Source organism: Leeuwenhoekiella sp. ZYFB001 (assembly GCF_011784865.1).
Lineage (GTDB): Bacteria > Bacteroidota > Bacteroidia > Flavobacteriales > Flavobacteriaceae > Leeuwenhoekiella > Leeuwenhoekiella palythoae.
On record NZ_CP050460.1, the window covers coordinates 3898740 to 3956410 of the forward strand.

A 57671-nucleotide genomic window follows, 5' to 3' on the forward strand; every position below is an offset into this window, starting at 1 on the left:
ATTATTAATTCCAAGGGTTTCTTCAATTAGACGTGAATATATTCCCATAGGTTTTATGGATTTAGATACAGTAATTGCAGATTCAGCTCAGGTAATTTTTGATGCGGAACCATATATTTTTGGTGTAATAAATTCCAAAATGCATATGGCCTGGGTTAAGGTAACAGCGGGTAGGTTGAAATCTGATTACAGATATTCTTCTTTTTTTTCTTATCATACTTTTCCCTTCCCAAATATATCCCTTAAACAAAAAGAACAAATCAATTTACACGTATTTGCAGTTTTAGAAGAACGTGAAAAATATTCTGGTAAGACATTAGCACAATTATATGACCCAGATAAAATGCCTAAAGGTTTAAGAGAAGCACACCATCAATTAGATTTAGCTATCGAGCGTTGTTATCGATTAAAGCCGTTTGAAAATGATACTGAGCGTTTAGAATACTTGTTTAAGGAGTATGAGAAGATGATTAATAAAAATACCTTGTTGGAAAAACCAAAGAAGAAACGAAAAAGTAAAAAAGCATAATGGTAGAAGATAAAAATAAAGACTACAAAAGTTTACGCAAGGTTTTTGGCAAGCAAGCAGATCTTAAATCATTAGCTGAAACTTGTGTTTGTTTTGCAAATGCTCAAGGTGGAGAAATTATTATTGGTATAGAAGATAAAGAAAGTGAACCCCCTAGTAAACAAAAAATAGATCAGGAAGCCGCTAATAAAGTTATCAAACAGCTAAGAGACTTAACTGATGGGGTTGGTATTGTTAACCAAGATATTATTAAACACAAAAATGGTAGCGAATATTTTAGCATTCGTATTTTACCATCTACTAGAACTATAGCAACAACTTCTACCGGTAAAGTATTTATTCGTATTTCAGACAATTGCTTCCCTGTCAGTAGTGACGAGTTAACGCACTTAGCATCTGAAAAAACAGCCTATCAATGGGAGATTATAGTTGTACAAAAAATTACTCTCGATCAAGCAGATCCCAAACAAGTAACAGCATTTCTTTCAGGTATTCAAAATTCAGATAAAGTTTCTGATTTTATAAAGCAAAAAGAACCTTTCGAAATTTTAGAATTCTATCAGTTAGTGAGTCCTGAAGGATATTTAACAAATATGGGAGTACTATGGTTGGGTAATCCTGCCCAAAGAGCTCGTTTGAGTTATCCAATTACAGTGCAATACATTGTATATAATGATAGAGAAGAGAAAATTAGGAAAGTAGATTGGCATTTCCACCAACACAACCCAAAAGAATTACTATTAGAGATAGAAAAAGAAGCTGTTGAATTAACTTATAGCACTGAATTACCAGATGGTTTATTCAGAAAAAACATTAGGCAATACCCGAAGGAAGTAATAAGAGAACTTCTTATTAATGCAATTGCACATAAGAAGCTGACAATCTCTGGAGATATTTTTATCCAAGTATATACAGATAGACTTGTGATAACAAATCCTGGAGGCTTGCCTTTAGGTATTACTAACCAAAATATTTTACACGAACGACACAGAAGAAATCCTCATTTAATAAAAATACTTTCTGATTTAAAATTGATGGAAGGTGAAGGTTCTGGTTATGATCTAGTTTTTGAAAAATTAGCCCGAGATGCAAAACCTTTGCCCGAAATAGAAAATGATTTCTCAAAAGTTGCTGTCACTATATATTCTGGAACCATAAATCCTGAAGCTGTATCAATATTAGATTATATCGATAAGCATTTTAATTTATCGCAAAAAGAGTATATAGCCTTAGGCATAATAGCAACAGAAAAAAAGATTTTAACTACTCAATTAGCAAATAAACTGCAATTGAATCAAGAGGATAAAATGAGAACTTGGATTTCTGGATTACTCGATCATAATATAATTATTACCCAAGGAATAAAAAAAGGCACGGAATATTTATTAAACCCAGATCTTTTTGCTCAAGCCAAACTAGATATTTTACCATCTCTAAAAACTATTGAGCCTTATAAACTAGAAGCACTAATTGTTGAAGATATAAAATATAATGGAGAAAGTAAATTGGCCGAAATAAAAGCAAGGTTGTCAGAAGTTCCTGAAGATGATATACAGAAAGCCGTTTACAGATTAGCTAAGAACGAAAAACTACTGACATCAGGAGGAAGAAAAAATAGAACTTATAGCCTACCTAAAAAAAAATAAATTAAAAATAACTTTAAAAATAAAATATGCAAACCCCTATGAACAAAGGGTTTATTTAATATTTGTTATTTTTAAATGCAGAAAAATAAAAAATAAAATGCCAGATTTAGTCCACGTTACTTACGGTCAAACGGGTAAAAGCAAAAAGACCAATGAATTAGGGATGCGAGAAATGCAGCAAAGAGCTTTTGACGCCCGCTCTGCGCAGCATTTGCTTATAAAAGCCCCACCCGCTTCTGGTAAGTCAAGGGCTTTAATGTTTATTGGCTTGGATAAATTAATCAATCAAGATCTAAAAAAAGTCATCGTTGCAGTTCCTGAACGATCTATAGGCAGCTCATTTGCAAAAACAGAATTAAAGAAATACGGTTTTTTTGCTGATTGGATTCCTAACCCCAAATACAACCTTTGTACACCCGGAGGTGAAAAAAATAAGGTAAAAGCTTTTGCGCAGTTTTTAGAAAGTGAAGAACAGATTCTTATCTGTACCCATGCTACATTTCGTTTTGCTTTTGATGGTATTGATGAAAAGGCTTTAAATGAAACTGTAATAGCAATTGATGAATTTCATCACGTTTCAGCAGATGCCGATAACCGCCTAGGAGAGGTTTTAAGAGCAATACTAGAAAAATCTACTGCACACGTTATAGCTATGACTGGATCCTATTTTAGAGGAGATAGTGTTCCCGTCCTATTACCCGAAGATGAACGTAAGTTTATAAAAGTCAAATATGATTATTATGAACAGCTTAATGGTTATGAATACCTAAAATCCTTAGGTATTGGCTATCATTTTTATCAAGGTCGTTATACATCTGCAATAGATGAAATACTTGATGAAAATAAAAAGACTATAGTTCATATCCCATCTGTAAATTCAGGTGAATCAACTAAGCAAAAATACGAAGAAGTAAATCATATTATTGACAGCTTAGGAGAACTGGAATATCAAGATTCGGAAACGGGAGTTCTTTATGTGAAAAGTAAAAAATCTGGAAAATTATTAAAGGTGGCAGATCTTGTTCACGACAATCAAAAGGACAGGGACAAAATCCAGAATTACCTAAGACAAATCAAATCTGTTGATGATATAGATATCATTATTGCTTTAGGGATGGCCAAAGAAGGTTTTGATTGGCCGTATTGCGAGCATGCCCTTACCGTGGGTTATAGAGGCTCATTAACCGAGATTATACAAATTATAGGTAGAGCAACACGAGACAGCGAAAACAAATCACACGCACAATTTACAAATTTAATAGCACAGCCTGATGCAGGTGATGGGGAAGTGAAAGTTGCAGTTAACAATATGCTAAAAGCTATTACTGCATCCCTATTAATGGAGCAGGTATTAGCACCAAATTTCAAATTTAAATCAAAATTCCCTGAAGAAGATGAGGATGAATCTGAGGATGACGACAAAACAATAAGAATAAATGGATTTAAAACTCCAAGTTCACAACGCACTAAAGATATCATTGAATCAGACATAAACGACCTAAAGGCAAAGGTTATGCAGGATGATCAAATGATAAAGGCAATGCCTGGTAATGTAGATCCAGAGGTTATAAATAAGGTGCTAATTCCTAAAATCATTAAAGAAACCTATCCAGATTTAACAGATGAACAAGTTGAAGAGGTACGGCAACATATTGTAGTAGATTCAGTTATTAAAAACGGCACTATTGAAGAAGTTGGAGATAAACGCTTTATTCGGATGGCAGACAGCTTTGTAAATATTGAAGACATTCATATTGATTTGATAGATACAATAAATCCATTTCAGAAAGCCTTTGAGATCCTTTCTAAATCGGTTACAGCTTCGGTTTTTAAAGCTATTCAAGAAACTATAGATGCTACCCGAATTCAAATGACTGAAGAGGAGGCTATACTATTATGGCCTAAAATTAAAAGCTGGATCGAACGCACAGGTGAGCAACCTAGTATTCAAGCTATAGATCCACAAGTAAGACGGCTTGCAGAAGCGATACTGTTTTTAAAAGAATTAAAAAGAAAAAAGGCAGCAGCTCAAAATGAGTAAGAAAAAGCTAAGCATTGAGGATATTTTTAATGATGATGAGTTTGGAATTTTAGATTCCAAGCCTAAGAACTCTAATGTAAAAACAGAAGATGAACGCTTAATTGAATCATTTCAAGAAATCACGTCTTTTTTTGAAAAGAATAACCGTGAACCTCAAGCTACTAATGTAACCGAATTTAAACTCTTGTCAAGATTAAAGGCTTTAAGAGAGGATTCTAAAAAAAATGAAATCCTTAGAGAATATGACACATATAATTTATTAAACAGCAGAGAAGAAATAAAATCGGTTGATGATATTTTAAATGATGATGATTTAGGTATTTTAGAAACAGATGAAACCTTAGACATTTTTAAACTTAAGAATGTTACTAGCCAAAGAACAGAGGCAGATTATGTAGCTCGAAGAAAACCAATAAAGAAGGAAGAGTTTAAACCCTACGAGCCTTTATTTAAAAAAGTACATCAAGACTTAAGGCAGGGAAAAAGACAACTTGTACAGTTCAAAGAAGACAACCTTCAAGAAGGTGCATACTATATTTTAGACGGTGTTTTGTTATTGTTGGAGAAAGCAAATATTGAAACATTTGACAAAACACTTCCTTCGGGAAAAAGAATCCGCAAAGATGGTAGAACCCGAATAATTTTTGAGAATAGCACAAAAAGTAATATGCTTTACAGGTCGCTAGCAAAGCAGCTTTATAATAATGGTCAAGTTGTTACTCATAGTTCTGACACAGATGAATCTGAACTATTCAATAATGCCAATTCGGTTAATGAAGAAGATCAGGAAACAGGTTGGATTTATATTTTAAAATCAAAATCTTCTCATCCTGAAATAGCCAATAAAAAAGACCTATACAAAATAGGGTATTCTACAACCCCAGTAAATCACCGAATAAAAAATGCTTCTAAAGAGCCTACATATCTTTTAGCAGACGTTGATATTGTATCATCCTATAAAACCTATAACCTAAATGCTCAAAAGTTTGAACATTTAGTTCATCGTTTTTTTTCGGAAGTTTGTTTAAATGTAGATATTCACGATGCAAAAGGGCGAAGGATAACACCCAGAGAATGGTTTGTTGTACCTCTTCCTATTATTGATAAAGCAATCAGTTTGATTCTCTCAGGAGAAATTGTGAATTGGGCATATGATAGAGCAACGCAAAATCTGAAAAATAAAGAATAATTTGTTTGACACACTTCATTCCATATCTTTCAAAATAGTATACCGCAAGTCAATACCCAATATTATAATCAATTACTTCTAATCTGCAAGTTTCAATTTTCCTGTTTTGAAAACTACAACTATACTTTCTGTAAAATTACAAGTGCTCTTTTTCGACTTGAACTTTATTTTTTATGATTCTATCTCGAATTTATTCTATTAAGTGAGGATTTGATAGTCCGAAATTTAAAGTGAGCACAATTTGAGATTAAAATTTTAAAGATTAGGACTGTATTACTAGCTGTTTATTTAAATGTAAAAAATCTTAAAATGATAATTTCTAGTAAGATGAATTCACCCCATTTCCCTCCATTCCGCAAAAAAGCTTCATTACGGTAAAAGAGGTTCATTCAAAATCTTGAACCCAATCCCGGAAAAAGGGATTACGTTCGCTTGATTCAAGTGCACTTTAAAATGATTGCTCAAAAAGAGGCTGAGTCAAACTCAAAATACTACCAACACACTTTTTTCAAACGCTCATTTCCTTTTCTTGAAAGAACAAAAATTTAGTTTGAGACGCTTTGCATAATCAGGCTCCGTTGTCGCTCTTTTTATAAAAGCTTTCCTCAATACTAAATTTTAAATGGAGGTAATCGAAAAGGAAACGCGATGGCTCTATGGAAAGTAAATGGATGCTTAGAAGCAGCTATTTTTCGTTTGAGCGGATATTGAAATCTATCTGATGTGGAGCTTCTGTTTTTCTATCAAACTTCAAGAAAAACGCTCCAGATATACCAAGTAAATGGTTTTTATCCTCCATAAAATTTGAAAGCATTTGACATCAAAATTAATGCGGATTTTAATTGATAACTTAGGGTGTAAAAGTTATCATTTTGAGTAGCGAAGCGGACAAAAATGAGAAGCAAGAGGATAACCCGCTGCGCGAGGTTATATAGCTCATTTTTATTTATAAATAACTGTTTTTAAGTGAGTTGTGTGAATCTCGTAAAGTATTGAAAACAACTGCTTTGTGGTAATTTTCCGTGAAACGCTCCTAAACCCTTATAAACAGGGCGATTGATTATCCTAATCCTTAAAAATCTAGTTATGAGTAAACGATTTTCCCGAATAAATTTTCACACCGAGACAGTTGAGCGTTTTAAAAAGTACGCCATAGCAAATGATGCCAATTATACAGAAACCTTAGAGGCTATTTTAGACTTTTTTGAGCAGAATTCTATCAATCCATTTGAGCCTTTTGATGATTCAAAACAACGATTGGAATCATTAATTAATAAACGAATGGATGGGGTGGAAGCTATATTACGAAGAATTGAAACCGAACAAACCAAACCGACCAAAGCGCTATTGGATCGACTTTTTAACCAAAAGGAAGAAGAGCAACCCAAGTATGTTGAGCGGAAATTTAGGTAGATGAATAAGTTTGTTCTGAGCATATAATTCAACCTTTTAAATGGATAGTTCGCTCACGTCCATTGTATAGATTTTAAACATTTAGTGATTGCTTTGTATTACTCACCCTAGGGGTGTACAAGCACCCTCCATTATATTCATTCAATATTTTTTGATAGGTCTATTTTAAAGTAATGTTATAGATAACTAACTCACGCCATTGTACATATCCTTAGGATATTTAGTGAGCGCATGAGCCTCACCCTACGGGTATACAAGTACCCTCTGACCTTAAAGGTCATTTAAAATATGGTATGTATATCGGTTTTCTTTTTGTATTCTATTCATCAAAACCTGGATGACCACGCCGTTGTATATGCTTCCTGCATTTGGTGAGTGCCAGCGGCCTCACATTGCGGGTGTACAAGCACCCTCGAATTTGTTTTAAATTTCATTCAATTTAGGCTTGCTTTTTTTCCCTTCCTTTTAAGGAAGGGGCAGGGGATGGATTTTTTGTCACCCTATCACTAGCTCAATACCCGCTTTTTTGGCTTTGTATTCTATTTTTTTAATGAGTTCGTAATAGTTCCAGTTTCTCAGGACGAATTGATTTTTATGAGCTGCTTCGATCTTGGCTTCCTGATTTATTAAGATCAGGGTACCGGCTTGGTGTTTGACACAAAAGTCAATGAGTCTTCTACTGTAAACGTGTAAGCGCTGATTAACATACTTGGTTTCTTTGTACTTATATTTTTCTACCGCCTTAAGCTTGCGGGTGCGGCCGTGTCCGCCGCGGGAATTTGCTGTTCCTGCTAAAGCACGCTTCCGCGCGGCTTGGATGGCCAAGCGGCGGTACAAAAATTCTTCTTTGGTCCCGATATTTAAACGATTACTGCCTACTTTGACGCTGATGGGATGTTCTAGGGATAAGGAAGCTTCTGCAATCACCTCCGGTTTTAATGTGTGCTGTTCTTGTTCGATATCGAATACCGCCAACCAAAAGATCTTTGTATCGGTCAACTTAATCTCTGAGGTGCGTAGGCGCACCTCCCCGTTTACCGCCCGATGCAAAAGGTCCCGCTTATCGGAGAAGTCCCTGCCTAGATAGGTGCAAAATGGAATTTGAAATAAGCGAAAGCAAAAAGCATTGCGCTCCGGGTCGTGCTTGAAGCCCCACATACAGCGCGCAGGAAACGGAAAACCAATGTCCCTCCTGAAATTTTTGAGGGAGCGTTCGCCCCTCCAGTATTTGGGTTTGTTTTTGTTGAAACTGCTTTCGAGGTTGCGATTGAGGTTGGACAAGATCTCCATCGGGATCTCCCCTTTAAAACGGTCTGCGATCACCCGGTAGGTCGTATTGATGCGCGAACGGTTAAGGATGCCGTTATCCTCTTTCTTTTGATCGGCCAGTTTGTACTGGATGTCTTCGGTCAGGTAAAAGAACTCCTTGATCATTTCCTGGCAGTATAAATGGGTAACGATGATGTTGGCCGCTTTAAAGCAGCGGTTTTGCCATTGGTAGAGTTTACCAATCGCTTCTTTACGCTCTTCGTAGGTAGGCAGGTCTACCTTGAGTTGGATCTTGCGGGTAAGGCTTAAGGTCTTATTTTTCATCATCAAGCGGATTGTAAATGTTCGTGCTGCTGTAAGAGCTTATAAGCTGTGGTAAAGGCGCGGTGTACTTCCTTTTGAGAAAGTTGGAGTTCGTTGGCGATCTGCGCAAATGAATAGTGCTGCTCACAACGCAGTTCTAATACCCGGGCTTCCTGTGCGGTCATTTGGCCTACTTCGTTTTGTATTGGCTTAGTTTCCTGAGGTTGGAGTACATAGCCTTGGTGCAGGATGTTTTTAATCTCTTCGATGGTGTGCTGGAGTGTATTACTGGTTTCTTTGATGCTGATGCCCAGCTGCTCGGAAATGGTTTTGTATTTAAAACCGTGTTGCAAGCAAAGCTCGATAAGGCGTTGGCGTTGCCCACCCAAAAGGGGTAACACCTTAACCACCTGCTCATACTCCCTCTGCTGCTGTTGTTGGTCTTCTCTATGGGTGTCTACCGCTGTGGGATCATATCCCAGCATAAAAGTTTGGTAGTTGTTAATCTTTTCTAAAGCATAACACTCCCGATTAAACTGATTTTTTGGCCGTGCATAATACCATTTGCATTCATTAGAAATGACGGTGTATAGAAAATTGACCAGATGTTGGGGAGACTCGATGCTTTCGCGTTTTTCCCATAGGGTGAGAAAAGTGTCCTGTACCAAGGTTTCTACCACAAAGACATCTTTGATCAAACTCCGTCCCATCCAATAGATCTGCTGATGGTGTTGGGTATAGATGGCCTTGAAGGAGTAAGGGCAACCTTCTTTAAATAATTCGAAACGTGATTTAATTTTTGAGCACATAATTAATCCCGTATTAATTGAAATGTGTACGTAGTAACCGTATATTCTTAATAGATTGTTGGCAACCCAATAGCTATAAATGCTTATGATTCTTTAGCATTTCACCAAATATAATAAAAATTACTTAATAATGGTACAGGTACCTTTGTTGGGTGATATATTATTTTACTTCTTGTACTTCGTAAGAAGGAACAGTGATTAGTAAAATAGAAGCTTATATTATAGAAAGGGTTAAAGAAAAAAGGAAAGAGAAAAACCTTTCTCAAATAGCCCTTTCCCAGAAATTAGGTATGAGTGATAGCTTTATTTCTCACGTAGAATCTACAACCAGAAGAGCAAAATATAATCTTAATCACCTTAATGCTCTTGCTCAAGTACTCCAATGCTCTCCAAAAGATTTTTGGCCAGACAAGCCTATTTCTAAATAGGCATATTTATAATTTCAACTTCGTACTCTATTATGCCCTTTGAGTGGGCTTTGCCTAGGGTATGCTATGCTGATGCGGGAAACGATATTTTGACTTAAAAAATGGAGCACTTAATCTGCGTATAGCTGTACATTTTTGGTTTCTAAATCCTGTGACTATAAAAACACTATCCGTTCTTAATAATTTGTTGTTTTAAGTAATACAATTGAGCGAGTATTTACATTATATACTTTTATAGATAAAAAAAATATTTAGTATAATTGTCTGATTATCTTATCGAAATAAATTTTACTTCCCCCTACTTGATAAGAATTGTTGTCTAATTTATTTAATTCTGAATAGGGGAATTATTCCTGTCATTCATTTAAATTTTCTATTTATGTCTATTTTAAAAAGAATTTCGATTAAAAGCTTTCCAAATCACGATCAGGGGATTTTTATTAAGGATTTAGTCAAACTGATAGAAACATCCGAGTATAAGTCAGATTTAATTAACGTCTTTAATATTGAAGCAATTAAAAATCAATTTATAGAACTTCCTGGAGCCACTACGCTGATAGAAAACATTTTGACTATGGAAGAAAGGGTTACGAAATTGGATTTGGTAAATACCCAGCTATGCAATGTTAGGTGCAAGAAAATTACAGAGAATAGTCAAGCTATTCTTGAGTTCACAAATGTTACTAACAAAGATTTAATCAGAAGAGAAAGAAGCGATATGGTATATGCTGAGACAGCATATTCAGTAAGGCAGGATTATTTAAATGGATTTTTTGATATTGATAAATATCTGAGTTTTTTAAAAAAAAGCAACTACGAAGATCTTATTGAGTACAATCTTGATCAACTAAAGAAAAAAACAGAAGACGATACACGTGAATATAATTTTAGATTAGTTTATGATGAGGAAGGTAAACTATATACCAGAGCGATAACTTCTTCTGCCGTTTATAAGGATTACAATATTGGATTTAGTGTGTTTGTAGCTTTAATACAAATGCATAATCTAATAGAAAACCAAGGTGAAAAATTTAAGGTTGATAGCCTAAATCTAAATGAATCAGAAATAAGTGTTGTTTTTAGAAATTTAGAAACGTATCAATTCTTAGATAAAAGTAAAATTTCTTTTGCGTTAGAACTTACAAACGATGAAATAAAAAGAGAGGCAGTAAAATTTAGCGGATTATATAAAATTAGTTTAAATACCTCCGATATTACCCTGAAGCCCGATGAAGGAAAAGCAAATATTCTGTCTTTTAAGCACAGCTCTAAGCCAAAAACAGTTAAGGATAAAATTGGAGAATTGAATGTGTCTATAGCAGAATTTATATCAGAGACAATTGATGATTTTAAATTAATAAAGAATGCTAAGAAGCCAGATGATTTGAGGTTGAATTTAATAAAAAGGGCAAAATTTGCAGGGGATTCAGATTTTAAAAAATATAAATCGGATATTATAAAGGTACTGTCTATTAGAGTTTCCACGATTTTTCAGCTCCTAGAGATCGTAAGCAAAACAGAAACGATTTTTAGTGATGAGGATGTGCAAGCTAAAGACTTTTGGCGCTTTAAACTATATCAATCTTTAATTGAAGATCTTAAAAAGCAATAAGTGGGAATGATCAAACTTTCTTAACTTTTAAAAATTTAGCTAATCTTAACTCAAGTAATAATTTGGCTAGAGATATTGTTAAACATCAATAGTTTAGTTCTAAATTATATTCGATTGAAAATAGAAGTCATTACTACTTTCAAATAGGCAAGTGTGGTTTTGATATATATTGCCGTTAGTGCCAAGCCTAAAGATTCATTAGGTTTCCGTGATGAAATTAGATAGAGATGCAAACGAATTAATTCTTACTCCATTGCAGGTGATGTATTCCATTATCGATGGGCTGCTAGACGATGCTTAAGAGTGATTCAGCCATCTTCAAATCTGGGGAATCTTACAATTCAACAAAAAGCGATTGTTAATTCTTCTTATAAATCATATAAGTCAAAGGCTAAGGACGATATGTATTTGCTGTCAAATCATCACGATGCGTTTATTATATCCGTCTAAAACTGCAGTGGCTAGGGATTTTAAATACATTTTTGATTAGTATTTAGCCTGGTATGCCCTTATATTTCTGATAAAACCTATAAGGGGACCTCCTGAAGCATTGCTTGAGTGGCAAAGCTGTTTCGGGCTACGTATGCCGTGAGGGTCTGTTGAATCGGGGATGATTCTGGATTTCTGGTAAGCCTAATCTATAAATTCTCACTCACTGATGTATAACAAATTCACCAAAATGATTGAGAACTTTAGGTAAAAAAGAGCGGAGTAATATATGCATTAGCTAGCCATAATTTGAAGAATTTTCGATAAGCATTTAAAATAGTGATTGTTTAGGCTGCCGATTTAGAAAGATTTTCTAAAAAGCTATTAAAGTTTTCATCATTTACATCTAGTTTTTTTCTTACGCGATATCGAGCTGTTTCTACTCCTCGAATGGAAATATTCAATAGTGGTGCAATTTCCTTGTTTGTAAGATTCATTTTTACAAATGCGCATAAGCGTAATTCTCTTTTTGAAATTCCGGGATCGATTTCTTTAAGTTTTTTAAAAAAGTTTTCGTGTACTTTTTCAAAATGTACGTCAAAGACATTAAGATACTCTTCACCCATTCTATGTTGATTCAGATTAAACAAAACTTCTTGAAGTCTTTTACGTGCTGCTTGGGTTTTAAGCGAATTTTTAAAATCTTTTAGAGCATTAAATGTATCAGTAAATATTTCTTTCTTTTTTACTAAAAGCATAGTGTAATTTGCCAATTCTTTACTTTTTGTAAGATTGTCTTGTTCTAGTTGTTCCTTATGTTTTTTTATACGGGCTTTGTCTTTTTCAAGCTTTAACTGTTCAATTTCTAACTCGAGAAGTTTTTTTGACTTTGCCGCAGCAAGTTTTTCTTTTTGTCGTTCTCGATCTATTTTTTTATTCACTAGGCGCCTGGTAATAAATAAGGCAACTATAAAACTGAGTATATATAAAAGGTAAGCCAACCTGGTGCTATACCATGGTTGAGGAATACTAAAACTCAGAGAGGCTTCTTCTGCAGTTTGACCAAGGTAATTGCGACTTCTAACCTTAAAAGTGTAGGACCCTGGAGCAGGATGCGTGTATTCTTTAAATGCATTGGTCGACCAAGACGACCAATTAGAGTCTATGCCGTCAAGCATATATTGAAACTCTTTCTGAGATGATGGGGTTAAACGAGGTGCAGCAAATTCAAACCGAAGCATTTCAATATTTGTAGGGAGTTGCTCGGTATTTTTTAATGCAATAGAACTAGAAATTTGACCTTTCTCTTTATAACTTACATTTCTAAGGATTGTTTTTGCAGAACTTAAGTTTCTCTTTGATAAATCAAATAGAAACACACCATTTGTTGCACCTATAAGTACGTGATGATTATCAAGAGGTAATATGCTTTCCATTCCTCTATTCAAATAACCTTTTAAATCTAAGAAAAGGTTTTTATGTAATTTATTTTCTTCATTTTTCTTAAAATATCCTACTTCATCATCTTGAACAAACCATACTTTGTCGCTATGTTGTAGCAATTTGCGCGTGTTAAGTTTCGGGTTCAAAATTGAATTCAGTGAGTCGTGAGGTGTAAACAGGGTATTTTCATTGTCAAAAGTGTAAACTCCTGTATTCGTAGTAAAAATAATATCCTTGTCGAAGGCTGTTACATTAACATTAAATGAGGATTGAAGACCATTTTGGTCAGTATAATGTTCAACAGCAAAGACCCTAGTTAATTCTGGATTTAGTTTAAGCTTATAAACACCTTTATATCCGTGACAGATCCAAAAGTTTGTAGACGAATCAATTTGAAGAATGTCCCTACTAGATTCTTCAAAGCCTTTAATTTTATTACCTATGATCCAAGAATCATTATAAGATAATGGGTAAATACCGGAATATGTTGCTGCTAAGAAGGTATTATCATAACCCTTAAGTTTTAGTACTTTCCATATGCCATGAATAGTACCAATACGTTTAGGTCGAAAATTAGTTAAGCGAAAAAGTCCTTTATCATGACCAACTAAGATTTCACCATTTAGTTGTTGAATTGACCAAGCTTGACCTTCTAAGTCAGGGATTTTTTTGAAGTTGAGATCGTTTGTTGAATAGGTGTCGATGTCAAATAGGCTATAGTATACGCCAGTATTTGTGGCGAGGTATAAATAACCCTCAAAAATATGCATGTCAGATATTGAAGAGCTGTCGAAAAGTTGAGATATAGGAGAATTGAACTCGACAAAATCAATACCATTATTCATTAAAACCCAAATACGATCCTTATCTATTTGTGGATAAATAGAAAGAATGGTTGAATTGTTAAGTTTTGAAAAACTAATGTCAGTAGTTTCTAATTCAAAATTTTGATTGATTTTTAAAATTTTACTTGATAAAGTCCCTAAAAGATAATGATCTTTAAAAGAGACTGCCGTTAGAATTAGTTCTTGTTGTTCTTTTTTAAATAGACTTTTAATAAAGGTTATTTTCTTCGTCGCGCGATTGGCAAGATAGAGTTCGCCGTTCTTGGTAAGTATCACTAGTTCTTCTTTAACTTTTGTGGGTAAGAACGCTATGATAGAGGAAGACAAATTATCAGCCTTAAATAGTAGTTGTAAATTAGAAGAGCTAGGATCGTATTCAAATATACCAGTACCTTGATCCTGCACATATAAGTGACCGTTGACAGTCCCTGAATATAAAAAATTAGAATTGGCTTTTATATGTGTCGTGGTATTGTCTGAAACTACTATTAATTCTCTGAATGTTCTGTATATAATAGCATCCTTAAAATTATGAGCTTGCCAAAAATTTTCTAAGTTGTCCGTTTCTAATTGTAATTCGTCAACTTGAGAGGCATAGAAGTAGTTTCCATTTTTATCTTTTTTTATAACACCTATTTCATTGTAACCACCTACGTGAATGACATTGTTATTGTCTTTTACTAAGCTTCGTACAGTAGAGTGATTGGGTAAGGTTAGTTTTTGCCATCGTTCACCATCATAGATTATAACTCCATCATTATTTCCAAAGTAAAGAATTCCATCATCGTCTTCTGTCATAGTCCAAAATTGTCCATCGCCTTCAAAATCTGTTCGATCGTAATGGGTAATCTTGGGTATAACTCCATCCAATTTGGTTTGCTCTTGTGCAATGCTATAGGTGCAGCAGAATAGCATGCACATAATATAGTTTAAGAAAGCATCAGGATATTTATGTAGTTCTTGAGGCATTAATATGGTGTTTTCAAAAAATTAATACTTTTTTACATTTTTAATGTATTGAAATACAGTGGTTAATAAAAAATGAAGTAGTTGTGGTGTAGTTGTTTAACATTGTGACGTATCGCAAGTGTAGTGCTTTTTTAAATCATACGTTTATTACATCCTAATTTTGATCCATACAATCTTAATAAGAAAACGTTTTCGTTGTCAATATTATTGAGAATATGACAATGTTAATCTTTTTGATTGCAAGAATCAACTTTTAAAAATTTAATCGAATGAGAATTAAAAACTACTTTTTAGTAATGTTTTTGTTAGCAGTGTCGGGTTTGAGTGCTCAAGTAAATACAATTACTGGGACTATTCTTGATGCAAATGCTATGCCTTTACCTGGTGCCAATATTTTGGTAAAGGGAAGTACTCAAGGTACACAAACTGATTTTGACGGTAATTTTAGTGTCGAGGCTAGCCCTGATGATATTCTAGTTATTTCTTATGTAGGCTTTGTGACTCGTGAAATATCAGTAGGACAACAAACAGATTTGAAAATAACCTTGGCTGAGGATGCAGCAGCTCTAGATGAGGTAGTGGTCGTGGGTTATGGAACTCAAAAAAAGAGTGTGGTTACCGGCGCAATCTCAAGTGTAAAAGCAAGCGAGATTGAAAATCTACCTAATAACCGTATTGAACAATCACTTCAAGGTAGAACTTCGGGGATTACTATTGCCGCTAACTCCGGTCAGCCTGGATCATCATCAACTATTCGCGTGCGTGGGATTACAAGTTTTGGTAACAACGAGCCACTTTGGGTTGTAGATGGGGTTATCGTGGATGCAGGTGGTATTGGTTATCTAAATCAGTCTGATATAGAGTCTATAGAAGTGCTTAAAGATGCAGCATCACAAGCGATTTATGGAGCAAGAGCTGCAGCAGGTGTGGTTTTGGTAACCACTAAAAAAGGAAAACTAGGTAAACTATCGGTAAGTTATAATGGTTTTACTGGATTGTCTGGTCCTGCTCGCAAGCTTGACCTGCTTAATGCCACTGAATACGCAACTCTTTTCAATGAAAAATATGCAAATGATTATTCTGGAGCGCCACAAGATTTTGCTTTACCTTTTCCTAACCCTGAAAGTCTTGGTGAGGGGACTGACTGGCAAGAGGTTATATTTAACAATAGTGCAAAAAAAGAAAATCATGAATTTAGTTTAAGTGGAGGAAATGATGTGTCCACGTTCTACATGTCTTTTGGCTATTTTGATCAAGAAGGTATTGTAGCTAAGGATATCTCAAGATACCGTAGACAAAATATAAGATTAAATTCAACTCATCATATCAATGATTTTATTACTGTAGGAGAAACGGTTGGATATTCTAATGAGAAAAGTACGGGGATTGGTAATACTAACAGCGAATTTGGAGGTCCCTTAAGTTCTGCAATCAATCTTGACCCAATAACACCTGTGGTTATTACAGATCCTGCTGTGGCTAACTCAGGACTATATACCAATGACGGGATCATTAGAGACCCTAATGGAAACCCATACGGAATTTCAAATCTTGTAATTCAAGAAATGACTAACCCATTAGCCTATACACAAACAAGATTAGGAAATTATGATTGGGCTGATAATTTTGTAGGTAATATTTATGTAAACCTTGAGCCTATTGAAGGACTCAATTTAAGAAGTACACTAGGAGGTAAACTCGCATACTATGGATATGAAAGCTTTACGCCAGTATCGTTTTTGAATACTTCAACTATAACCGCTCAGAATAATATATCTAGAGGTTCAAACAGAGGTTTTGGATGGAATATTGAGAACACGCTTTCTTATACAAAGCAGTTGGGTGATCACGATTTTACTATTTTGTTAGGTCAAGGCTCCTATTCTGAAAATGATACAAAAGGGGAGAATGTAACCTATAATGACATCCCAGTAAATAGTAGAGAAGATGCTGCGTTTATACAGGTGCCAGATGATCAAATAATTGCAAGCGCCTATATAGGCACAGAACATAGAGTTACCTCTTTATTCTCTCGTTTAAGCTATAACTACAAGGAGAAGTACATTTTTACCGGGATCATACGTCGTGATGGCTCATCTCGTTTTGGGGCTAATAATAAATATGGTTATTTCCCGTCATTCTCTCTAGGTTGGAATCCTGTTAATGAGGATTTCTGGAAAGAGAATGATTTTGTTAATCAATTCAAACTGCGAGGAGGTTATGGTGTTGTAGGTAGTGATGCTATTGGTGACTTTAGATACCTTTCTACCATAGGTGCGGGTCGTAATTACACCTTCGGAAATGTATCAGCAGTTGTTATTGGGAATAGCCCAAATGCGCCAGCTAATCCTGACTTAAAATGGGAAGAGACTAGACAAAGTAATATTGGTTTTGATGCTCGTTTCTTTAACACTCTTACCATGACGGTTGACTTCTATAACAAGAAAACGGTTGGAATTTTACAGGATGTACGTCTTCCTGGCTATGTAGGTGCAACAGGGAGTCCTGCTGCTAACGTAGCTGATATGGTTAATAAGGGATTTGATATTGAAATGGGATATTCTGATAGTTTTGGAGATCTAAATGTATCGCTTCGTGGTAACCTCTCATACCTTCAAAATGAAGTTGTTTATTTAGGTAATGGTATTGACTTCTTATCGGGTGGAGCAGGTTTTCAGTCGAGTACTTATCCTATCACGCGCACCGCAGTGGGGCAGCCTTATAATTCATTCTTCGGTTTCCAAACCCGAGGAATATTTCAAAATCAAGAAGAAATTGATTCTTATGTAAACTCAGAAGGTGTGGTTATTCAACCTAATGCAGTACCTGGAGATTTTAGATATGAGGATATTGATGACAGTGGCTCTATTAATGCAGACGATCGTAAATTTTTAGGAAGTTCAATTCCAAAATATACATTTGGTTTAACACTAAACCTTGACTATAAAAACTTTGACCTTTTAGTGTTCTCTCAAGGAGCGGCAGGTAATAAAATTTTTCAAGGCTTAAGACGACTTGATATTAGTAATGCAAATTATCAAACAGAAGCTTTAAACCGATGGACTGGTGAAGGAACATCAAATTCTTTTCCACGCTTAAGCAATGATGATAACAACAATAACTTCACAAATCCCTCAGATTTTTATTTAGAGAATGGAGATTACCTGCGCATCAAAACAATTCAACTGGGATATTCTCTGCCTAGAAATGTTATTGATAATGTAGGTCTTACAAGACTTAGGGTATATCTAACGGGAGAGAATCTATTCACATTTACAAAATACACAGGCTTCGACCCGGAAATTGGTGGTGGAATTTTTGGAATAGACCGAGGATTTTACCCACAGGCACGAACTGGTTTAGTAGGCCTTAATATTCAATTTTAAAACTAGAGTTATGAAACTAAAAACAATTTTATACCCTGCTGTTGGAATTTTAATTACCGCATCAGTGCTTTCATGTTCTAAAGATTATATCGAGCTAGATCCTTTAGGGCAGCCCTTAGTAGATAATTATTATTCAAATGAAGATGAAGCTTATTCAGGCTTAGTAGCTGTCTATGATATTATGGGTAAGCAGTCTAAGAGTTTTGAGAATATGATTACAATGATGAACGCAGGTTCTGACGATCATTTTGCAGGTGGGGGTGGACCATCAGATGGTGTTGGTATTCAATCTTTTTCAAATTATACTATTGATCCTGCAACGATTCCGGGAAGCTTCTGGAATGATTATTTTCAAGGGATTTTTAGAGCAAATATTTTGCTTCAAAAATTGCCAGAAGTGCCTATGGATGATGCACTTCGAGCAAGATTTACAGCTGAAGCAAAAGCCTTACGCGGTTATTATTATTTTGAGCTTGTAAGACTTTTTAGAAATGTGCCCTTGTTCACTGAGCCTATCCTGACTAGTGAAATTTATAATGTAGAACAGGCGGCTCCTGAGGCTGTTTATGCGCAAATAGAAACAGACCTTAGCGAAGCATTTCAAGATTTACCTGCACGTATTACTGATTTAGAAAATGAGGCAGGCCGTTTAACTCAAGGTAGTGTACAGGCTCTTTTGGGAAAAGTATATCTCTATCAAGGCAAAAATCAATTGGCAGCACAAGAATTATCAGAAGTTAATGGTACTCCCGGAGGAACCAGTAAATATGGTTATCAGCTGGTAGCAAACTTTGAAGATCTCTTTAACCTGAACAATACGTTTAATTCAGAATCAATACTTGAACTGGCAGCCACAAGTCTTGCAAATGTAGACTACAATGTATGGGGCGGAGGTCAAAATGAAGGTAATACAGTCAACCAAATGGTTGGTCCTAGAGGATATTCACGCACAGCAGGTTCTAATGCACCTGACTATGCGGGTGGTTGGAGTTTTAATACGGTAACTCAAGGCCTATATGATGTCTTAGATGGCGACCCTAGATTTGACGCAACCATTGCTGATCTAAAAGCATTAGAAGCAGCAGGGGAAGCAACATACACTCCAGGTAATAAGGATACAGGATATTTTCTGAAAAAGTTTATGCCTCTCAATGCAGATAAGTCTACTGGTGGTGGAAATGTTGAATTGAACTATAGACAGAATGTCTACATCATTCGATTAGCTGATACCTATCTTTTAGAAGCTGAAGCTCTTGGTGCAAGTGGAGCAAGAGCGCAAGCATTGCTTGATGCCGTTCGAGCACGTGTTGGTCTGGCACCGGTACCAGTGAGTATGGATAATATCATGTTAGAACGCAGACGTGAATTAGCAGGAGAAGGGCATAGATGGTTTGACTTAGTGCGCACCGGAAGAGCCGCATCAGCATTGTCAGATCGTGGATTTACAGCGGGTAAAAATGAAATCCTACCTATTCCATTAAATGAATTAGAAAACACACTTATTGTTCAAAACCCTAATTACTAATTGAAAATCTTAAAGTTATGAGATTAAATACTATAAAATCACCTTTGTACTTTTTATTAGGTGCGTTGGTATTCTTTTCGGCCTGTCAACCAGAAGAAGTAACTGATGGTAACGGTTTGAGTGATTCTAATGTAGACGCCTCTTTTACCATTGAATCTGTAAGCGGAGAACCCAATCGTTTTGTGCTTAGCGCAAATCGTGAGAATGTTTTAAAATTTCTATGGAATACCGGCGATGGGTTTTATGAAGGAGCTGCTACAGAAGAGCTCTTTTTGCCAGATGCTGGTACTTATTCAATAACACATCAAGCATACGGCCGTGGAGGAATTATAAATGAGACATCACAAGATGTAATAGTGGCCACTTCAGATCCAGTAGCAGGTAATTTAATTAAGGGCGGTAGCTTTCAAACACAAGCTGATCACGATGAGTGGACCATATTGCAGATTAGCGATTCGGGAACTTACTGGACCTTCAACGAAGGAAGTGCAAACGTTGTTGGATCTGGTTATAATCAGCAGGGTATTTATCAGGCTATTGAAGTTGAAGCAAATAAGGACTATACCGTTGATATGAAAGTATTTGGGAGTGGTGCCACAAACACGTGGTTTGAAGTATATGTTTCATCAACGCCCCCTGTACAAAATCAAGATTATTCTGCTGAGGGCCGTAGAATGGGCCTTAGTACTTGGGATGGTTGTGCAAATGGCCCCTTTGAAGGAAAGCTTTCTAATGTTGGTTGTGTAGGATCAGGTAACACGGTGAATTTTTCCGAAGATGGTACTGTTTATCTAGTCATTAAAAGTGGTGGAGAAAACATGGGGTCTACAGGTATCTCAATCACCAACGTAGAGTTTAGAGGTAGTGTGAATTAGCCTTAGATATACACTGCTGGCTTATGCCGGTGGTGTATTTTTTTATACCTAAAAATTGAATATGAAAAATACACGCATATATCTTATACGATGGAGCTTTTTTATGCTTTTATCTGTAATAGGCTTCGGGTGCTCTTCTTCTTCAACAGAAGAGGAAATCACTGAAGAGCCAGAGCAGCCCGAAACTCCTAGTCCTCCAGCTAGTGAAACTAACGATATGGATTTTTGGTTAACCAAAGGGGATCGAAGCGTTACGCTAAAGAAGCAAGACGATATCCTTAGTTTTAACAGCAATCCTAATGGTAATGCTACTATTAGCGTAGATGCAACTACAACATATCAAACCATTGATGGTTTTGGTTTTTCATTAACCGGCGGTAGTGCTGAGGTTATCAATTCATTATCTGCAGCTGACAGACAAAATTTACTGCAAGAGCTATTTGGTCAAGATGCAAGTGATATAGGGATTAGTTATTTGAGAATAAGTGTTGGAGCATCTGATTTAAATGCAGAACCATTTACTTATAATGATTTACCGTCGGGTGAGACAGATCTGGATTTGTCAGAATTCAGCTTAGAAAAGGACCGCGGAGTTATAGACTTGCTAAAAGAAGTTTTAGAAATAAATCCAAATATTAAAATTATGTCTTCTCCTTGGACCGCTCCTACTTGGATGAAAGATAATAATAGCTTTGTTGGAGGTAGACTAAAAGAAGAATACTATCAAGTATATGCAGCTTATTGGGTAAAATATTTAAACGCTATGAAAGCTGAGGGAATTACTATAGATGCGCTTACTCCACAAAATGAACCTCTTCACGGAGGTAATAATCCAAGTATGGAAATGTCTGCCAGCGAGCAAACTGAATTCATTAAAAATAACTTAGGTCCTGCTTTAAGAGAAGCAGGAATAGACACTAAAATTGTCATCTATGACCACAATTGCGATAATCCTCAGTATCCCATTTCAATTCTTAATGACGCAGAAGCCAATGCTTACGTAGATGGTTCTGCCTTTCACCTCTATGCTGGGGATATCGCTGCTTTATCTACTGTACATAATGCATTTCCTGAAAAAAATGTTTACTTCACCGAGCAATACAATTCATCCACAGATGAATTTGCAGGCACTTTGAAATGGCATTTAAAAAATGTGATCATTGGCTCTATGAGAAACTGGAGCAAAAATGCGCTGGAGTGGAATCTTGCGAACGATGCTACTTTTGGTCCCCATACAGAGGGAGGCTGTATTATTTGCAAAGGAGCCTTGACTATTAATGGATCTTCAATTACTAGAAATGTGGGATACTATATAGTAGCTCAAGCCTCAAAGTTTGTGCCTGCGGGTTCAACTCGTATAGCAAGTTCTATTCAGGGAGCGTTACAGAATGTAGCTTTTAGCACTCCAGATGGCAAAAAAGTTCTCATTGTTGAAAATGATGGGGATACTAATTTACCTTTTAATATAAAGGAAAATGGTAAGTGGATCACGACTTCCTTAGACGCTGGGGCAGTAGGAACATATATCTGGGAGTAAGTATGAGTATTAAAATTTTAAAAGTTTGTTTAATAATATTACTTCTAGTTCAAGTTGAAGGGACTAGTCAAGGCTTTTTGAAAGCAGAACAAACCCAAATTGTTAATGCTAAAGGAGATCCTGTAATTCTTCGGGGAATTGGTTTGGGAGGCTACATGCTACAAGAAGGATATATGCTCAAAGTTCCTTTTTCTGGGCAACAGTATATATTTAAAGAACATGTACAAAAGCTAATAGGAAAAGAGAAAACAGAAGAGTTTTATGACGCCTGGCGTGAAAACCATATACAAAAGCGTGATGTAGATTCTTTAAAAAAATGGGGGTTTAATTCCATACGTTTACCCTTGCATTACAATTTGTTTACACTTCCGGTTGAGGATGAAATTGAATTGGGGGAAAACACTTGGCTTGAAGAAGGATTCAAATTAACAGATTCATTACTTTCTTGGTGTAAGGCAAATAAAATGTATTTGATTTTAGATATGCACGCAGCACCAGGAGGGCAAGGTCATGATGTGAATATTTCAGATAGAGATCCAGATAAGCCATCACTATGGGAGAGTAAAGCAAATCAGGATAAACTCGTAGCAGTGTGGGAGAAATTAGCTGAGCGATATAAAGATGAAGTGTGGATTGGCGCGTATGATTTGCTTAATGAACCCAATTGGACCTTTGAACCTAATAAAAACCAAAATGGTATAGAGGATACTCATAATAAGCCATTACGAGAATTATTGGTTAGGCTTACTCAAGCAGTTCGCAAAATTGATACTAATCATATAGTAATTATTGAGGGCAACGGATGGGGTAATAATTATCGTGGAATGTTACCACCATGGGATGATAACATGGTTCTTAGTTTTCATAAATATTGGAATTATAACGACACCTCTTCTATTCAGCAGTTTTTAGACTATCGTAAACAATATAATGTGCCTATATGGCTAGGGGAATCCGGAGAGAATTCTAATGTTTGGTTTAAAGATGCTATAACATTAATGGAGCAAAATAGAATCGGTTGGTGTTGGTGGCCCTTAAAAAAACTTGGACATAATAACCCCTTAGAAATTAAAATTAATGAGGGCTATCAACACTTGTTGAATTATTGGTCAAAAAAGGCCAAAAAACCTTCAGAAGAAGAAGCTTACGCAGCTTTGATGCAATTAACAGAGAATTTAAAAATTGAGAACTGTATCGTGCATTATGATGTTTTGGATGCTATGCTAAGGCAACCTAATAGTCAACAGGCAATCCCGATGGCCTCAAATGAGTTAGAAAATGAATTGCTAATTGAAGCTGTTGATTACGATTTGGGAGCAGAAGGAGTAGCTTATCAAGATAATGTTTCTGCAAATTATCATATTTCTACAGGCGGTAATCGACAAAGTTGGAATTTGGGTAGAACGTACCGTAATGATGGAGTGGATATCTTTTTAGACTCTGCCGGTTTAGAATATGTAGGCGATCTAGAAAAAGGAGAATGGATGCAATATACTATAGAAGTTAAGGAACCAGACTTGTATACAATTGTATTTAATGTTAACTCATCAAATGAGAAGGGTAAATTATCAGCTTTGGTTAATACAGAAATTACAAAGCAAATTTCTATAGCAAATACTTTAAACAATTGGGATTGGACAAGACCAGTGTCAATACCTCTTAAACGTGGACAAAATAAAATCAAGATTTTAATAGATAGTGGAGGTTTTAATCTAAAGACTATCAAAATCAGTAAAACTAAGTAATTTCCTAAATGAGACTTAATCTATTCCCCTACCTATTGACGTGTTTTTTTATAATACTCAGTTGTACAAAAGAAACAAATAATTCAGACGAAGCAATCCTGTATTTGACTTCTCTTGATAAAAAGTCACTTTTAGAGAAACAAGAGATTAACGCGCATAGTATTGATACTTCTCTGATTGATAAGGTCATTAAGGTTACAGATAGTGTGCAATATCAAATTATGGATGGTTTCGGTTACACTCTAACAGGAGGCAGCGCCATGCTAATTCATAAGATGAGTAAATCAGCGCGAAGCGGATTATTAAATGAACTTTTTTCTAAGGAAGGTCTGGGAGTTAGTTATCTGCGATTAAGCATTGGAGCATCTGACCTTGATTCTGCTCCTTTCTCTTACAATGATCTTCCAAAAGGTAAAACTGATGTGGATCTTGAAAAGTTTTCACTAGCTCAAGATACAGTGCACTTGCTACCTGTATTGAAGGAAATTTTATCCATTAATCCTCAAATAAAATTTTTAGGGTCACCTTGGTCACCACCGGTTTGGATGAAGGATAATCAAGATACTAGAGGCGGAAGTTTATTGCCTGAATATTATCAAGTGTACGCCAACTATCTTATCAAATATATTCAAGCTATGATGGCGAAAGGAATTGAAATAGACGCGATTACTATTCAGAATGAACCTTTACATCCTGGTAATAATCCGAGTTTATTGATGAAAGCCCCACAGCAAGCAGATTTGATAAAAAATCATTTAGGTCCGGCTTTTAAGAATGAAGGTATAGATACTAAAATCATCATTTATGATCATAATGCAGACCGTCCTGATTACCCTATTAATATTTTAAATGACCCAGAAGCGGCAAAGTTTATAGACGGTTCTGCTTTTCATCTTTATGGAGGTGAAATAGAAGCTTTAAGCGAGGTTCACCAAGCGCATCCCGATAAGCACCTGTACTTTACAGAGCAATGGGTTGGAGCGCCAGGAGATTTCTCAAAAGAGCTTACTTGGCATATAGAAAATCTCATCATTGGAGCACCACGCAATTGGAGTAAAACTGTCTTGGAATGGAATTTAGCCGCAGATCAAAATCAGAATCCCCACACAGATCGGGGTGGCTGTGATCGTTGTTTGGGAGCAGTTACTATCAATGGGGATAAAGTAACCAGAGAGCCCGCGTACTATATCATAGGGCAAGCCTCTAAGTTTGTTCCTCCAGGTTCTGTTAGAATAGCTTCAACTTTAGTTGAAGAAATACCCAATGTATCGTACAAAACGCCAGATGGTCAGATAGTAACAATTTTGCAGAATACTTCTGAGAAAGAGAAGGAGATTCTAATTAAAAGCGATCAAGCTAACATACATCTTAAACTTGCTGCAGGAGATATTGGCACACTGGTGTTTTAATTTAATATTTATGAAAAATTATAGTTATTTTTTGATCACGATGTTCTTAGGTATTTGCGTATCAGTAAGTGCTCAGAGCTCAGATTTTGCAGAAGGAGAAATAAAAGTTTATACGACTTCAGAAAACTCAAACTTAAGGCTTTCGGAAACACAAACCCTTAATTTTGAGGATGCCTCTCAACCTTTAGAGACAGAAATTTCTGTTTTTGTAAACACTTCTAAAACTTATCAAACTATTTTGGGTATTGGCGGTGCTATTACTGATGCTAGCGCAATAGTGTTTAATGGATTGAGTTCGATTAAACAACAAGAATTGTTAGATGCGTATTATGATAAAGAAAAAGGTATCGGCTACACCTTGTTGCGTACTACAATTCATAGCTCAGACTTTAGCCCCGAGAGTTATACTTATGTGACAGAAGGTGATGCCGAACTAAAGTCTTTTTCTATAGCCCATGATAAAGAATACCGTATTCCTATGATAAAGCGGGCTACCAAAACCGCTGGGGGAACATTAACCCTATATGTTAGCCCGTGGAGTCCACCAGCATTTATGAAAACAAATGGGTCGATGTTACGGGGTGGAAAATTAAAGCCTGAGTTTCGTCAAAATTGGGCGAATTACTATGCTAAATTTATAAAAGCATATGAGGCAGAAGGAATGCCTATATGGGGGCTAACTATTCAAAATGAACCGATGGCAACTCAAACTTGGGAGTCGTGTATTTACACTGCAGAGGAGGAAAGAGATTTTTTAAAGGATTATCTGGGCCCTACTTTAGAAAAGGAAGGATTGGGAAATAAAAATATTGTGGTTTGGGATCATAATAGGGACTTAATGGTAAATCGTTCTAATGTGATTTTTGAGGATAAGGAGGCCGCAAAATATGCTTGGGGAACAGGTTTTCATTGGTATGAAACCTGGACGGGAGCAGCACCTTTGTTTGAGAACGTAAATCGGGTTAAAGAAGCATTTCCAGATAAAAATCTAATGTTTACTGAAGGCTGCATTGAAAAGTTTGATTCAGAAAAATATCAGTATTGGCCTAATGGAGAACGTTATGGAGAGCAAATAATAAACGATTTAAACAACGGGACAGTTGCTTGGACAGATTGGAATATTCTATTAGACCAAAACGGAGGTCCCAATCACGTGGGTAATTTTTGCTTTGCACCAATTCATGCAGATACAACAACAGGAGATTTAATCTATACCCCTTCGTACTATTATTTGGGGCATTTCTCGAAATTTATTAGGCCTAAAGCCAAGCGTGTAGGTTCAGCTGTAAGTAGAAATGTTTTGTTAAGCACCTCTTTTGTAAATGACAATGGAACGATGGCTACAGTTGTAATGAATAAAACAAATGATCTGATCAAGTATACATTATATAAAAATAAATCTGAAGTTACTTTAGATATACCTGCCCATAGTATTCAGACTCTGATTTACTAAGTGTTTCTTGAAGTATGTTTCTTGTTTAACCCTGGATATATATCCGGGGTTAATTACATATTACAGAATTATAGATGTTATAATCTGGGTTGAAATATAAACCAAACCAAACTGACACAAATTTTATTGTATCTAAACTTATTTTTCAAAACGGAATTTTAAGGCTGTTTTGAGAAACTTTTTTTCTTTTCATAAGCAAGTTGTTCAGGCGACTTAGATCGTCAATCCTGAGGCTTTAAAACACTGTTATTTTTGAAGAGAGACATTTGTTTGAAATTATTAGCAGACTGAAAATAAAAAAGTTATATTTAAATTGCCATGGCATGTTTATATATGTTTTATAATGTTTATACATGTTTTATATAACGATTCACTACTTAGTGCGCTGGTTAGTGCAGTAGTAGGTTACCTCTAGATGCAGTACTTGGTGCATTTTGGTACATCTTCTAAATTTTAGAAGATGTTCAAATTGAATCAAATTTATATGGAGCTGGCTTAATTGATTTTTTCGCCTTTAGGATTGATTAATGTTCCTTGTTGTTTTAATAGTTCCATGTCTGAACTTATTTTAGAGTCCAAAACTTTAGCGTAAATCTGAGTGGTTTTTAGGGATGTATGCCCCAGCATTTTACTCACTGTTTCCATTGGCACTCCACGTGATAAAGTTACTGTTGTGGCAAATGTGTGCCGTGCTAAGTGCGTGGTTAGACTTTTATGGATTCCGCAAACATCTGCTATTTCTTTTAAGTATGCATTTGACTTTTGATTGGTAAGTACGGGAAGTAATTTTTGCTGCTCCGTTCTGCAAGAGTGATGTTTGTACTTTTCTAAAATTTCGAACGCTGTTGGTAATAGCGGAATACTGCTTAAAGTATTGGTTTTTTGCCGTTTTGTTTTTATCCATTGTTGACCATTAATTCCCGGAATGATATCATTAGGGCTTAGCTTATTTACATCGGCATACGCAAGGCCGGTAAAGCAGCAAAAGAGAAAAATATCGCGTACCTGTTCTAGGCGTGAAATTGAAAATTCTTTATGAGCGAGTTTATTTAATTCATCACTAGTTAAAAATTCTCGTTCCTTAGTTTGCCAACTGGATTTCCAATGAAAAAATGGGTCTTTGTCTACATATTGATTTGCTAAGGCTATACGCATAATTTTTTTAAAGTTCACGATGTATTTTGTCGCTGTATTGTGTGCGCAATTTTTTTCGGATTTTAAATAATGCTCGAATCCTGATATGAATTGGTAATCAATTTCTCTTAGCGGTATATCACCAGCTTTTTTCAGAAATAGTAAATAGTTTTCTAAATGAGTTCTAGCAGCCTTATAGCGTTGCAATGTACCTTGGGAATATCCTTTACCAACAAGGCTTTCAATACGGTCATTATGTTCTTGAAATATTTCAAGAAGACATCGTTGCTCATCATCTTTTCCTTGATAAATATCTCTTATAATTTGAGCAGAAATAGGTTTTCCCTCTCTTGAGAGTCTATCAAAAATTTCATAAACCTTTGTTCGAATATCATCTAAGTGTCTATTGATCATACGGGCCTCTGCGCTATACCCGGTCATTTTACCTAGCTTAGGATCCCATTTGTTTGAGGCTTTGTGATGCGTTGAAAATTCACTGCGTTTAGAATTAACCGTAATTCTGGCGTAAATCGTGGGATCTTTAAGAGATTTTCTCGCTGAAGTTTTCGGGTAGAAAAGGATAGAGATTGAAGTAGTCATAACTGATTGTCTTTTGATTAGGCAATCAAGGTACAAACTGCATATTTAAATTGTGTTAAAGAAATCGTGTAAGCGCCTTTATTTTAACACTTTATGAGGTTGCGCGGTGAGTCTTTTTGCAGAAAAAAAAGACTCACCGAATCGCGCACCTTTTTTCTGCAATTATTTGAATTTAAATGAGATTATAGGAAATAAAAAAGCCTGTAAATCATATGATTTACAGGCTGTTATAGGAATTTAGACCGATTCCTAGCGGTCTGGACGGGACTCGAACCCGCGACCCCCTGCGTGACAGGCAGATATTCTAACCAACTGAACTACCAGACCAATATTTTATGAACTTTACAAGAGCAGAAGCGTTGATCATTTCCTTTCTTGCGGGTGCAAATATACACGCATTTTTTAAGTGTGCAAACAAAAAATGAAAGTTTTTTTATTTCTTATAAAAACTGCTTCCGTTCTACTAGAAATGTACTCAAAATAGGAGCGAAGCCACGCTGTATATCAGCGTTTACATAGGTAATATTGTATTGCGCGCAGCGAAGTTTAATCGCTGAGAAATAGTCTTTTACTGCTTTGCTGTAACCCTCTTTCACATTGTCTGAGAAGATATCTATAAGTTTTCCGGTCTCGACATCTTCAAAGCGCTTAGGTGTACTGTCAAAATTAAAATTTAATTCGGTAGCGCTATCGTAGGTATGAAAAAGTACAACTTCGTGTTTATTATACTTCAAATGCTGCAGAGCCTCAAAGGTCTTTTCTTGCTGCAATTCATTTTGAAAAAGGTCACTAAACAAAAACACCAGCGAACGCCGCTTTAGCTTTTCAGCAATAAAATGCAAGTTGGCGTACGTGTCTGTTTTTTGTGATTTTTCAGATTTGATCAAAACCTGATTCAGTTGATCGAGTAGCATGTGATGATGACGCTCACTACCTTTTTCGGGGGCATAATATTCAAACTGCTCGGCATAAATACTGAGCCCTACCGCATCACGCTGTTTCTTCATCAATTGCATAATGGCCGCACTGGCCAGTACAGAAAAAGCAATTTTATTAGGTTTGTTTAAATCGGTTTGCTTCAGTGCAGGGTAGTGCATACTGCTGCTGTTGTCTAGTATGAGATGACAACGCAGGTTGGTTTCTTCCTCGTAGCGTTTGGTATATAACTTATCTGAACGTGCGTAGAGCTTCCAATCAATGTGTTTGGTGCTTTCACCTGTATTGTAAACTTTGTGCTCTGCAAATTCTGCAGAAAACCCGTGAAACGGACTCTTATGCATTCCGCTTATAAAACCTTCTACCACCTGACCGGCGAGCAGTTCCAAATTATTGAAACCTGCAATGCTGTTAAGATGCGCCTGAAGATCGATCACGTTTATGGTTTAGGTATCGGGGTTTGTTGAAGTTAGCAGTTTTCAGCCTCAGTAGGCAGCGTTTTTAAATTTTAAAATTGCTTACTGAGACTGACTGCTGTTTATTGATTAAAGAATTCCGTCTACGATTCCATAGGCAACAGATTCTTCTGCGCCCATCCAGTGGTCACGGTTAAAATCTTTCATCACTTTATCAAAGTCCTGGCCGCAGTTATCAGCAAGAATTTTTGCGCTCAACTCTTTGGTCTTTAAAATTTCCTGAGCTGTAATTTCGATATCACTCGCTTGTCCGCGAGCACCACCGCTAGGCTGATGAATCATCACACGGGCGTGCGGCTGAATAAAACGACGTCCTTTTTCACCTACCGAAAGTAAAATACTACCCATACTCGCAGCAAGACCAGTACAAATAGTAGAAACCGGACTCTTAATCGACTTGATCGTATCGTAGATTGAAAATCCTGAAGTCACGTATCCACCTGGACTGTTGATGTAAAATTGAATTTCTTCGTTGCTCAACGCGTCTAGATACAATAAGCGATCTACAACGTGCTTTGCGCTTTTATCGTCTACCTGACCCCATAAGAACACTTTGCGTTCTTCAAGTAATTTTGCGTCGATGAGGTCCTGTGGTTTTCCTTTTTTATTTTCCATTTTTTGAATTTTATTTAAACAGCCCTAAGGCTTTTTCTACAGATTAACGTACAAATTTTAGTCTAACAAGTATAAGCATTTAAGATATGAATTGCTTGTAAAATCTCGCAGAGACTGGCTAAATACTAGCTAAAAGTATACCTCGCAAACGGAGGCAGACAAGCCTTTGAGGATTAAACCCTTTAGCAGTGCTAATAAAAAAGGTCTGACGCAACGTCAGACCTTTTTTATAATGTACGTTTACTCAAACAAGAGTATAAGTCTTATAGTAAACCGTCAATAGCTTCTGTGTATACATTTTTAGGAGCAACACCTACTTGGCGACCTACTACTTCCCCGTCTTTAAACATCAAAACAGTTGGGATGTTACGTACGCCATATTTTGCAGCAAACTCCTGGTTAGCATCAACATCAAGCTTACCTACGACAGCTTTGCCGTCATACTCTGTGCTGATCTCTTCAATTACAGGTCCTACCATTCTACAAGGCCCACACCAAGCAGCCCAAAAGTCTACTAATACAGGCTTGTCTGATTGTAATACGGTTTCTTCAAAATTTGCGTCTGTTATTTCTAGTGCCATTTTAATTCTATTATTAGATTATTATGCAAAATTAGTCAATTATTTTTCCAAAGCTTACAACCAGCGAATTAGATTTGACTATGTTTTAATCAGTTAAATTGATTTTTAAAAGTTGCCGTTATATCTTTTTGGGCGTGCCCCAAGGGTCGGGCTATACGCTATATCTTTTTTACGGCTTTACGAGCCGTAAAAAAGGATGCCGCTACTATCCCTCACGCAAAGACTTCACGATTTACTCTGCGGTATAAATTAATGCGCCATATGCAGGAATATTAAAGCTTCCGGTTAGCGGTCTGCCATCGGTCTCGGTTTTTTCTATTTTTAGATCCGTAACTTCTAATTCAGAGAAATCTATATCGTATCCCTTCCAATCAGCATTAATGCGCAGTTTCCAAGTTTTATCGTCAGCGATTCCAATTCCGTAGTGCTCATAGGCTTGATTTTTAAAGTTGAGAATCACAAGCGTTTGTTCTTCTTCAGAGCCACCGCGCTTATAAGCTAAAATTTGATTTTCCGGATTAAAATGAATGATCTCCAGATGTTGTCCAAGCAAACCATTTGCACCTCCGCTAGCTCCGGTGCGTAGTTTTATAAGGTCACTAACAAGTTCTCTAATGCCGCTTAATCTATTTTCTTTCTCCCAGTCTAAAGCTTCGGTATCTTGAAAATACTCATCTTCTAAAAACTCCTGTCCTTGAAATAACATAGGTATTCCAGGTGCGGTAAGTGTAAGCACAAGCCCCAAAACTGCACGTCTTTTAGCAAATTTACTTTCGGCATCTCCCGGCTGAATTTCTTCAGGAACGCGTGCTTTTCCGTTAGCAACCTCATCGTGTGATTCGGTATAAATAATGCGCTTAAACTTATTTCCGCTGTAGGTATATTCTAAGGCGTCTACAATCTTCTGAATATCTCTACCATCATCACTAACGCTCTGTAGCACCTCGCGCACCGGATGCACAAAATGCATATCCCATTGCGCACCGTAGCCCACGCCGCCGTAAGCAATACCGTTAGTGATAAATTCATCTCCTTTTAGGTCTTCAGCAATAGTGATCACTTTAGGATATTTTGCTTGCAACTCCTGATTGATCTCACGCATCATCTGGTTTCCCTCATCAATGGCGGTGTCTTCACCCAGACCGCCTCCTTCATACCTGATGTATGACGTTGCATCCAGCCGTAAACCGTCGCAATGGTATTTTTCGATCCACATCAAAGCGTTATCACGTAGATATTGGCGTACTTCGGGTCTGCCGTAATCCGGGCGGGTGTCTCCCCAAGGCGTAGCGCTGCGGTGGTCGTTATAAAAATAGATGCCTCCTTTGTTGTTTTCGCTCCAACCATCAAACTGCCACAGATCTACATCAGAAGGGCCAAAGTGATTATAAACCACATCCATAATGATCGCAATGCCTTGCTTGTGCGCTTCATTCACTAAATGTGCTAATCCTTCAGGTCCGCCATAATCCTGCTCGATTGCAAAAGGATGCGCCGGGTTATACCCCCAAGAAATGCCACCGGCAAACTCTGCAACAGGAAGCAGTTCTATGCAATTCACGCCTAGTTCTTTCAGGTAAGGTAATTTTTCAACAACATCAGCAAACGTGCCTACTTGATCTTTTTGTTTACGATTAAACGTGCCTACGTGTAATTCATAAATGACTAGTTTATTCCAATCAGCTATCTCAAAATCTGCGTCATCCCACTCAAAATCTAAAGTGCGAATTAGGCTGTTGCCGTTACTGTTAGTCACTTCAAAAGCATAGGGATCATTGCGATAGAACGATTGATCACCGTTTTGAATCATGTATTTATATTCTTGGCCTTCTTTGGCTTGCTCAGATATGGTAGACCAGTAGCCGTTTTCTTCGGGGGTCAATTCATTCGCAGTCTCATCCCAGTCGTTGAATTCGCCCACCACACTGACTTTGTCTGCGTTTGGAGCCCAAACCCTAAAGGTGGTAATGCCGTCTTTATAAACCGCGCCCATTCCGGCTGATTTTTCAATAGTTGTTTGCATAGCGTTGGTTTTGTTTTTTATATAAAATTAGGGGTAACCAAGCCACCAAACTGCCTTATTAGGAATTGCTTAACTGTGAAATAAAGTATAAAAATACAACCTGTTATTGTACTGGATTCTGTCAAAATGTTTCGAATCCTCAGGTGTTTCAAGTTGAAACCGGTGTTTTGCAGTAGTCTTCAAAAAGCTCATACTGACGATTGAATTATAATAGGGGATTTGTCAAATTAATGTTATGCAAAAAAGTACGCTTTCCTTTGCAAGTCCGCACACTACGCTGTGGACTTTTTACTGCAATCACTAACGAGGTTTTTAAAATTGAGATAAAAATAAATCAAGCTCTAACTCTGAATCAAACGCAAACTCGGGCTCAATTCCTTTATTTAAAAACCGATTAAACTCAGCTTTAGATTTAAAAAATCTATAATGAATACCCTTATAATTATAAATAAATACAGTCTTTTCATTGTTAGAAATTGTCTCAATTGTCCTAGATGGAGTGATGTAATCTGTTTCACTTAAAAGGATTTTCATATTATATAGCTTTTAAGCCTATTCTTTTTAAATATTCATATGTTGAATCATAGAATTCGGGCTGACGCGTATGATCTTCGGGGTTACCTTCTGGAACTACTATAATCATACCCTTGCGTGCACGGGTTAATAGTACGCGATATGCATTGAGAAGATATTTTCTTCGTTCTTCTTTATGAATATTTTGCCATTTATTTCCTTTGAAAGAATAAGATTTCCAGCCATCTTCTGTAAATCTTAAATCACCATCCCAAGTTACACAAGCCCAGTCTAATTCTAAACCTTGAACCTGAAATTCTGTTGCGACATCTTCAAGAAAATAAGATGATCTGATATCATCTTTTCCATTAAGAAACCAATTGACATGGTTTATTGGAGATCTGACGTCCATTGCTAATGGTTTAAGTCGATAAGCTTGAGAAGAAACTACGATGCCATAACGTTCTGAGCCTCGAGCTTTTTCTTTGAGCCAGGTTTTAGCGGTTTGAATATCTCGAGTTAAAACTATGGGATATTTCTCTTTTATTTTGTCATAAGTCGTTTGGGAATTCTCATCAATATCTAGTAGCTCTTTGATGAATTTTGAGACCAGTTCAGCTCTAAACGAGCGCATGGAAACTGACAAGTGTAAGTCTTCGTTAAATACAACAGTAGATTTTAATTGAAGTTGTTCAATAGCTTTTGTGGCATTGTACTCGCTTGTGTATAGGTTAGGAGATATGCGTGTTTCCCAAGAAGTAAATTTATTTTCTACAGCTCTTATCCACTCGGTAATTCCTGCCTCTCCTGTATTTATTTCTTGTCCGCCGCCAACTAAACAAATAATTACAGCCCAATCTTTATGTCTGTCCAAACAAGAAATTAAAAACTCTGGTTCAGAAAAATCGAAATCAGGCTGATTTTTCTTCTCTCTCATAAATTTCGTTGTTTGAGCGTAATTCCACGCTCTTTGGGCTTCATCGAAAATTGCAATATGATCGTAAGGAGCTTTTTTATCCCTCAAATATTCATCTCTATAATGATGAATAATTTGAATAAATGCTTTTACACTTTCTCTAGCGGTCTTTTTGGTAATCCTATTACCTCGAAGCTTTTCTTGCAAGACTTTATCACGAGTCAGCGCTTCTTGAAGAATATCAACTAAGGGTTTATTTCCTGATAAAAAGACACTTGAATTTCCCTTTTTCTCATCTAAGTGCTCTGCTGCAACTTTAAGACCGACTAAGGTTTTACCGGCTCCAGGTACGCCAGTAACAAAACAGATTACTTTTTTCTTATTAGATTTTGCGTAATCAATGGTTTGTGAAATATAACGCGTAGTAACCTTTAAATTTATTGCATCAGCGTCACTACGTGTAATTTCATCCACATTATGATTGTTGTACATTGAGACAGCGGCTTCAACAATAGTTGGAGTAGGAGAATAACTCCCAGAAATATACTCTGTAGCGTTAATAGAATCACTCCCTTTAAAAATGTTTAAAGTTTGCTCAATTATAAATTTTAAGCTTTTGTCATTGGCTTTGATTGGGTTTAGCAAGTTGTCATTATGGCTAGTGGTGATGATTTCAAAAACTGTTTCTTTAGCTTTTGTAGTAACTAATATTGGAACTAAAACTTCATCAATACTTGGCTTATGGAAGTTTTTTAAATCCAAAGCATAATCCCAAACTTGTTCTATATGACTTTTTTGGAATTGCTTTTCACCAACTTTAAACTCAATTACAAAGACTAGATTGTCAATGATGAGTAAGCAGTCAACCCGCTTTCCCATACGAGGAATGGAAAACTCAAAATATAAATAACCATTTTGTGCAGCGAGCGTATTTTTGAGAATTTTAATTTGACCTTCCCAAGCCATTAATTCGGTTAAAATATGTCCAGTTCTACTATTTGATGCAATCTCACCTACAATTTCTTCTGATGACTTTGATAAAAAATCGTTAATTGTATCGGCATAATAGTAGTTTAGCATATTGTGTTTTTTTTGGCTGTGGCGCCTCGCCACTTAATTCAATTTAAAACTAAACCGTTGCGCTTTTAATTCATTCAACAATGCACTGCTTATTTTCACCTTTTTCTTTCTGCTTGGCATTTGGAGCGCGATCTTTTCTTTGGGTTCAAACACGTAGAAATGCAAATTATGATCGCCGCGGTGGTTGAATAAAGTTTCACGCAATTGCTCAATACGGTCCCCTTGCACTTCTTGCAGATCCAGATTGATCGTAAGCTTTTTGCTAAAGGTTTCCATCACGTCTTGCAGCTGCATAAAGTTGTTGAACTGCATTCTCGGGTCGCCTTTTTTACCCGTGTCGCGGTTGGTCCATCCCTCACGAATAAATACACGCATATGCACAAAGGAATTCGGAATCAGAAAGTGTCTGAACTTGAGGTACTCTTCGCCAAACATTCTAAATTCAAACGACTCGTCAAAATCTTCAACCGTAAAGGCAGCCCAGCCTTTTCCGTTTTTAGAAACCCGGTGCTGCACATCGCTAATGACCCCACCAATGGTGAGTTCGCGGTTGAGATGCATTTCCAGATTATTAAAATCACTAATTTTTCCGTTACAGAAATTATCCATTTCCAGTTTGAAGTCATCTAGCGGGTGCCCCGAAATATAAATTCCTACCACTTCTTTCTCACGGCGTAGTTTTTCCATCGTTCCCCATTCTTCACAAGGAGGTACCACCGGCTCGGGAATTTGGACTTCACTGGCTTCGCCAAACAAACTTACCTGAGCTGAGTTTTCATTCTCTTGAAATTTTGCGCCATACTTTACCGCTTTTTCCAGAAAAGTGATTCCGTCACCTTCATCTTTGAAATATTGCGCACGATGCGTAGCCATAAAACTGTCAAAGCCGCCGGCAAGTGCCAGGGATTCAAAAGCTTTTTTATTGGCAGCACGCAGATCAATACGTTTAGCTAGATCAAACACACTGCGATAAGGGCCATCCTCCCGATTTTCAACAATGGTTTTTACGGCATTGGCACCTACACCTTTTACGGCACCCATACCAAAGCGCACTGCGCCTTGATCGTTAACGGTAAATTTTCTGAACGATTCATTCACGTCAGGACCCAAAACTTCAAGTCCCATACGTTTACATTCTTCCATAAAGAAGGTCACCTGCTTGATGTCGTTCATGTTGTTAGACAGTACCGCAGCCATATATTCGGCAGGGTAGTGGGCCTTGCAATAGGCGGTCTGGTAGGCGATCCATGCATAACAGGTAGAGTGCGACTTGTTAAAGGCGTACGCAGCAAAAGCTTCCCAGTCTTTCCAGATCTTTTCGAGAATCTTTCGGTTGTGGCCGTTTTTCTCTCCACCATCTAAAAATTGTGGTTTCAGTTTTTCCAGCAGAGCAAAGATCTTTTTACCCATCGCTTTACGCAAAACATCGGCATCACCTTTACTAAAGCCTGCCAGTTTTTGCGACAGCAGCATCACCTGCTCCTGGTAAACTGTGATTCCGTAGGTTTCTTCCAGATACTCTTCCATCGCAGGAAGGTCATACTGAATTTCTTCCTCCCCGTGTTTACGCGCAATAAAACTCGGGATGTATTCCATAGGTCCCGGGCGGTACAGGGCATTCATTGCGATAAGATCCTCAAAAACCGTAGGCTTTAACGCCTGCATGTGTTTTTGCATCCCCGGCGATTCGTACTGAAAGATCCCAACCGTATCTCCACGCTGGAACAACTCATACGTTTTCTCATCATCTAGCGGAAAGCTGTCAGGGTCCAGATCGATCCCGTGCTTATGTTTTACCAGTTTTACCGTGTCTTTGATTAAGGTCAGGGTCTTCAGACCCAAGAAGTCCATTTTTAGTAGACCGGCTTCTTCTACGACCGAGTTGTCAAACTGCGTGACGTATAAGTCTGAATCTTTAGCGATAGAAACCGGAACAAAGTTGGTGATATCGTCGGGTGTGATGATCACCCCACAGGCGTGAATCCCGGTGTTACGTACCGAACCTTCCAGCTGGCGCGCTTGTCTTAAAGTTTGACCTTCAAGATCGTCACCTTCCGCTAGGTTTAAAAGTTCGTTGACTTTGACTAAATCTTCAGAACGGAATTTCTTTTTCAAGTCGGCTTCACTCTGCCCAAAGATCTTGGCGAGTTTCGACATATTAGGGATCAGCTTGGCAATACGATCGGCATCACTCAGCGGAAGATCTAAAACCCGCGCGGTATCTCTGATCGAAGATTTTGCCGCCATCGTACCGTAGGTGATGATCTGCGCCACCTGATTGGCCCCGTATTTATCGATCACATAATCCATAACGCGGCTTCGACCTTCATCATCAAAGTCGATATCAATATCGGGCATACTTACACGATCCGGATTCAGGAAACGCTCAAAAAGCAGGTCGTACTTAATCGGGTCAATATTGGTAATTCCCAAACAGTAGGCTACCGCACTACCGGCAGCTGAACCCCGACCGGGACCTACCGAAACACCCATGTTTCGGGCTTCACGAATAAAGTCTTCTACAATCAAGAAATACCCGGGATATCCGGTATTTTCAATAACGCTGAGTTCAAAGTTGAGGCGCTCTTCAATATCTGGAGTGATCTCAGGATAGCGCTGGCGTGCACCTTCAAATGTGATGTGTTTTAAGTATTTGTTTTCCCCACGTTTACCACCATCCTGCTTGTCTTCTTCAAACTGAAATTCTTCAGGAATGGTAAAGGCCGGTAAGAGTACGTCACGTGCCAAAACAAAAGCTTCCACTTTATCAACGATCTCATCTACGTTGCTTATGGCTTCCGGCAGATCAGTAAACAACGCTTTCATCTCGTCTGCCGACTTGAAGTAGTATTCTTCATTGTCCAGACCAAAACGATACCCGCGGCCACGGCCTTTTGGCGTAGCTACTTTTTCGCCATCCTTCACGCATAACAAAATATCGTGCGCAGGAGCGTCTTCTTTGTCGATGTAAAAGGTGTTGTTGGTCGCGACTAGTTTTACATCGTGTTTTTTAGAAAATTCGATCAAGGTTTGATTCACTCGATCTTCATCTTCCTGACCGTGGCGCATCACCTCGATATATAGGTCATCGCCAAAAGTTTCCTTCCACCACAGCAGGGCTTCTTCAGCCTGTTTTTCACCCACATTCAATACCTTGCTCGGGACTTCTCCATAAAGGTTACCGGTGAGCACGATGATATCGTCTTTATAGCGCTCAACGATCTCCCGATCTATACGCGGCACATAGTAAAAACCATCGGTGTAGGCGAGGGATGCCATTTTTGCAAGGTTGTGATAGCCGCGTTTGTTCTTTGCCAGGAAAACGATTTGATATCCGTTGTCTTTTTGGCTTTTGTTGGTATGATCCTGACACACATTAAGCTCGGCACCCACAATAGGTTTGATGATGGTTTCGGTAGGTTCTTCTCCGGCTTCTAAGAGTTCGTCGTTTTTCTTTTGCGCGGCTTTGTTATGTGCGGTCAAGGCTTTCACAAAGTGGAAAGCTCCCATCATATTGCCCATATCGGTGATTCCCACCGCGGGCATTTTATGTTTTTTTGCTGCCGCTACCAGATCGTGAACGCTGGCGGTAGACTGAAGAATAGAGAACTGCGAGTGATTGTGCAAGTGCACAAAATCTACTTTGGCCAGTTGCTCTTTATTCTCCTTTATTTCTTCTTTTGAAATATCGGCTTGATCTGCTTTTTGCAGCTCTTTGCGAATTTCGTCTGAAGCCTTTTTGAGATTGATGTGTTTTAAGCCAATAAACTCAATAGGCTGCGGATTGGCTTCTGAGAAATTCTCAAAATATCCGGCAGGAACATCTAATTCTTCCTGTGTAAAAACGCGTCTGCGCACCAGTTCAAAAAAGCAACGCGTGGTTGCTTCCACATCGGCGGTTGCGTTGTGCGCTTCCGCGAAAGGTTGATTGAATAAGTACTGGTGTAACTCGGTAAGTGTGGGTAATTTGAATTTACCACCACGCCCACCGGGAATTTGGCAGAGTTGTGCAGTAGTTTCGGTACAGGTGTCAAGAACAGGTAGCTCTTGTAGTTGATTAGAAACATCTAATCTGTGGAATTCCGCACCCATTATATTAACGTCAAAGCCCACATTCTGACCCACCACAAATTTGGTGCGCTCGAGTGCCGCTTTGAATTTGCCCAGTACTTCACCTAAAGGTAAACCGTCGCGCTGTGCGAGTTCGGTAGAGATCCCGTGAATTCGCTCGGCATCAAAAGGAATATCAAACCCGTCAGGACGAATTAAATAATCCTCGTGCTCAATACAATTACCCATGTCGTCGTGCAGCTGCCACGCGATCTGTATGGCTCTTGGCCAGTTGTCAGAATCGGTGATGGGAGCGTTCCAGTTCTTGGGTAAGCCGGTGGTTTCGGTATCAAATATCAGGTACATCTCTGGTTCTCTTTGGGTTATTTTTTGCGAAGTCGCAAACGCGGAAAAGTTTAAAATTAAAGAAAAGCAGAGGCTTTAAAAAGTTAAGTTTTGGGGAGTTATCAACGAGCCAATTCAAGTAAACTACCTTATTTAAAGCTTTAGAGTAAAAACCCTTTAATGGTGTCAATAAAAAAGCGCCTTGATCGTGAGATCAAGGCGCTTTTCAACATTTATTTTCGGTTGGCTAATTCAAATAAATGTATCTATGCCATAACTTCAAAGGCCTTTACTTCTTCTAATGTGCCTTTAATCAAGTCAAGTTGTGTATTTAAAATGGCCTCCGTGGTTGGTGGGAGATTTGGATTGCTTAGTATGCTTTGATACTCTTCAATCGCATTTTTTTCACCGCGAATGGTTTCTTCTAAAATCGCTTCCTCACTATTCTTTGATAAGGTTGATTTTACATTCATCCATAAACGATGTGCATCTCCAGCTACACTCGTTCCTTTATCAGGACTTTCGCCATACACTCTTATTTCATTTTTGATCTGATGCCCAAAATCATAACGCTCTTTAGCTTTACGCCCAAAATATTCTTTTAGCGTATTATCTTTTACATTTTCTTCGGCCAATTTGTAACCGGCCTCGGCATCGTAATTTTTGGTTAGTAATTCATTTAAATTGTTCGATATTTTCTCAGTAAACTTCATCTTCTATCTTCTTTTAATTAACGAAACAAATTTTTGGTTGGTGGGATGTGTTTCGATGACATCCATTCTTAATATAGTGATTCAATATACTGAAAACAAATACATTAAGAGTGTTTAACGTTAGGTTGGTTAGTTTAACACTATAATTCTGGGCTCAAACTATTTCAAGCCCAGAATTTGATTTATGCTAATACTTCAAGTGCTTTGGCTTCATTCAACGCGGCTTTTACACTATTGCGTTGCGCGGTGATAATTGACTTCGTAGAGGATGGGAGACTCTCTTCTTTTAAAATCTCATCGTACTCGTCAACTGCTGCACGCTCTCCTCTGATCGCTTCTTCTAAAACAGCTTCATCTTTATCTGAAGAAAGTGCAGTTTTAAGATCCATCCACAGGCGGTGTGCATCACCGGCAAGACTGGTTCCTTTTTCTGGTTCTTGACCAAAAGTTTTCAATTCGGCCTTTAATTCGTGCCCAAAATCGTAGCGATCTTGTGCGCGACTCAATAAATAGTTCTTTAATGCTGAATTTTGAACTTTCTCAGCAGCGTTTTTATAACCTGCTTCAGCATCATAATTTTTCTCTAGTAATTCGTTGAGCTTTTCGCCCATTTTATCTGAATAACTCATAGCTTGTAATTTTAAGTTGATGGTCGCAGCTTCTGCTGAAATCCATTACTAAAGTATTCAGGGATTCGCATTTATGCTTGCAATTAACAGGGTTTAACCTGATTTAAGGCAAATTAACAGCGGGTTTAAGAAGAATTCTGTTAAAAAAATAACGCCCGACTGGCAGCAGTCGGGCGTTGAAAATTTATTCTAGGATTAAAATTTAATCTCGGTCAAAAGCGGTGTCAATGCGTGCGATCAAATCTTCAAAATGGTACTGTGTGATCGTGTCTCCAGAATAATTCTTTTTGGTATTGAGGTCGCGTCGCATTTGATTAAGTACGCCGCGCATCAATGCGCTTGCGTCTGACTTCAATACTTCGTCATCATCTGCTTTTTCTTTTTTGATGTATTCTGAAGCGATATCTATAAAAGCGCGTTGCAGATTACGTCTATAAGCATCGGTTTTCTGCGCGGCATATAATTCGCTGAAAATCCCTTTGCGCAAATCGGTCATCAACTCAATAGGCGAGTAGGCGTCAGCTCCTTCTTGTTCTACCGTGCTCACCAAGCGATTGATACGATCTACGCTTAACAGGCTGTTTAAAGCGCGGGTTTGTAAATTCTGAATGCGTTCAATAGCACCATCTGATTCAATTCGATTTAAAATTTCCTTGTCAAGAAGCCACTTAGGAGTGGTAAAAGCGTGCTCATTTAAGAATGTCACCGCCTCTTTTTGAATAGCTTCAGGAACCGGCTCGTAAACCACACCGTCTTGATCTGCGGTTTTGCGTGTTTCGTAAATTCCACCCACATTAGTGATCACGTGATAAACATAACCTCTCCATAAGCGTGTTAATTCACCATAAACCTCATTAAGATCATCATAGCCATAACCGTCTTTGGTAGTCCAATCAATCAAATTAGGAATCACTTTTTTCATATTTGCCAAACCATACAAGCTGGCCTTTATGTTGTCGTCTCCTAAACTTTCAGTTTGTGAATGTGGGTCAACTCCGGTAGAACTTCCAAATTCGTACCACGGATTTCCTGCTTTTTCTAAAATCCATTGGTCTAACGTAGGTTTTTCTTCTTCCGCAGTTGCCGCTTCAGGAATGTAGCGATATCCCCAGTTTACTGCATAGTAATCATAAGGTCCCATCATTCTGATGTAGCGTACACCTTGGTCTTCGGGTTGCGCAACATAGTTTACTCGAGCGTAATCCATAATAGAAGGGGTTAGGCCATATTTTTGAGTAAAGGAAGCCACACGTAAAGAGTCTGTAGGATATGCAGAACTCGCTTTCATATTGTGCGGAAGACCGATCGCATGACCTACTTCGTGTGCAATCACCATACGCATCATTTCGCCAATTTCGGCTTCAGGAGTTTCTAAAGTTCTTGCGGCGGGGTTCTGAGCGCCTGCTTCGATCATAAAGCGGTTGCGGTAGGAGCGTAGGTGATTGTGATACCAGATCACATCAGATTCTAAAATCTCACCGGTACGCGGATCTGAAACCGAAGGTCCAACGGCGTTACGTGTGGTGCTCGCAACATAGCGAATTACTGAGTAGCGCACATCTTCCGGACTAAATTCTGGATCTTCTTCCGGAGAAGGAGGGTCTTTAGCGATAATGGCGTTTTTAAATCCTGCTTTTTCAAAAGCGGCATTCCAGTCTTCAATTCCTTGTTTAAAATAAGGGCGCCATTTAAGCGGTGTTGCCGGATCTAAATAATAGATAATGGGTTTTACAGGTTCTACCAGTTCGCCGCGTTTGTATGCTTCGATGTCTTTTGGCACCAATCTCCATCTTCTTAAAATGCGGTAATCATCAGATTTTAGTGCATCAGAATCATAGTCATATTTTCTAAGGGTAAACCAGCCTACGCGCTCATCTGCGATACGTGGTTGCATCTTATCTTCGGGAAGAAGAATCATAGATTGGTTCATCAAGAAGGTTAGGGTGCTGGCTTGGTCACGCTCCGGTGGTTCTTCGGTGTCGTAAGTCATCACGTGTTTGATCTCAATGTTTTGAGGATACGCGTGTGCCGACTCGATATAGCTGCGTTTATCGTCAAGGCGTTTTACTTTGTATTGCTTGCGTAATCTTGGCGAAACCGCATTGATCGCGGTGATATCTTGAGTAAAAAGACCAGTTGCGTCAATCACTACCCCGGTAGAATCTTTGGCAAGTGCTTTGATCTCGGCGCTAAATAGAATAGGGAAAAAGTTATTCGCTTCAACCGATTTGTTGATGGGGCTGTCTTGATCGCTTTGATTTTCAAAATTAATAACTCTGGCATCTACAAAGTTACCGCGTCTAGACCAGCGAATTACTTGCTCATTTACTTTAGATCCAGCATTCACATAGCCGCCGCCGTAGCCGGCAGGAACTTTAGCTATGCGGCTTACGAGCAACATATCTTTTCCCATCAGACTATCCGGGATGGTAAAATACAGATGATCATCTAGTCTGTGCGTTGTAAAAAGGCCATTGTCTGACTCGGCTTCCGCAGTTATGACTTTGTTGTACGGCTTTAATTTTGACTTTTGGCTTGTTGAAGATTCTGCTGCAGGAGTTGTGGCAGCTTTTTGTGTTTTGCAACCGTAAAGAGTGAGTCCGGCTGCAAGTACAAGAGAAAAACGTTTTAGCATTTAGATTGAGTTTAAACGCTGAATTTACCCATTATAAATGAAAAAAGACCTCTGAAAAGAGGTCTTTTGTAGTATATGAATTTAAACGTTTAGTAGTAATTCTCTAAGCAGAACACATAGGATTGCGCTACTTCCCTGAATTTTTGACAAAACTCCTTATCAAACGCACCTTCAACAGTTTCTCCCGAAGCATTGAGCGTAAGCTTATAGGTATTCATCATTTTCTTCTGAAAATGTTTTAATTCTTTATCATTAATCTTTGCGCGTACATTGCAGGCGTATCCTTTATTAACTGTTGCTTTCTCATCTGTTGACTCGAGTGTCAAGTTGATTTTCGAATCATCATTAAAGCAGATCTCTAACAGATCTCCTGGTTTGACGTGCGATAAATGTTGACGCGTACCTAAAATTAAATAATTGACTTTGGCGATAGTTTGGAAGCCTAAGTGTAATTCATTCTTAGGATTGAGATTGAGTTTGTTTGATTTTGAAGTGCGTGTACGATTAAAGAATAACCCTACATTTTTACCTTGTGTTTGCTCAATGGTAATGATTGAGTGACCTCCAAAAATGTATTGCGTATTATTATTGACTTTTTGTTCTCGAATTAAGTAATTAGGAGCGAAAAGTAAGTTGCGATCAAGCTCTTTATCGAGATTGCTCGACTTATTGAAAAATTTAGAAAAAATCATAATCTGAAATCGGGGCGATTATCGTTTGGTTTTAAAAATCATAGACCTCAAGGTCTCCTCGTTGGTTAAGATATGCTCAAAAAGCGTGCCTTAATTAAAGTAAATATTTTATAATTCTCAATTGTAGGGGGTGGAATTATAATATATGTAAGTTAGGGATGAGATTTAAAATCAAAGCAAAGATAGTGAAGTTGAAAGGCATTTTTCAAATCTAAAATATTATTTAACATAATTTATTAGTTAAAGAAATGACATTCAGAAGTGTATATAAAAAGAAAAACCTCTAGTGCATTACTAGAGGTTCTCTGTACTCGGGACGGGACTTGAACCCGTACGAACTAATGTTCATTGGATTTTAAGTCCAACGTGTCTACCAATTCCACCACCCGAGCTTGGGCTGTCAATAAAAAACCCCATTGTCTAATGGAGTGTTGTTTTGAGCGAAAGACGGGATTTGAACCCGCGACCCTCACCTTGGCAAGGTGATGCTCTACCCCTGAGCTACTTTCGCATTACATAAGACCTGTTGTCTAATGCGGATGCAAATTTACAAGATTTCTTTAATCTGCAAAGCATTTTTCAGAAAAAAAATAAAAGGGGTTATGAAACCTGATTTTTTTTGTTTCTAACTAGCATACGCTTTATCTCATTGAGCTTCATTAAAGCCTCTACCGGCGTGAGTGTATCTATATCTGTATGAAGGATTTCGTCTTTGATTTCCTCTAAAAGCGGATCGTCTAAGTTGAAAAAACTCAGTTGCATTTCATCATCTTCAACTGTGCTTAAAGCATCGCGATGTTCTTCTTTTCGGTTGGATTGTTCTAGCTGCGCCAGCATTTTATTAGCTCTGTGTAGTACTTGCTGGGGCATTCCGGCCATTTTAGCAACGTGAATCCCGAAGCTGTGCGCGCTTCCACCGGGAATAAGTTTTCGTAGGAACAAGACATTATCCTTAAGCTCCTTTACCGAAACATTGAAGTTTTTGATTCGGTTAAAGGTTTCGCCCATATCATTCAGTTCGTGATAGTGGGTTGCGAATAACGTTTTAGGCCTCGCCGGATGCTCGTGTAAATATTCGCTGATTGCCCAAGCGATAGAAATCCCATCATAAGTACTGGTACCGCGACCAATTTCGTCAAGAAGCACAAGGCTGCGTTCAGAAATATTGTTCAAGATGCTGGCCGTTTCATTCATTTCAACCATAAAAGTTGATTCGCCCATTGAAATATTATCGCTGGCTCCTACGCGGGTAAAGATGCGATCGACTAGACCAATACGCGCCGCTTTCGCCGGAACAAAACTACCCATTTGTGCAAGCAGCACAATCAAAGCTGTTTGACGCAGAATAGCAGATTTACCAGACATATTAGGACCGGTGATCATAATCATTTGTTGCGTGTCACGGTCTAAATAGGTGTCATTAGCAATGTAGGGCTCACTTATGGGGAGTTGTTTTTCAATGACGGGATGGCGACCTTCGGTGATCTCCAATTCGTAGGTGTCATCCATGCTGGGTTTGCAATAGCCGTTTTCTTTGGCCAGACAGGCATACGAGCGTAAACAATCTAGTTGTGCTAAGGTATGCGCATTGGTTTGCACCGGCTCTATGAACTGCGTGATCCAACTTACTAATTGCGCAAAAAGCTGTTGCTCAATACCAAGAATACGTTCTTCGGCACCTAAAATTTTTGCCTCATATTCTTTCAGTTCTTCGGTGATGTAGCGTTCTGCGTTTACTAAGGTCTGCTTGCGAATCCATTCTACGGGAACTTTATCTTTATGCGTATTGCGCACTTCAATATAGTAGCCAAATACATTATTAGAAGCAATTTTGAGTGAAGTGATCCCGGTGCGTTCGGTTTCACGCTCCAGCATTTTATCAAGATAATCTTTCCCCGAAGTTGCCAGATTGCGTAATTCGTCAAGTTCGCTGTGGAAACCTTCAGCAATCGTGTTTCCTTTTAGAACACTAACTGGTGCGTCTTCGGTAAGGGTTTCTTTAATTTTGTCTCTTAAATGCTCAAGATTGTTGATTTTTTCCCCAAGAATTTGCAAGGCTTTATTCTCTGAGTTTTGAGCAAGCGCCTTTATTGGGATCATTGCTTCCAAAGAATTTTTTAGAAGAATGACTTCTCGAGGCGCCACTTTACCGGTTGCTATTTTAGAAATCAACCGCTCAACATCACCAATCTTTTTTATATGCGCCGAAACTTTCTCATAAAAATCCGGATGGTTGAGTATAAAATCTACAATCTCATGACGCTCTTTAATGGGCTCAAGATTTTTTAAAGGAAGCGCCAGCCAGCGTTTAAGCAACCTCCCGCCCATAGGGCTGATGGTTTTGTCAATCACGTCGAGTAGAGTGATAGACTTGACCGATGTGCCTTGATATAATTCCAGATTGCGAATGGTAAAACGATCCATCCACACGTAGGCATCTTCGGCGATACGACCAATGCTGGAAATATGCTGAAGCTTATCATGGCGTGTTTCACTTAGATAGTGTAAGGCCGCTCCGGCAGCAATGATCCCTTCTTCCAGATGTTCAACTCCAAAACCTTTTAAAGATTTGGTGTCAAAATGTTTATTGAGACTTTCCTGCGCATAATCAGGCTTAAAAACCCAATCCTCCTGGTAAAAAATATGATAATCAGCCCCAAAATCTTCCTTAAAATCAGCTTTATTTTTTTTGCTTAGGAGCAATTCACTGGGAGCGAAATTTTGCAACAGTTTATCTATATAAGCAATATCGCCCTGCGCAGTTAGAAATTCACCCGTAGACACATCAAGAAAAGAGAGGCCTAGGTGGCGTTTACCATAATGTATCGCGGCCAAGAAGTTGTTGCTTTTAGACTGTAGCACTTCATCATTTAGAGACACTCCGGGCGTGACCAGCTCGGTAACGCCGCGTTTTACAATCCCTTTAGTTTGTTTTGGGTCTTCAAGCTGGTCGCAAATTGCCACGCGGCAGCCTGCCTTAACCAATTTTGGAAGGTATGTATTGAGCGAATGATGTGGGAAGCCCGCAAGTTCAGAGCGTTCGCTTCCGTTGTTTCTATTGGTTAGGATAATGCCTAGAATCCCGGCAGCTTTGACGGCATCTTCACCAAAAGTTTCATAAAAGTCGCCTACTCTAAAGAGTAACATTGCATCAGGATACTTGGTCTTGATGCTGTTGTACTGTTTCATCAGTGGCGTAACACTTTTTGCTTTGGTCTTTTTTGCCATAAAATCTTAAAAATCTGAAAGGGATTGAAGCATCACAGAAGCGCTTTTAAATGTAAGTTTTCGCTGCTGTTTGTGCGGGATAAATTTAAAAAATACGCAAGGTTTTAGAGGAGTTAAACGCAACCAGTTATTTATTTGTTTTCAACAATAAGCAACAGCAATGCTATTCTTAACTATGAGCTTTTCTTACGGAAGCTTATTTTTGCGGTATGAATAGAAAATTAAAGAACAGCGAACTCGATCGTAAATCTGTAGAAGCGTTTAAGGAGGCCGAAAAAACACCCATTATTGTGGTGCTTGACAATATTAGAAGTTTAAATAATATTGGTTCGGTTTTTAGAACAGCTGATGCCTTTTTGATCGAAGCAATTTATCTCTGCGGAATCTGTGCGCAACCGCCTCATAAAGACATTACCAAAACGGCTTTAGGCGCAACAGAATCTGTACGCTGGAACTATTTTGAATCTACTTTAGATGCGGTAAAAGAACTGCAAGAAAATCAGTATCAGGTAGTGGCTGTTGAGCAAGCTGAGCAAGCCGTGATGTTGAATGATTTTGTTGTTGAGGCGCATTCAAAATACGCGGTGATCTTTGGTAATGAAGTTAAGGGAGTGAAGCAGCAAGTTGTGAATGCTGCCGATACGGTTTTAGAAATCCCTCAAGTGGGTACTAAACATAGTTTTAATATTTCAGTAAGTGTGGGGATTGTTCTTTGGGATATGTATGCAAAGCTTCTAAAAAGCTCTTAATTTTTAACATTGTGAATAGTAAGTATAATTGTTAATCATAAATCTTTATTAATGTTTCTTTAAAATGCAGTTGGGGTGCAATTAAACTTTGAATCTTTACGTTCTCAACCAAAACCCAACTTAAATGAAAACTAAAGCTTTTGATTACGCGTCTTACGTGCGAGGAATTAAGGATGGACGACGCTTCGGAATATTCATGGGCGTGATTATAGGGTTTGCTATAATGATCGCTGTTCTCGGAATTATCTACTTTTCTTAAAACTAATTTGCAAAAAACTGAAGCAATTACAACGAAGCCTGTTTTTCTGTCATTCGTTAAAAATTTGAAGATGCGCTTCAGTATAATTTGACCTCTTAGGCTGGTTGAGATCTGGTAGAGCATTGTTCTTTACCGATTTGCTTAGCAAGCGATTGCAAACTATTTTTTGTCTTCTGCTATTCCACAGCCTGTAGTGCATCTAGCACTTTTAAATAATCTGCTCTGTTTTCAACAAAATCTAAACCGGAAATGTCAATGATCTTGACATTGTTTCCTCGTTTATTCTTGATCATATTCAGATACCCTTTGTTGATGTCAATAAGATAACTTTCAGAAATATCCTGTTCATAAGAACGTCCTCTCTTTTTAATATTTTCAAGCAGGCGCTCGGTGTTTTGATAGAGGTAAACATATAAGTCAGGCCTTGCGATTTCACGATACATGATTCCATGCAATTTTTGATACAAACTGTATTCTTCTTCGCTCAGTGTGACTTTTGCAAAAATCAATGATTTCTGACTATCATAGTCGGCGATCATAAAATCTTTAAAAAGGTCGTATTGACCAATGTCATCCAGCAGCTGCTGGTAGCGATCAGCCAAAAATGACATTTCCAGCGGAAAAGCATAGCGCGCCTGATCTTCGTAAAACTTGGGTAGAAAAGGATTGTCTTTAAAACGTTCTAAAATGAGTTTAGCATTAAAATCCTCAGAAATTTTAGTGGCTAAAGTAGTTTTTCCGGCGCCAATGTTTCCTTCGATGGCAATATAATTATGTGTGCTGAAGGTATATGCGGCCTGCGGATTTTTAAGCCATTTAGATTGTTTTTCAGGGATTTCTGCGTCTGGGGTTTCCGCGGTTAATTCTTCTATAGATTTTTTTAAAAGAGGATGTTTAAATGTTGCGGCGATATCTCGTAGCGGAAACAGGACAAAATTGCGTTTTTGTAACTGCGGGTGCGGAAGAATCAGTTTTTTGGTTTCAACTATGCTGTCTCCATAAAACAATAAATCTATATCAATAGGGCGATCGCTGTAACCTGCTTGTTGTTTGCGCTCCCGGCCCAATTGTTTTTCGATGGCGAGCAGCGCTTCTAGGGTGGCTTCGGCATCTAAAGTAGTGGTCGCTGAGAGGGTGCAGTTTAAAAAGTCAGCACCCTCAAAACCCCAGGCTTTGGTTTTATAAACTGGAGAAAGTTGTTTTATGCTGCCTATATTTTGAAATATACCATCAACGGCGCGTTGCAGATTTTCAAACGAATCTCCTTGATTGCTGCCTAGTGATAAGAGTATGTGTTGTAGCGGTTTAATGAGATTTTGGCCTTAAATATTTTAAGAGCAATTTAAGTAAAAGCCCCGTGCATTCTGCTAATTTTGATCAAAAGAACCTTTAAAAGAGGAGAGTTTGACGCAAGCATCAATGAGCCAGAGAGATGCGCTGGCAGCCTACCGCATCTATTTTATTTTGGGAGCTTTGTTTATATGCTCTCTGGTGGTTTCTAATTTGATCTTTCAGAAGTTTTTTTACTGGGATTTTTTTGGGTTATACAAGTTTGAGATTTCCGTTGGAATTTTGCCGTATCCCATCACGTTCTTAATAACCGATTTGATCAGTGAGATTTACGGAAAAAAGAAAGCCAACCAAGTGGTGACCGCCGGTATTTTTGCCTCAATTTTTTCATTGCTTATTGTGTATACTTCGGCAGTGGTGCCTGCCACAGATTGGTCTCCTGTAGATAATGCATTGTTTGATAAAGTTTTTGGCGCTACGGTAGTTGCGGTGATGGCATCGATGATGGCCTACCTATTTGCACAGTATATAGACATTCAACTTTTTCATTTCTGGAAACGCCTGACTAAAGGGAAACACCTGTGGATACGCAATAATTTCTCTACCTTTTTTAGTCAGTTTGTAGATACGGCTACCGTGTTATTGCTTTTGTGTGCATTTAATAAAATTGAATGGAGCCTGTTTGGAACGCTTCTTTTAAGTGGTTTTTTATTTAAAGTATTGGTTGCCGTTTGTGATACACCCTTTTTATATCTGGGTGTTTATTTGTTTAGAAAACGCTTCAAATTAGCACCTGGGGAAGAGATCGGGGCTGAGTTGAATGCTTTTCAGAAAGAAGAAAAATTATAGAATTATGAAAAAGGTATTTAAAATTATAGGGATCGTACTTCTGGTATTGATCATTGGTTTGATCGCTGCCCCTTTCTTGTTTAGAGGGCAGCTTGAAGAACTTTTAAAAAAATCGATCAACGAAAATCTCAATGCCACTGTGGCTTGGGAAGATTTTGATCTTACGCTATTCAGCAGTTTTCCTGATGCAGCCGTGCAAGTGCAAAATTTTAGTGTGGTAAATAATGCGCCTTTTGCCGGCGATACGCTTGCCAGCGGCGCAACGCTTCAGTTAGATATGGGCGTGATGCAGTTGTTTAAGACTTCATCGGGAAAACCCATCCAGATCGATGCAATTCGGCTTGATGAAGGTTTTGTAAATATTAAAGTTGATAGCCTTGGAAATGCCAATTATGATATTGCCAAAGAAAGCCCGGCAACCTCTGCTACGCAAGATACTTTAGCGGATAGCTCAGGTGGTTTTAGTTTTGATGTGCAACATTATGAATTGAATAATTCCAGAATAAATTATTTAGATGAAAGTACGCAAACCTTTTTAAGGTTAACCGAAGTCAATCACGAAGGAGACGGCGATTTTTCTGCAGCCGTGTCTAACCTAAATACGACCACGACTGCGCTGGCATCTTTTGATTTTGATGGGGTGAATTACCTTAATGCCAATAAGATTGCTCTGGATGCAGTGATCGAAATGAATCTTGAAGAGCAACGCTACACTTTTAAAGAAAATGAGGCTTTAATCAACCAATTGCCTTTAGTATTCAAAGGATTTATTCAAGTCAATGAGAATAATAATGAACTTGACCTTGCTTTTGAAACACCATCTAGTGACTTTAAAAATTTCTTAGGTGTGATCCCTGAAGTTTATGCTAAAAATCTAGACGGCGTGACCACAACCGGCGATTTTAAAGTGAATGGTAGAATAAATGGAGTGGTTGATGAAACGCATATACCTATGCTAGATATTGCGATTCAATCTAATAACGCGTCTTTTAAATATCCAGATCTTCCAAAATCGGTTAATGATATCATCATCGACGCTCAGATTATGAATGAAACAGGTAATGTTGATGATACTTATCTGCGATTGGGGAATCTCAACTTTAGAATTGATCAAGATGTGTTTAACGCCAAAGGTAGAATAGATAGACTTACTACAAATCCGCTTGTTGATCTGGCGTTGAAGGGTAAATTGAATTTAGCCAATCTCGAGAAAGCGTATCCATTAGAATTAGATCAAGACATCAACGGACTATTAACTGTTGATATGACGGCTAATTTTGATATGGAAAGCGTTGAGAAAGAACGGTATCAAAATATTAAAAGTTCGGGTACGGCAAGTTTAAAGGATTTTAAATATGTTTCTCCTGAATTGCCTAATGCGTTGAATATGGCTTCGGCTAACGTGACTTTCAATCCCGGAACGATCACCCTAAACAATCTGGATGCACAGACCGGGCAAACTGATATTTCTGCAAAAGGAAGTATAGAAAACTTGATTCCGTTTGTGCTGTCAAAAGAAGATTTAAAAGGGCGCTTTACCGTGACTTCTAAGGTGATCAATCTCGCAGACTTTAGCGTGGTTGAGGAAGAATCTGCTGCAGCAACTACAGCTGAGAAAAGTGCTTCTACTAGTGCGACAGCTTCTGGAGATACTGCCATAAAAATTCCTTCTTTTCTAGACGCAACGCTTGACTTTAAAGCGGGTAAAGTGATTTATGACAACATTACCTTGTCAAATGTAAGCGGAAATGTTACCGTTCAAAATGAGACAGCAAGTTTGAATAATATTCGCTCTGATATTTTTGGCGGAGCTATTGGGCTCAATGGGAATGTGAGCACCAAAAGTGCTACGCCTACTTTTGAGATGGCGCTTGATCTAAAGAGTGTTGATATCAGTCAATCTTTTGAAGGTCTTGAAATGCTTCAGCAATTAACTCCAATTGCGAAAGCTTTACAAGGAGCATTAAATACAAATATTCAGCTAAAAGGGAATTTGACAGACGATCTAACTCCAGTGCTTTCTTCGCTTGCCGGAAACGCGCTTGCACAGTTGCTAACTGTAGAGGTTAAGCCTGAAAAGATGAAGCTTATAAGTGCTTTAGATGATAAACTTGATTTTATAAATCTTCAAAATCTGGATCTGAGTAATTTAAAAACCCAACTGAGTTTTGATAATGGTTTGGTTACGGTAAAGCCATTTGACTTTAATATAAAAGGAATCAACGTTGGAGTTAGCGGAACGCATAGCCTTGAAAATACAATGAATTATACACTTAATTTAAAAGTTCCGGGGAGTTATTTAGGGTCGAAAGTAGGTAATACATTGGCGAGTCTGAGCAATGCAGACCTTGAGAGCTATACGGTAGACCTTCCGGTGACGTTGAGCGGTAATTTCACGAGTCCGCAAGTATCGCTTAATACGCAGCAAGCAGTTACAAATCTTACCCAACAAATTGTAGCTACACAAAAGGATAAGTTGAAGCAACAAGGAGAAGATAAAGTTAAACAAGCCTTAAGCGGACTATTAGGTGGAACTAAAACCACAACAGATTCTACCGCAGTTAAGACCGGAAAAGATTCAGTCTCTACAACAACTAAAACTACTACAGAAAAAGTGGTTAAGGATGTTTTAGGCGGTCTCTTTGGAAAGAAGAAAGCAACACAAGACACGACCAAAACCAATAATTAGAGTTTAGTTTTGGGTATAAAAAAGGAGCGCTTTTAGCGCTCCTTTTTATTTGGCTTGAAAGAGTTTATCCTAAAAAGAAGCCTTGAACAAGTTTTCTTTAAAGCATTAAAAACTGATCACAATAAACTCTGAGCGACGGTTGAGCTGATGTTGCTCCTCGGTGCAATCAGATCCATTTCCGCAATCATTAATGAGTTGGGTCTCTCCAAATCCTTTACCGGAAATTCGAGTAGGGTCAATACCTCTACTTACGATCCAGTCTGCTGTAGATTTTGCACGCTTGTCTGATAAACTTAGGTTATAAGCATCGTTTCCGCGGCTGTCTGTATGCGAGCGTATTTCAACAACTAAAGTTGGATTTGACTCCATAACTGCAAGCACCTTAGTCAATTCTTCGGCTGCATCCGGTCTTATATTAAAGCGATCAAAATCAAAATAAATGGGTTTCAAATCTAGAAGTTTAGCAAGATCATCACCTTGGTTGATCTTGGTGATGCGAGGTTCTAGATAAAGATCAACAACCATATCGCCGCCATCTTTAGGCACTGTTACAAGTTCTTCCGCAGAATAGTATTCTGGTTCACTGGCGCGAATAAGAATCTGTTGGCCGCAGATGACACTCAATGAATACTCTGCATTTTCATTTACAGGCGTACTGGCAAGAACATTTCCTTCCAGATCTAGAATGCTCACCGTAGCGGTTGGTATAGGGAGTTCGGTTTCTTTATCTCTAACTGTACCTGTGATGAGTGATTCACAAACCGGGATCTCTACGGGTTTTCTAGTGAATTTGAAAATATCATCACTTCCCATTCCGTAATAACGGTTGGTTGAAAAGTAGCCCATATTGCGGTAATCATCAACGATGAAAGCAAAATCGTCTTGCGGACTGTTGACCGGTTTTCCCAAATTGATGACATAGGCCACATCTCCATTTTTCTTGGTAGCAACAACATAGATGTCAAGACCTCCAAGTCCGGGTCGCCCGTCTGAAGAGAAATAAAGGTTTCCTTTTTTACTGATGTAAGGAAAATTCTCACGCCCTTCGGTATTGATGATGGGGCCCAGGTTCTCAGGAGCGCTGTATTCATTATCGCCTAAAATATCAACAACCCAGATGTCTGAAAAACCAACAGTTCCCGGCATATCAGATGCGAAGTACAGTTTTTTATTATCCGGGCTAAGTGCGGGGTGTGAAACTGAATAATCATCATCATTAAACGGAAGTTCTACCGGCGCACTCCAGTTTCCGCCTTTTTTAACCGATTTAAAAATCTTAAGTCTAACGGTACCATTTTTATCACTGCGCTTTACGCCTTGACTGAAATTGTTTCGGGTAAAATACATAGTATTCCCATCGCTGGTAAACGTAGGGGAAGACTCGTGATAGCGGGAGTTGAGTATGCCGCCGAACTTTTCTACTGCTCCAAGATCACCGGTTTCAACATCTATGGGCGCTTGATAGAAATCTAAAAAAGGTTCGTTGTTCCATTTGTGAATGTAGCGTGCGGTAGATCCTGTATCTCTGGCGGAAGAAAAGATCAATTTGTTCTCATAGATCATCGGACCAAAGTCAGACAATCGCGAGTTGGTTCTTCTCAAGTTTTCAACTTCATACTCGCTTTCGCTGTAGCTTATTTCCTCAAGATAATCTGGCTCTTCATTAAATAATTCTGCCCTAGAATCTTCACCTTTTTCCTTGCGAAACAACTCCATAATACGATCTGAGGCTTCGTATTGTTGCACCCCTTTCAGGGATTGTGCGTATCTGAATAGGTCTTCTGGTGTTAAGGATTCTGGGTATTTATCGTAAAGTTTTTTGTACCATTTGGCACTTTCTTCGTATTTGCCGTTAAAATAATAACTGTCCCCCAGTTTTTTAAAAAGTTCTTCAGATTCATAACCTTCCCCTGCTAATCGTAAATAGATTTTTTGCGCATCGATAAAGGCATAACTTTCAAACTTTTTGGCGGCTTTGTCTAATTCCTTTTCTTGAGCGTATGTGAGCGAAAGTGACAGAAAAAGAAAAAATTGTAGAAAACGCTTGCTTGAGATTACCTGCATAGCTAAAAAATAATAGGTTGAAATTGAGATCTAGGGGAGTACAAATATAACTAAATTTTAACCCTGTGGAATTTTAAATCCGCTGATTGCTAAAAAATTAGGGGGTGGTTTATCCCCTTTTTTCGATGCGTTTTTTCAATTTTCTGAAGATTTATAATATAGAAATTGGGGCTTCAGATGATTAGCTGTGTTATACTTGCTAACTTTGAAGTAAAGAATTGAACTATGTTAAAGCAAATAATCAAAAATAGAAGATCTATTTTTCCGAATCAATTTTCAGGAAAAGCAGTTTCAAAAGAAGAAATAAAAACTTTACTCGAAGCTGCGAACTGGGCGCCTACTCATCGTAAAACACAGCCGTGGCGCTTTAAAGTTTTTAGAGAGGATTCACTCAGCGTACTCGCTGAATTTATAGAGAAAGCCTACACGACTACCACTCCTGAACATCAATTTTCTGCATTTAAGCTGAAAAAAACGCTTGAAAAAGTGACCACAAGTGCAGCGGTCATTGTGATCTGTATGCAGCGTGATCCTAAAGAGAGCGTTCCTGAATGGGAAGAAGTGGCTGCTACTGCGATGGCTGTACAGAATCTATGGCTTATGACGGGAGAATTAGGTCTTGGTGGCTATTGGAGTTCGCCGGGTTATAGAACAGCTATGCATACAGAACTAAAGCTAAATACCGGTGAAGAATGCTTAGGGTTCTTTTATTTAGGCGCGTATGAAGAGGAGCCGCTTGCTGGAGAGCGCGACGCTATTGAAGATAAAACAGTTTGGTTTTAAAATTTATTGCCACCACCAAAGGGTTTAATAATTAAAGGCTTGCTTAGAAATTGAAAACGTGTTTCCAATTAATAATGTCTCTATGGTTTGCCCTGAGGTGGTTTACTTAAAAGGTGAGGGGTGGAAATTATTCTTTAATTACCTCACCTGCTTTCATTACAAAAGTCACCTCATTTAAGGTATTGATATTTTGTAAAGGGTCTTCGTCAACTGCGATGATGTCTGCTTTAAAGCCTGCTGCTAATTGGCCCAGCGCTTCTTCGGCTTTGAGTACTTTAGCAGTCTCAATAGTTGCAGATTGAATCGCTTCCATCGGGGTCATACCGGCCTCAACCATATATCCAAATTCTTTTGCATTTTCCCCGTGCGGAAACACACCGGCATCGGTCCCGAAGGCAATATTGACTCCTTTGTTGTACGCCATCGCGAAGGTTTTTTGAAGTTGAGGCCCTATCTCCAATGCTTTAGGGACGATCACTGCAGGGTAGTAATCTTTTATTTTTGCCTTTTCTGCTACATATTTACCTGCACTCAAAGTAGGTATATAGTAGGTGTTGTGCTTTTTCATTAAATCTGCAGTCTCTTCACTCATTAAAGTGCCGTGCTCAATGGTCTTTACACCTGCTCGCACGGCGCGCTGCATTCCTTCGTCTCCGTGTGCGTGAGCAGCCACTTGCAAATCATAATCTTTTCCCGTGGTCACTATAGCTTCAATCTCTTCTTCAGTAAACTGAGGATTCTGACCATTTTTTGCTACACTTAAAACGCCACCGGTTGCGGTGATTTTAATCCAATCGGCACCGTTTTTATAACGCTGTCTTACCGCTTTACGGGCATCATCTACATTGTTTACAACACCTTCTTTAGGTCCCGGATCGCCCATTAGATCTTTGCGGTACCCGTTTGTAGGATCAGCGTGCCCACCGGTGGTGCCAATCGCTTTTTCGGCGGTAAAAATTCGTGGACC

At 38.1% G+C, this 57671-nt stretch carries 37 protein-coding genes and 3 tRNA genes (2 of these 40 cut by a window edge); 18 read left to right on the forward strand and 22 right to left on the reverse strand.

The genetic code is table 11. From position 1 onward, the window contains the following. From HCN54_RS16770 to HCN54_RS16790, 5 genes are all read left to right on the forward strand, one after another. Window positions 1–529 carry the 3' portion of a class I SAM-dependent DNA methyltransferase gene (locus tag HCN54_RS16770; RefSeq protein ID WP_167598702.1) on the forward strand. It extends 2270 nt beyond the left edge of the window, so the window shows 529 of its 2799 coding nt (coding positions 2271–2799); its start codon lies beyond the left edge, outside the window; the stop codon is at window positions 527–529. Further along, the gene (locus HCN54_RS16775; RefSeq protein WP_167598703.1) at window positions 529–2175 is read left to right on the forward strand and encodes an ATP-binding protein; all 1647 of its coding nucleotides are present in this window, start codon (window positions 529–531) and stop codon (window positions 2173–2175) included. The genes HCN54_RS16770 and HCN54_RS16775 overlap by 1 nt, the downstream gene beginning before the upstream one ends. Window positions 2176–2272: 97 nt before the next feature. Continuing rightward, window positions 2273–4216 carry a DEAD/DEAH box helicase gene (locus tag HCN54_RS16780; protein WP_167598704.1) on the forward strand — a complete coding sequence of 648 codons (1944 nt, stop codon included), beginning with the start codon at window positions 2273–2275 and terminating at the stop codon, window positions 4214–4216. Further along, window positions 4209–5405, forward strand: a complete 1197-nt coding sequence (locus HCN54_RS16785; RefSeq protein WP_167598705.1) for a GIY-YIG nuclease family protein — start codon at window positions 4209–4211, stop codon at window positions 5403–5405. The genes HCN54_RS16780 and HCN54_RS16785 overlap by 8 nt, the downstream gene beginning before the upstream one ends. A gap of 1086 nt (window positions 5406–6491) precedes the next feature. Further along, the gene (locus tag HCN54_RS16790; protein WP_167598706.1) at window positions 6492–6818 is read left to right on the forward strand and encodes a BfmA/BtgA family mobilization protein; all 327 of its coding nucleotides are present in this window, start codon (window positions 6492–6494) and stop codon (window positions 6816–6818) included. 495 nt (window positions 6819–7313) lie between these two features. On the opposite strand, the gene HCN54_RS16795 is transcribed toward HCN54_RS16790, so the two are convergent. Both HCN54_RS16795 and HCN54_RS16800 read right to left on the reverse strand, forming a co-directional pair. After that, complete coding sequence (locus tag HCN54_RS16795; protein ID WP_167598950.1) at window positions 7314–8411, reverse strand: hypothetical protein; 1098 nt, start codon at window positions 8409–8411, stop codon at window positions 7314–7316. A 2-nt stretch (window positions 8412–8413) separates the two neighbouring features. Further along, complete coding sequence (locus tag HCN54_RS16800) at window positions 8414–9199, reverse strand: RNA polymerase sigma factor (RefSeq protein ID WP_167598707.1); 786 nt, start codon at window positions 9197–9199, stop codon at window positions 8414–8416. A gap of 194 nt (window positions 9200–9393) precedes the next feature. On the opposite strand from HCN54_RS16800, the gene HCN54_RS16805 reads away from it, so the two are divergent. Both HCN54_RS16805 and HCN54_RS16810 read left to right on the forward strand, forming a co-directional pair. Then, window positions 9394–9627: a helix-turn-helix domain-containing protein gene (locus tag HCN54_RS16805; RefSeq protein WP_205881694.1), complete on the forward strand. Its 234-nt coding sequence runs from the start codon at window positions 9394–9396 to the stop codon at window positions 9625–9627. Window positions 9628–10006: 379 nt separating this feature from the next. Further along, entirely contained in the window at window positions 10007–11239 is a 1233-nt protein-coding gene (locus HCN54_RS16810) for a hypothetical protein (protein ID WP_167598708.1), read from the forward strand. A 776-nt stretch (window positions 11240–12015) separates the two neighbouring features. On the opposite strand, the gene HCN54_RS16815 is transcribed toward HCN54_RS16810, so the two are convergent. After that, a complete protein-coding gene (locus HCN54_RS16815; protein WP_167598709.1) occupies window positions 12016–14925 on the reverse strand; it encodes a triple tyrosine motif-containing protein in 2910 nt (969 codons plus the stop codon). 269 nt (window positions 14926–15194) lie between these two features. On the opposite strand from HCN54_RS16815, the gene HCN54_RS16820 reads away from it, so the two are divergent. The 7 genes from HCN54_RS16820 (at window position 15195) to HCN54_RS16850 (ending at window position 26855) form a co-directional block, all read left to right on the forward strand. Next, window positions 15195–18311, forward strand: coding sequence for a SusC/RagA family TonB-linked outer membrane protein (locus tag HCN54_RS16820; protein WP_167598710.1), 3117 nt, complete (start codon window positions 15195–15197; stop codon window positions 18309–18311). Between the two features lie 10 nt (window positions 18312–18321). Continuing rightward, window positions 18322–19836, forward strand: a complete 1515-nt coding sequence (locus HCN54_RS16825) for a RagB/SusD family nutrient uptake outer membrane protein (protein ID WP_072981519.1) — start codon at window positions 18322–18324, stop codon at window positions 19834–19836. A 17-nt stretch (window positions 19837–19853) separates the two neighbouring features. Then, window positions 19854–20711: a hypothetical protein gene (locus HCN54_RS16830; RefSeq protein ID WP_167598711.1), complete on the forward strand. Its 858-nt coding sequence runs from the start codon at window positions 19854–19856 to the stop codon at window positions 20709–20711. A 61-nt stretch (window positions 20712–20772) separates the two neighbouring features. Then, window positions 20773–22248 carry a glycoside hydrolase family 30 protein gene (locus tag HCN54_RS16835; RefSeq protein WP_240924912.1) on the forward strand — a complete coding sequence of 492 codons (1476 nt, stop codon included), beginning with the start codon at window positions 20773–20775 and terminating at the stop codon, window positions 22246–22248. Between the two features lie 2 nt (window positions 22249–22250). After that, entirely contained in the window at window positions 22251–23993 is a 1743-nt protein-coding gene (locus HCN54_RS16840) for a cellulase family glycosylhydrolase (RefSeq protein ID WP_167598712.1), read from the forward strand. 8 nt (window positions 23994–24001) lie between these two features. After that, window positions 24002–25402 (forward strand): glycoside hydrolase family 30 protein, encoded by a 1401-nt coding sequence (locus HCN54_RS16845; protein WP_167598713.1) that lies wholly within the window; start codon window positions 24002–24004, stop codon window positions 25400–25402. Between the two features lie 10 nt (window positions 25403–25412). Beyond that, the gene (locus HCN54_RS16850; RefSeq protein WP_167598714.1) at window positions 25413–26855 is read left to right on the forward strand and encodes a glycoside hydrolase family 30 protein; all 1443 of its coding nucleotides are present in this window, start codon (window positions 25413–25415) and stop codon (window positions 26853–26855) included. 495 nt (window positions 26856–27350) lie between these two features. On the opposite strand, the gene HCN54_RS16855 is transcribed toward HCN54_RS16850, so the two are convergent. The 16 genes from HCN54_RS16855 to mutS form a co-directional block, all read right to left on the reverse strand. Further along, the gene (locus HCN54_RS16855; protein ID WP_167598715.1) at window positions 27351–28589 is read right to left on the reverse strand and encodes a site-specific integrase; all 1239 of its coding nucleotides are present in this window, start codon (window positions 28587–28589) and stop codon (window positions 27351–27353) included. Between the two features lie 253 nt (window positions 28590–28842). Beyond that, window positions 28843–28916 (reverse strand) — tRNA-Asp (locus tag HCN54_RS16860). A gap of 113 nt (window positions 28917–29029) precedes the next feature. Then, window positions 29030–29959, reverse strand: coding sequence for a DUF58 domain-containing protein (locus HCN54_RS16865; RefSeq protein WP_167598953.1), 930 nt, complete (start codon window positions 29957–29959; stop codon window positions 29030–29032). Between the two features lie 111 nt (window positions 29960–30070). Next, entirely contained in the window at window positions 30071–30616 is a 546-nt protein-coding gene (locus HCN54_RS16870) for a ClpP family protease (protein ID WP_167598716.1), read from the reverse strand. 263 nt (window positions 30617–30879) lie between these two features. Then, window positions 30880–31197 (reverse strand): thioredoxin, encoded by a 318-nt coding sequence (gene trxA, locus HCN54_RS16875; RefSeq protein ID WP_072981533.1) that lies wholly within the window; start codon window positions 31195–31197, stop codon window positions 30880–30882. A gap of 232 nt (window positions 31198–31429) precedes the next feature. Beyond that, window positions 31430–33220 carry an alpha-amylase family glycosyl hydrolase gene (locus HCN54_RS16880; RefSeq protein ID WP_167598717.1) on the reverse strand — a complete coding sequence of 597 codons (1791 nt, stop codon included), beginning with the start codon at window positions 33218–33220 and terminating at the stop codon, window positions 31430–31432. 312 nt (window positions 33221–33532) lie between these two features. Next, window positions 33533–33754 carry a hypothetical protein gene (locus tag HCN54_RS16885; RefSeq protein WP_167598718.1) on the reverse strand — a complete coding sequence of 74 codons (222 nt, stop codon included), beginning with the start codon at window positions 33752–33754 and terminating at the stop codon, window positions 33533–33535. A gap of 1 nt (window position 33755) precedes the next feature. Further along, window positions 33756–35729 carry a DUF2075 domain-containing protein gene (locus HCN54_RS16890; RefSeq protein ID WP_167598719.1) on the reverse strand — a complete coding sequence of 658 codons (1974 nt, stop codon included), beginning with the start codon at window positions 35727–35729 and terminating at the stop codon, window positions 33756–33758. A 33-nt stretch (window positions 35730–35762) separates the two neighbouring features. Then, window positions 35763–40145 carry a DNA polymerase III subunit alpha gene (gene dnaE, locus HCN54_RS16895; RefSeq protein WP_167598720.1) on the reverse strand — a complete coding sequence of 1461 codons (4383 nt, stop codon included), beginning with the start codon at window positions 40143–40145 and terminating at the stop codon, window positions 35763–35765. Between the two features lie 245 nt (window positions 40146–40390). After that, window positions 40391–40837 (reverse strand): ferritin-like domain-containing protein, encoded by a 447-nt coding sequence (locus HCN54_RS16900; RefSeq protein ID WP_167598721.1) that lies wholly within the window; start codon window positions 40835–40837, stop codon window positions 40391–40393. 182 nt (window positions 40838–41019) lie between these two features. Next, a complete protein-coding gene (locus HCN54_RS16905; RefSeq protein WP_072981543.1) occupies window positions 41020–41466 on the reverse strand; it encodes a ferritin-like domain-containing protein in 447 nt (148 codons plus the stop codon). A 202-nt stretch (window positions 41467–41668) separates the two neighbouring features. Next, window positions 41669–44101 carry a zinc-dependent metalloprotease gene (locus HCN54_RS16910; protein WP_167598722.1) on the reverse strand — a complete coding sequence of 811 codons (2433 nt, stop codon included), beginning with the start codon at window positions 44099–44101 and terminating at the stop codon, window positions 41669–41671. A gap of 89 nt (window positions 44102–44190) precedes the next feature. Then, the gene (locus tag HCN54_RS16915; RefSeq protein ID WP_167598723.1) at window positions 44191–44793 is read right to left on the reverse strand and encodes a hypothetical protein; all 603 of its coding nucleotides are present in this window, start codon (window positions 44791–44793) and stop codon (window positions 44191–44193) included. Window positions 44794–45101: 308 nt separating this feature from the next. Further along, window positions 45102–45185 (reverse strand) — tRNA-Leu (locus HCN54_RS16920). Window positions 45186–45232: 47 nt separating this feature from the next. Then, window positions 45233–45304: transfer RNA gene (locus HCN54_RS16925), tRNA-Gly, on the reverse strand. A gap of 89 nt (window positions 45305–45393) precedes the next feature. Beyond that, a complete protein-coding gene (gene mutS, locus HCN54_RS16930; protein ID WP_167598724.1) occupies window positions 45394–48021 on the reverse strand; it encodes a DNA mismatch repair protein MutS in 2628 nt (875 codons plus the stop codon). Window positions 48022–48230: 209 nt separating this feature from the next. On the opposite strand from mutS, the gene HCN54_RS16935 reads away from it, so the two are divergent. Beyond that, on the forward strand, window positions 48231–48770 hold the full coding sequence (locus HCN54_RS16935) for an RNA methyltransferase (RefSeq protein WP_167598725.1): 540 nt from the start codon (window positions 48231–48233) through the stop codon (window positions 48768–48770). Between the two features lie 435 nt (window positions 48771–49205). Here the strand turns inward: HCN54_RS16935 and folK are convergent, their stop codons facing one another. Further along, a complete protein-coding gene (gene folK, locus HCN54_RS16940) occupies window positions 49206–50339 on the reverse strand; it encodes a 2-amino-4-hydroxy-6-hydroxymethyldihydropteridine diphosphokinase (protein WP_167598954.1) in 1134 nt (377 codons plus the stop codon). 109 nt (window positions 50340–50448) lie between these two features. Here folK and HCN54_RS16945 point away from each other — a divergent pair, with 109 nt between their 5' ends. Beyond that, on the forward strand, window positions 50449–51168 hold the full coding sequence (locus HCN54_RS16945) for a queuosine precursor transporter (RefSeq protein WP_072981553.1): 720 nt from the start codon (window positions 50449–50451) through the stop codon (window positions 51166–51168). A 4-nt stretch (window positions 51169–51172) separates the two neighbouring features. Further along, window positions 51173–53857, forward strand: a complete 2685-nt coding sequence (locus HCN54_RS16950) for an AsmA-like C-terminal region-containing protein (protein WP_167598726.1) — start codon at window positions 51173–51175, stop codon at window positions 53855–53857. 105 nt (window positions 53858–53962) lie between these two features. Here HCN54_RS16950 and HCN54_RS16955 read toward each other — a convergent pair whose 3' ends face one another. Further along, window positions 53963–55921 (reverse strand): OmpA family protein, encoded by a 1959-nt coding sequence (locus tag HCN54_RS16955; protein ID WP_167598727.1) that lies wholly within the window; start codon window positions 55919–55921, stop codon window positions 53963–53965. A 225-nt stretch (window positions 55922–56146) separates the two neighbouring features. Here HCN54_RS16955 and HCN54_RS16960 point away from each other — a divergent pair, with 225 nt between their 5' ends. Continuing rightward, complete coding sequence (locus HCN54_RS16960) at window positions 56147–56704, forward strand: nitroreductase (RefSeq protein ID WP_167598728.1); 558 nt, start codon at window positions 56147–56149, stop codon at window positions 56702–56704. Window positions 56705–56831: 127 nt separating this feature from the next. Here HCN54_RS16960 and HCN54_RS16965 read toward each other — a convergent pair whose 3' ends face one another. After that, window positions 56832–57671, reverse strand: partial view of a metal-dependent hydrolase family protein gene (locus tag HCN54_RS16965; RefSeq protein ID WP_167598729.1) — the 3' portion only. Its footprint extends 432 nt past the window's final position; only the last 840 of its 1272 coding nucleotides appear in the window; its start codon lies off the right edge, out of view — the gene reads right to left on this strand; it ends in the stop codon at window positions 56832–56834.

Coding starts and splice junctions, on each gene's coding strand:
- HCN54_RS16910 (WP_167598722.1), bottom strand. CDS start 44,101: ATGCTAAAACGTTTTTCTCTTGTACTTGCAGCCGGACTCACTCTTTAC.
- HCN54_RS16905 (WP_072981543.1), bottom strand. CDS start 41,466: ATGAGTTATTCAGATAAAATGGGCGAAAAGCTCAACGAATTACTAGAG.
- HCN54_RS16825 (WP_072981519.1), top strand. CDS start 18,322: ATGAAACTAAAAACAATTTTATACCCTGCTGTTGGAATTTTAATTACC.
- HCN54_RS16790 (WP_167598706.1), top strand. CDS start 6,492: ATGAGTAAACGATTTTCCCGAATAAATTTTCACACCGAGACAGTTGAG.
- HCN54_RS16945 (WP_072981553.1), top strand. CDS start 50,449: ATGAGCCAGAGAGATGCGCTGGCAGCCTACCGCATCTATTTTATTTTG.
- dnaE (WP_167598720.1), bottom strand. CDS start 40,145: ATGTACCTGATATTTGATACCGAAACCACCGGCTTACCCAAGAACTGG.
- HCN54_RS16840 (WP_167598712.1), top strand. CDS start 22,251: ATGAGTATTAAAATTTTAAAAGTTTGTTTAATAATATTACTTCTAGTT.
- HCN54_RS16800 (WP_167598707.1), bottom strand. CDS start 9,199: ATGTGCTCAAAAATTAAATCACGTTTCGAATTATTTAAAGAAGGTTGC.
- HCN54_RS16815 (WP_167598709.1), bottom strand. CDS start 14,925: ATGCCTCAAGAACTACATAAATATCCTGATGCTTTCTTAAACTATATT.
- trxA (WP_072981533.1), bottom strand. CDS start 31,197: ATGGCACTAGAAATAACAGACGCAAATTTTGAAGAAACCGTATTACAA.
- HCN54_RS16900 (WP_167598721.1), bottom strand. CDS start 40,837: ATGAAGTTTACTGAGAAAATATCGAACAATTTAAATGAATTACTAACC.
- HCN54_RS16795 (WP_167598950.1), bottom strand. CDS start 8,411: ATGAAAAATAAGACCTTAAGCCTTACCCGCAAGATCCAACTCAAGGTA.
- HCN54_RS16890 (WP_167598719.1), bottom strand. CDS start 35,729: ATGCTAAACTACTATTATGCCGATACAATTAACGATTTTTTATCAAAG.
- HCN54_RS16960 (WP_167598728.1), top strand. CDS start 56,147: ATGTTAAAGCAAATAATCAAAAATAGAAGATCTATTTTTCCGAATCAA.
- HCN54_RS16845 (WP_167598713.1), top strand. CDS start 24,002: ATGAGACTTAATCTATTCCCCTACCTATTGACGTGTTTTTTTATAATA.
- HCN54_RS16855 (WP_167598715.1), bottom strand. CDS start 28,589: ATGACTACTTCAATCTCTATCCTTTTCTACCCGAAAACTTCAGCGAGA.
- mutS (WP_167598724.1), bottom strand. CDS start 48,021: ATGGCAAAAAAGACCAAAGCAAAAAGTGTTACGCCACTGATGAAACAG.
- HCN54_RS16810 (WP_167598708.1), top strand. CDS start 10,007: ATGTCTATTTTAAAAAGAATTTCGATTAAAAGCTTTCCAAATCACGAT.
- HCN54_RS16775 (WP_167598703.1), top strand. CDS start 529: ATGGTAGAAGATAAAAATAAAGACTACAAAAGTTTACGCAAGGTTTTT.
- HCN54_RS16880 (WP_167598717.1), bottom strand. CDS start 33,220: ATGCAAACAACTATTGAAAAATCAGCCGGAATGGGCGCGGTTTATAAA.
- HCN54_RS16830 (WP_167598711.1), top strand. CDS start 19,854: ATGAGATTAAATACTATAAAATCACCTTTGTACTTTTTATTAGGTGCG.
- HCN54_RS16780 (WP_167598704.1), top strand. CDS start 2,273: ATGCCAGATTTAGTCCACGTTACTTACGGTCAAACGGGTAAAAGCAAA.
- HCN54_RS16870 (WP_167598716.1), bottom strand. CDS start 30,616: ATGGAAAATAAAAAAGGAAAACCACAGGACCTCATCGACGCAAAATTA.
- HCN54_RS16915 (WP_167598723.1), bottom strand. CDS start 44,793: ATGATTTTTTCTAAATTTTTCAATAAGTCGAGCAATCTCGATAAAGAG.
- HCN54_RS16955 (WP_167598727.1), bottom strand. CDS start 55,921: ATGCAGGTAATCTCAAGCAAGCGTTTTCTACAATTTTTTCTTTTTCTG.
- HCN54_RS16935 (WP_167598725.1), top strand. CDS start 48,231: ATGAATAGAAAATTAAAGAACAGCGAACTCGATCGTAAATCTGTAGAA.
- HCN54_RS16835 (WP_240924912.1), top strand. CDS start 20,773: ATGAAAAATACACGCATATATCTTATACGATGGAGCTTTTTTATGCTT.
- HCN54_RS16820 (WP_167598710.1), top strand. CDS start 15,195: ATGAGAATTAAAAACTACTTTTTAGTAATGTTTTTGTTAGCAGTGTCG.
- HCN54_RS16950 (WP_167598726.1), top strand. CDS start 51,173: ATGAAAAAGGTATTTAAAATTATAGGGATCGTACTTCTGGTATTGATC.
- HCN54_RS16885 (WP_167598718.1), bottom strand. CDS start 33,754: ATGAAAATCCTTTTAAGTGAAACAGATTACATCACTCCATCTAGGACA.
- HCN54_RS16785 (WP_167598705.1), top strand. CDS start 4,209: ATGAGTAAGAAAAAGCTAAGCATTGAGGATATTTTTAATGATGATGAG.
- HCN54_RS16850 (WP_167598714.1), top strand. CDS start 25,413: ATGAAAAATTATAGTTATTTTTTGATCACGATGTTCTTAGGTATTTGC.